Genomic DNA, 54,330 nt, shown 5'->3' with positions numbered 1-54,330 from the left:
CGGCGGCCGGATCGGCTTCCAGTAACGCCGGCGACCTCGATACTGCTTCTCGCTGGATTTGAACGCGTTTTCCGCTTCACCGCTCCCGATCAGCGATGCATCCCTCGTGGCTGCACAATACCCGTGGATAATTATTAGATAAACTATAAAACCGGTGCTTGTTTCTCCTTTCGAAGCCCCCTTTCAAGTCGCAAGTGTATGAGGGGTGATGTCGAACACAAACCGCGTTTACCGGCTGGCGAAGCGCCCCGAAGGGACGCCCGACCACGATACGTTCGAGCTTTCCGAGGAAGAGATCCCGGACCCGGGGCCCGGCGAGGTACTCATCAAGACGCTGTACCTCTCTGTCGACCCGTATATGCGTGACCGGATGCGAGACAGCGAATCATATGCGGACCCGTGGGACGTGGGCGACGCGCTCAAGGGTGCTGTCGTCGGTGAGGTTGTCGAGTCCAACGGTGCACGTTTTGACGAGGGCGATGTCGTCACCGGCGAGCTAGAGTGGGCGGAGTACGCCACAGCGCCCGGACCGGTGCTCACAGAAGTCAATCCGGAGCTCGCACCCATTTCGACAGCGCTCGGCGTCTTAGGGATGCCGGGCCTGACAGCGTACTTCGGCACACGGGAAGTCGCGCAGCCTGCGGCCGGCGACACGTTCGTCGTCACCGGCGCTGCGGGCGCCGTCGGCTCCGTGGCGGGTCAGCTCGCCAAGCTCCAGGGCGCACGCGTCGTCGGTTTCGCCGGCTCCGACGAGAAAGTCTCGTTCCTCGAAGACGACCTCGGCTTCGACGCTGGCATCAACTACAAAACGACCGACGACTACCGGGCCGCGCTGGACGAGGCCGCGCCGGACGGCGTCGACGCCTACTTCGACAACGTCGGCGGCCCGATCACCGACGCGGTGTTCACGCGACTCAACACCGACGCGCGCGTCGCCGTCTGCGGACAGATCTCGCTGTACAACAGCGAGGAGGTCCCGATGGGGCCGCGCAAGCTGACTCAGGTCATCCAGTCCCGGGCAACCGTCGAAGGGCTTCTCGTCTCCGACTTCGAGCCGCGGTTCGAGGAAGCGACGAAGCAGCTCGGTCAGTGGGTCGCCTCGGGCGACATTTCCTACCGAGAAACCGTCACCGAAGGCATCGAGAACGCGCCCGACGCGTTCCTCGGGCTGTTTGAGGGCGAGAACATCGGCAAGCAGCTCGTGCAGGTCGCCGAGCGATAGAAAAAACGAGTATCCGGTTATAGCTCGCCGAGCTTACGGAGGAGCTGGCCGCGGTACTCCTCGTCGGCCTGAACGCCTTTCAGTTCGAGGACGTTGCGTTCTAGCTTGTCGAGCGCGACGTTGAAGGCGGTTTCAGCGCCGTAGCCCTCACCGGAGCCGGCCGCCTGACCCTTGTTGGTGCGCAGGCGGATCTGACACTGGATGAGCGGCGTGCCACGGAGCTTCTCCTTGTGCTCGTGGAACCGGACGTGCGCGTGCTGGACCTGCATCGCTCCGTACTTGTCCGCGACCGTCTCGATGTCGGCCCGGATATCCGCACGGGAGATGGTGTCCAGCAGTTTTATATTCGTGATCTGGACGTCCATGTGCTCTTCTTCGGTGTAGGTCAGCGCACGGAGCACGTCGGTCTTCGTGAGGATGCCGGCGACGTGGGTGTCGTCCTCTTCCGGCGTGACGACGAGCCCGGCGAAGTCGTTTTCGAGCATCCGCGCGACGGCGTTCTCGACGGAGTCGCCGAGCTTTGCCGTCTCCACCGGACTGCTCATTACGTCGTAGACCGGCATGTCGAGCACGCGCTCGACTTCGCCGGAGCGGTCGCCCCGCGTCGTCTTGTTCATGTCCCGGACGACCACGTCGACGATGTCGTGACGCGTGACCATCCCAGTCAGGCCGTCGTCGTCACCGAGTACCGGAAGCCGGGAGATGCCGTGTTTCCGGAGGAGGTTGACGACTTGCCCGACGTTGGTGTCCTCAGAGACTGTGATGACGTCCTGCGTGTAGATGTCCTCGACGCGCAGTGCGTCGAGGTTGTCGAGAACCGCGTCGAGGATATCGTCCTCGGTGACGATACCCCAGAGCTCGCCCGCCTCGAACACCGGCGCGAGCTTGACACCACCCTCGACGAGGACGCGCGCGACCTCGCGCACGTCGTCGGTGCGCTCGACTTTCGGCGCCGAGCGCGTCATCGCCCCCGCTTTCGCGTTGTCCTCGACATGGGACTGGACCAGCTGTTTCTGCGTGATAACGCCAGCGTAGTCACCGTCTTCCGTGACGATGATACCCTTGGGGTTCTCGCGTTCGAAGATAGACCGGACTTTCCCCAAGCGCTTGTTGGCGTCAACCTCGACAAATTCTCTGGTGGCGATATCAGCAATATCCATCGTTCTTCACAATTCGTAGATTCGACGTGTGGGGTTATCAAGGTTGGTTTAGTCCCCGGAAACCGAGAGACGAACTAAGCTTTAGGCCCGTAGATCTAAGGTCGGTGTATGCTGCCTGACATCGGGGTCTTCGGCCCCTACACCTACCTAGTGACCGAGGTGATCTGGGGGAGTATCGCTCTCGTGTTGCTCTGGCGCGCGAACGCCCTCCGGATGGCGGCCAAGACCATCGTCGCGCTCTATCCGATCGCATACGTCTGGGACTGGTACACACTGACCGTTGGTGTCTTCGAAATCAAACTCCGGACCGGTGTCGACCTGCTCGGGATTCCCATCGAAGAACATATTTTCATGATCGTCGTTCCCGCGCTCATTCTCGGTATCCACGAGAATCTCCACGGTCTTTCGTCCGGGTCGAACAGCGAATAGTAAGAAATCCGATATCGCTTTCAGCTGTTAACTACTTCCAAATTTGCGTTACAACTGGAATCGGACCGCTCACAGACACTGCTGATTTCGCGCGTATCTCGTCCTGAAAAGGCCATCTGTACTATGCAGACATCTCTCACAGTATCTATATGTGTCAGCCGGGAGTGCTGTCGGATAGCCATGAGTGATACTAACCCGACACCTCATATTGAACTGTATGTCCGGTCGATGCTGCCCGACGGCGCACACGAACGACAGGAAGCGGTCATCGACCGGCTTCAGACGCTCGACGAGAACGACCACATCGACGGGTTCAACGTCATCGTCTGGGGCAAACAGATCGCACCGCAGTCGGCCGCCGCACTGACGGAGGAAGGCAAGTACATCCTGAACCGGGTCGCCGAGTTCAAGCAGTGGGCACTGAGCAACAATGTCTCGCTGGACTCGTTCTATCAGGACACAACCGTTGATTCAGAAGTAGCGGAGTCGGCGTACGACGCTATGGCGTTGCCAGTCATGGGGCTGGCTGAATACGACGGCAGCGAACTCGTCCACGTCGCACCCTGTACGAAAGACGATGTCGTCCACACGATTATGGACCGCCTTGACCGTCTCGAAGTGGGCCAACCACCCGCTCTCGATCAAGAGGGTGGCGACGTGAGTGTCGTCTAACGGGTACCTACGAGGACCGCACCGTTTCGATATACGACTTGAATTCGTCCGTCGTCGACAGCGCTTCGAGCACTTCGTCCGGGTCTCCAGCCAGTCCGTATCCCGGCCGCCCTTTCCCCGTGGGTGACTCCGTCTTTTCGTTGCTCAGCAGTCCCTTCTCGGCGAGTTGTCCCAGCACCGAGATGACCTTCTGGCGCTCGACGCCGCCGAAGGGCTGTCGGTCGATATCTGCGAGGTGCGCTTTCATTGTCTGCGTCACATGATAGGAGTGGACTGGCGTTTCACCGGCGGTTTCGAGTTCCACAACGGCCAGCAGCACGAACTGTTCGAACGCGTCCGCCGACTGGACCTGATCTCTCATATAGATGACTCTAACGCGGTTGGGGCAAGAAACTATGGGACGGTTCTGCCGGCCGATCGGTCTGCTTCCGGCTTCGTCGGAGTGCGCCAGTGTCGTACTCATTCCCGACGACAACGGGAGTGGACTCGGGAGGATTGTGGTCCACGTCGAGACGGGTGCGTTTGCACAGACTCGGCGAACCAACGCCAGCAATCGCTGCAGACTTGCTTCACTCGCCGGCAGAAATAGTAGAAATGGGTTCGGGCGGATTTGAACCGCCGGCCTCCTCCATGTCAAGGAGGTGTCATAACCGACCTAGACCACGAACCCTCACTGCGAGGTACACCACACTGTTTCCGGCGGGTGTAATTGAAGGTTTCGAATTCCGTATCGCTACGTTGTCTGTTGATTGTCCACACGTATCCGTCAACGGGCAAAGTCCCGATAGGCTTAAGTCAATGTACGGATTTGTACATCACAACACGAAAGAGTCCATTGGTGAATACAATGAAAGAGTATATTGAACGCGTCACCGACGGTGAAGACCTGACACAGGACGAGGCTCGGACCGTCGCGACGACTGTCTTCGAGGATGCGACCGAGGCACAGATCGGAGCGCTCCTGACGGCACTGCGGGCAAAGGGGGAGACAGAGGCCGAGATCGCTGGCTTCGCGGAGGGGATGCGAGACGCCGCACGGACCATTCGGCCCGACCGCGAGGGGCTTGTCGACACCTGCGGGACCGGTGGCGACGACTACAACACAATCAACGTCTCGACGACGAGCGCCATTGTCGCGGCCGGGGCTGGCGTCCCGGTTGCCAAACACGGCAACTACTCTGTCTCTTCATCGTCTGGGAGCGCCGACGTGCTCGAAGAGGTCGGCGTCGACATCGAGGCTGAACCGCCGGCTGTCGAGGAGACGATTGAACGAGACGGGATCGGCTTCATGCTCGCACCCGTGTTCCACCCGGCGATGAAGGCCGTTATCGGCCCGCGCCAGGAACTCGGGATGCGGACTGTGTTCAATATTCTCGGCCCGCTGACGAACCCTGCCGATGCGGACGCACAGGTGCTTGGCGTCTACGACCCGGACCTCGTGCCCGTGATGGCCGAAGCGCTGGCTCGACTGGATGTCGAGCGGGCGCTGGTCGTCCACGGCGACGGCCTCGACGAGATTGCAGTCCACGGCGAGACGGTTGTCGCGGAAGTAACCGGCGACCGGATCGCGGAGTACACCATCTCCCCGGAAGACATGGGGCTTGAGACACATGACATCGAGGCCATGGCGGGCGGCGAGCCCGCGGAGAACGCCGCCGACCTTCGTGGCATCGTCTCCGGAGAGATCACCGGGGCGAAGCGGGACATCATCCTCGCTAACGCTGGCGCAGCCATCTACGTCGCCGGTGTCGCCGACACGCACGAGGCGGGGGTCGAACAGGCCCGGCAGGCTATCGAGTCGGGCGCGGCGGCCGACAAACTCGACGATCTGATCGGGGCATGACGCGCGTGAAGATCTGTGGCGTGACGGACAGCACGGACCGCGATGCCGTCGTTACGACCGGCGCTGACGCGGTCGGCGTCATCCACGGCGTCCCGGTCGACACACCACGGGAAGTCGATGCGGCCACTGCCGAGAAGCTCGCCGACGGCGTCCCGCCGTTCGTGACGAGCGTACTGGTGACGATGCCGACGACGGTTCAGGAGGCCGTCAGGCGCGTCGACAGGATCGAACCCGACGCAGTGCAGGTCCACGACGGACTCTCACCGGCAGAACTCGGGGCCCTCGACAGCCGCATCACCCAGGATATCGTCGCCGTCGTCGAGGCGGACGCGCCAGCCATCGAGAGCTATGCCACCCACGCCGACGCCTTGCTCGTGGACTCAGTCGACGCCGACGGCGGCGGCGGCACGGGCGAGACACACGACTGGGAGCGCACGCGCGACCTCGTCGACTCGCTGGATGTGCCCATCGTGCTGGCCGGCGGACTGACCCCTGAGAACGTGGCCGACGCCGTCGAGACGGTCGAACCGTTCGCCGTCGACGTGGCGAGCGGCGTGGAGTCCGCTGGCGGCACGAAAGACCACGACGCGGTCAGCCGGTTCGTCCGGAACGCCAAGCAAGCAGCGGAGGGCGCGGTATGACCCTCGATATCTCCCGCGAGGCGTTCGTCGAACACGCCAAGGCCGACCGCCCGGTCGTCGTCCGCGCGGCCGCAGAACTCGACGTGGATGTGGAACCGCTGACCGCGTACGCAGCGCTGACCGGCCGCACGAGTGACGTAGCCGCAAACGATTACACGTTCCTGCTGGAAAGCGCCGAGAAGGTCGCCTCCAGCGACCCCGACGGCGCGTTCGCGCCGGAGACCGACGACCGCCACGCCCGCTTCTCCTTCGTCGGCTACGACCCGCGCGCTGTCGTTACCGTGACCGGCGACGAGAGCGAGGTCGAGGCGTTCGACAACCGCTACGCCGACCTCGTGACGACCGACGGCGGCGACGTGGTTGATGACCTCCGGGCAGCGATGCCTGACGTGGCGCTGCGGAACTTCCCGGCGATGGACCGCCAGCACCTCGAAGGCGGCCTCGTCGGCTTCCTCTCCTATGACGCCGTCTACGACCTCTGGCTCGACGAGGTGGGCTTAGACCGCCCCGACTCGCGGTTCCCGGACGCGCAGTTCGTCCTCACGACGTCGACGGTCCGATTCGACCACGTCGAGGATACTGTCTCGCTCGTGTTCACACCTGTTGTCAGGCAAGGCGAGGACGCCGGCGAGCGCTACGACGAACTGGTCGCCGAGGCCGAACGGGTCGAGGCCGTGCTGACGGACCTCGCCCCGCTGGAGACTGGCGGCTTCCGCCGCGAGGACGAAGTTGCTGGTCCGCAAGACGAGTACGAGGACGCCGTCGAACGCGCCAAGGAGTACGTCCTCTCGGGGGACATTTACCAGGGCGTCATCTCGCGGACCCGCGAGCTGTACGGCGAGGTCGACCCGCTGGGCTTCTACGAGGCGCTCCGGGCGGTGAACCCCTCGCCGTACATGTATCTGCTGGGCTACGACGACCTGACCATCGTCGGCGCGAGCCCGGAGACGCTGGTCTCGGTCGCTGGCGACCACGTCGTCTCGAACCCCATCGCGGGGACGTGCCAGCGCGGAAACTCCCCCGTCGAGGACCGCCGCCTCGCCGGCGAGATGCTCGCCGACGGGAAGGAGCGGGCCGAACACACCATGCTGGTCGACCTGGCGCGCAACGACGTGCGCCGCGTCGCCGAGGCCGGGAGCGTCCGCGTTCCTGAGTTCATGAACGTCCTCAAGTACAGCCACGTCCAGCACATCGAATCCACGGTCACTGGCCGGCTCGCCGCGGACAAGGACGCCTTCGACGCCGCCCGCGCGACGTTCCCAGCGGGGACCCTCTCCGGCGCGCCGAAGATCCGCGCCATGGAGATAATCGACGAACTCGAACGCTCGCCGCGTGGCCCCTACGGCGGCGGCGTCGGCTACTTCGACTGGGACGGGGACACCGACTTCGCCATCGTCATCCGCTCGGCCACGGTCGAGGACGAGGGTGACCGGGACCGCATCACGGTCCAGGCCGGAGCCGGCATCGTCGCGGATTCGGACCCCGAAAGCGAGTACGTCGAGACCGAGCAGAAAATGGACGGCGTGCTGACGGCGCTGGAGGAAATCGAAGGGGAACCGGTCGACACGACTGTGGGTGCCGACGACACCGAGGCTGCGAGCGGAGCCGACTGCCCCGAGGAGGTAACCCGATGAGTGCGTCACAGCCCGCTGGTGTGGACGCTGTCAGGGATGACCTCCGGGTGCTGTTCGTCGACAACTTCGACTCCTTTACCTACAACCTCGTGGAGTACGTCTCCGAACACGCCGAGACCGAAGTCGTCCGCAACACCGCGACGCTCGACGAGGTCAAGGCGTTCGACCCCGACGCCATCATCCTGTCGCCGGGGCCGGGCCATCCGAAGAACGAGCGGGATGTCGGTGTCACGCTGGCGGTCCTCCGCGAGGTCAGCCCTGACGTGCCGACGCTCGGGGTCTGTCTGGGCCTCGAATCGGCGGTGTACGCCTACGGCGGTAGCATCGGTCGTGCGCCGGAGCCGATCCACGGCAAGGCGTTCCCTATCGACCACGACGAGACGGGGGTCTTCGAGGGCCTGGAACAGGGGTTTCAGGGCGGGCGGTATCACTCGCTCATCGCCGAGGACGTGCCCGACGAGTTCGTCGTCAGCGCGACCACGGAGACCGAGGACGGGACAGAGCTGGTGATGGGTGTCCGCCACCGCGAATATCCCATCGAGGCCGTCCAGTTCCATCCGGAGTCGGTCCTGACTGCGGTCGGCCACGACGTGATTCGGAACTTCCTCGCCGGCCTCTAGATGACCTGAAAGCCCAGCAGTCCGAGTATCCAGAGGACGGCGACGGCGATGAGAGCGATGATAACGAGCCGCCACGCCACCTTCATCACGAGCCGACCGACCAGCAGGACCACGGCGATAGCCAGCAAGCCGACGAGTATCGCTGGCAGCGATGGCAGCGCTCCAAGCTGAAGGAGTGGCAACATACTACAGATAGGAATAGCCACGGGGAAATACTTCGTGGCCGGCGGGGACTGTCCCGGCACGGGTTGCTGAACCACTGCACGCTCACACCGCCAAAGATTCAAACGGCCAGCTGTGCTACCCACTATCATGAGCGTCGCCGGACTGTGTGAACTCTGTGAGCGCCCCGACGTGGACCACACCTGCGACAGGTGCGGGCGACTCGTCTGTGATCGCCACTGGGACGACGACACCGGGATGTGCGTCGAGTGTGGCGCAGAGGTCGGTCGGCCGGGCGACCGCGTCTCGCCGGAAGACATGCCTGACGGCGTGGACACGTTCCGCTTCTGATACTGTCGTCTGTAATCACGTACCGAATGTTGCCACCTCGAACTGGCGAATATCTCCACGAAAGTACGGCTACCATACGAGCTACCGGAACTGATTCAATCGCTCTTTGAGCTGTCGTGCTGACTGGCCGGCGGCCTTGAAAAACGCGTCACCAGAGTCATCGCGCCGCGCGTCAGCGTCCTCGCCGGCGAAGATGATACCCCGCGAGGAGTTGACGAGGCCGACGCCGTCGGCGAGGCCGTGCTCGACGGCGGCCTCGGCGTCGCCGCCCTGCGCGCCGACGCCGGGGACGAGAAACGGAATGTTTGGAACCAGTTCGCGGATTTCCTCGAGTTCGTCGGGGTTTGTCGCGCCGACGACCAGTCCGACGTTACCGTTGCCGTTCCAGAGGTCAGCGAGGTGGACGACGCGCTCGTACAGCTTTTCCCCGGAGGCCAGTTCGAGGTCCTGTAAGTCCTCGCCGCCGGGGTTCGAGGTGCGCCCGAGAACGAACACCCCTTTGTCCGCGCACTGGAGGAACGGCTCCAGCGAGTCCCGTCCGAGAAAGGGGTTGACCGTGATGGCGTCGGCGGCGGGGCCTGCCTCGTCGTCGAGAATCTGGGCGTACTGCCGTGCGGTGTTGCCGATGTCGCCCCGCTTGGCGTCCAGCAAGACCGGCACGTCTTTGCCGTGTGCGTAGGCGATGGTTTCTTCGAGGGCGCGCCAGCCGTCGGGGTCCTCGTAGAAGGCGGCGTTTGGCTTGTAGCACGCGGCGTGCTCGTGGGTCGCGTCGATAATCCGGCGATTGAACTGCCAGCGCGGGAGGTCGGCGTCCAGCACGCTGTCTGGGAGGCGGTCGGGGTCCGGGTCGAGACCGACCGATACCACGCTGTCGGCGGTCGCGATGCGGTCCGCGAGGCGGTCGAAGAAGTGCATAGATACCGCGGCGGTTGGCAGCGATACAAGCGTTTCCTTCTCGTGTCGCCCCCTGCTTCGGTGGAATCAGATTTGATATTTCTTCCGCTGTCTATTTTACACCGGAGGGAGAAGCCTGCGTATGGATCGTTTCGTGGATGTCGGTCACGTGGCCGAGACCCTCCCAGACCTGAGCGAAGCCCTGGATGACCCACGGCTGCGGCAGTTCGGACTCGTCGGCGGTGTCGTGCTCGTGGCCCTCGGCGCGCTTCTGTCGCTCGCGCCCGCGTCCGAGCAGTGGCTGTTCTGGTCGTACGCCGTCGCCGCGACGCTGGTGTTTATCGGCGTCCCACTGCTGTGTCTCGGCCTCGCCGCCCCCGACCCGGAACCCGGGTCGCTGCTCCATCTCGGTATCGAACTGACGACGACACAGCGCCGGGCCGTCGCGCTGGGCTCGCTCTGTATCACAGTGACACCGATTGTCATCGCCCTCGGGACGCCGCTTGGCCTTCCAACGCTGGTGCTTGCTATCGCTGCCGTGACAGCTATACTCGGCTCCGTGCTCATCCTGACCGGATTCGTCGCATGGACGTCGGCAGCTATCGCTGAGCCGAGCCGTCACTGAGTGCAGTTCAGTCGGTGTCCAACCGTTTCCGTCCTCCAAAAGACCGTCTACCCCGAGAGAGTCTGCTCTAGCACGTCGACCGTGGCTTTCACCGCCGCGCCGCTGTGAACAACAACGGTCCCCCCGTCGGCTGTGATATCGTTACGCTCTGGGACGGTTACGGGCTCCGCGTTCAGGACCAGTCGGGCCGTCTCCGGCGTCACCTCGACAACCGCCACTTCAGTGTCGTCGGCCGTCACACGGTAGGCGAAAGCCCCGTCAGGCGTCGGCTCCACGTCTCTGTCCGCATCAACGACGGAAATGTCCGCGAACGGGCCGCGCTGGAGACCGGTCAACTCCGAGGCGAGCAACTGCCCGATCCGCCGGCCGTCAGTGATTCTGTCCTTGACCATCAGAGTTCCTCCCGAACGTCCGCCGCGATAGCTTCGACATCGACACTCTCACTTCGCGCATACACGACAGCCGCGGCCTCAAGCGTAACGCCGATGTCGGACTGAAGCGCGTTGATGCCGGCGACGGCGGTTTGCTTTTCGATGCCGGCCTCGACGACAGCGTCGAGCACCCGCTCGAACGTCGACCGCGACTGCAGGATTTCCTCGCCGGGCGTGAACCCATCCGGGATGTCGGTGTGCGTGGCGTCGAAGCCGACGACGAGGTCGTCGTCGTCCCGTTCGACTAACCCCTCGCTTGCGGCCACATCGACCAGTGTCTTGGCCTGGTCGGGCGAGAACCAGTTCCGGTCCAGCGAGAGCGCGACGACGAACTCGCTTTCTGCCATCCGGTCGGTTCCACGCTGGCGGAACGGCGCGGCGACGGCCGTCTTCAGACTCATCGTCAGAGCAACCGCTCGGCACGGGGGTAACGATTACGATGGCGAGTCGGCATCGAACGGTTCAAGTAGCCGCTGGGTCTTCCTTCCCCTATGAAAGACCAGGGACGCTCCCCTCGCAAGCGGACAGGCGGACGCCGACGACCGAACCACAAAAAGAAGAAACACGAGCTCGGGAAGGACACCGTCGAGACGCAGGTCGGCGAGCAGCGACTGAAGACCGTTGACTCCCGCGGCAACACCCAGAAGGTCCGTGCGGTCAAGACCGACGTTGCGAGCATCGCTGACGGCGCGGAAACCATCGAGGCGACCATCGAGAACGTCGTGGAGAACCCGTCGAACCCGAACTACGCCCGGCGAAACATCATCACGAAAGGCGCAATCCTCGAAACCACCGAGGGACAGGCCCGCGTGACCTCCCGTCCCGGGCAGCACGGGCAGGTCAACGCCGTGCTTGTCGAGTAATCCGGCGCGCAATCAGCGTTTTTAGCTGGCCACAGGTTCGGAGCGACAGCTACGGCCGTGGCGCAGCCTTCTGGAGTGCGCTTTCGGCGATATTGCCACCGTAGTCTGCAGTCCGGGACAGCGAGTCAACCACGCGACCAAGTAGTTGTGCGCTCTGTGGATCTAGCTCCCTGACTTTTCCGTCGACCTCGCGGGCGGTCTCATCGACTTCGGGAATGCGGGACCGAGCCTCGTTTGCCAGCTCGACGGCCTCGTCGTTGTCGTCAGCTAACAGCGCATCCAGCGCGGTTTCGGGGACCGCAATGGCTTCGGTCTCCAGCTGGTCGAGAAGGTCGGCGGTTTCCGGTATCGCCTCGTCGTTCATCCTCGCTATCTCGCGGGCCATCGGCGAGACGATGGCTGTCGTACTGGCCGCGGGGTCGCAGCCGCCGGATATACCGCCCGTCCAGCAGGCCTTCGGCATCCCGTACGTGGCACCGGCTGACGTGATCGGGCTCTTTACCGAGAGCTCTGCGACAATGACCGTCGCGATGGTCAACATCGCACAGGGGGACATCTCCGGCGGGTCGACCGCGTACCAGTCACTGTTCGCTATCGGGCTCACGCTGTTCGTCATCACGCTGGTGATGAACGTCGTCAGCGACCTCGTGGCGAGTCGCTACCGGGAGGTTTACGAGTAAATGGCCACGACATCACCGACCGAGACCGAGTTCGGCGAGGTCAGCCGAATCAAAGGCATCGTCTTCAAGTACATCTCGTTTGCTGCGTCTATCGTCGGTATCCTCGCGCTCGGCGTGTTGCTCGCGTACGTGTTCTGGGACGCGCTGGGCCTAGAGAGCGCTGGCACCGGCTGGTACCTCGCGTACACGGGCACGCTGCTCGTCCCGCTGCTCGCGTTCTTCGCCTACGCCCGGACACGGCCCGCCGTCGTCGCGGGGACGTTCGAACTGTTCAGCATGACGCTGGCCGGCGTCCTGCTGACCGGCGCGGGCGTCATCATCCTCTCGATTATCGCCAGCCCCGGGGTGTGGTTCGCGTACTTCCTGACCGTCGTCGGGCCCATCGTCGGCCTGTACGTCTACGGCCAGTACGACCGCGAGGCGACCTGGGTCGGCCTGGCGATGCTCGGGGTGGTACTGCTCGGCCCGGTCGTCGGGACGCTCGGGCTGGGCCCGCTGACCGCGGTCGGCGCGTTGCTCGGCTCGCCCGGCATCTACTTCCTGTCGCTCGTGGTCCCCGCGGCCGCCGTCGCCGCGTACCTCTCGGCGGAACGGCTGGATTTCTCCCGCCGGCGGAGCCTGGGTATCGGTGTGGGCCTTCCGGTTCTGGCTATCGCCGCCGTCCCGCTGGTCGACACCGTGCCGGCCATCTCGCGGTCGGTCTGGCTCATCGGGCTCGTGTTGCTCGGCCTCCCGGCCGGGTTCGCGGTCGCGAACACGGCCCGAACCCGCGAGCGGTGGCCGGCGTTTGCCTTCCCCGCAATCGTCGCTCTCGGGTTCCTCGCGGGCGAGGCCGTCGTCACCGCCATCGGCGCGACGCCGCCGACCCCGTGGCTCGACTGGCAGTACGTCACCAGCGGCCCGTCCCAGACCGCGGCGGAGGCGGGACTGTACCCCGCTATCATCGGGTCGATATTCCTCATCGTGCTGGTGAGCGTGTTCACCTTCGTCTTCGGCGTCGGCGCGGCCATCTACCTTGAAGAGTACGCGCCCGGCAGCGGCCCGCTGGCCGCCATCACGCGGATTATCAAGGTGAACATCTCGAATCTCGCCGGCGTCCCGTCGGTCGTCTACGGCCTGCTGGGACTGGGCATCTTCGTCAACATCGAGTCCCAGCTCGGCCCGTTCACCTACGCCGGCTTCGGCGTCGGGACGGTGCTGACCGCCGCGATGACCCTGTCCCTGCTCATCCTGCCCATCGTCATCATCTCCGCGCAGGAGGCGATTCGGTCCGTGCCGGACTCGCTGCGGCAGGCGTCTTACGGGATGGGCGCGACCCGATGGCAGACGATTCGGAACGTCGTCCTGCCGCGTTCGCTGCCGGGCATTCTGACCGGGACGATTCTCGCGCTCGGGCGGGCTATCGGGGAGACCGCACCGCTCATCATGGTCGGCGCGGCGACGACGAAGTTCTCCCCGCCGAGTGGACTGTTCGGTAAGCTCACCGCGATGCCGATGCAGATATTCGCCTGGGCGTTCGAACCGAGCGACGAATTCCGGTACGGCGTCGTCGCGGCCGGCGTTGTGACGCTGCTCATCGTCATGCTGACGATGAATTCAGTTGCGATTCTCGTACGGAACAAATATCAACAGGAGGCAAACCAATGACTTCACAGGACATGGCCAGCGACACCGACGTTGAGACCGACGACGACTCCCTCGTGACGACCGACCCCGGCAAAGGCGGTCTGGAAGAGAACGCCGACCGCGGCTCGGTCGGGCAAAGCGGGGCAGGGACCGTCATTGAGTCCCGCAGTCTCGACGTGTTCTACGGCGAGACCCAGGCGCTCCAGGACATCGACCTGGCCATTCCGGAGAACCAGGTGACGGCGATGACCGGCCCCTCGGGCTGTGGCAAATCGACGTTCCTGCGGTGTATCAACCGCATGAGCCTCCTCATCGACATCGCCCGCATCGATGGGGAGCTCATGTTCAAGGGAAAAACGTCTACGACACTGACGTGGATCCGGTGGCTCTCCGACGCCGAATCGGAATGGTGTTCCAGCACCCGAACCCGTTCCCGAAGAGCATCTACGACAACGTCGCCTACGGGCTCCGCATTCAGGACAAGACCGACAACATAGACGAGTGGTAGAGCAGTCTTTGAAGAAAGCGGCGCTGTGGGACGAGGTCAAAGACCGGCTCGACGAGTCGGCCCTCGATCTCTCTGGCGGGCAACAGCAGCGACTGTGCATCGCCCGCGCCATCGCCGTCGACCCCGAGGTCATCCTGATGGACGAACCGGCCTCGGCGCTTGACCCCATCGCCACCTCACAGATTGAGGACCTCATCGAGGAACTGGCCGAGGAGTACACTGTCGTCATCGTGACTCACAACATGCAGCAGGCGGCCCGCATCTCCGATAAGACGGCCGTCTTCCTCACCGGCGGCGAACTCGTCGAGTTCGACGACACGGACAAGATCTTCGAGAACCTCGAGAGCCAGCGCGTCGAGGACTACATCACTGGGAAGTTCGGATAGCCGTCGCCTGCGGACCGGCCGTTTTCGTCGCCTCTTACTGTTCTAGCGTCGCTTCGGTGTCAATACCGTACACCGCCTTCGGTGTCTCGACGTGTGCCGTTCTGACCGCGTCCTCGTGTCCCTCTTCGAGTAGCCAGCGGACGCGCCGTGGGACGGTTTTCGGTCCAAGTACCGCACCGGGGCGGTCCGGGTCGTCGATGTAGTCGGTCTCCATCAGGAACGGCTCGTCTGTCTCGACGGCGATTTCCAGTTCGTCCTTGTCGGCCAGCACCGACTTAACCGGCCCCTGGAGCCGGCCCCCGGAGTAGTGTTTGACGACCTGCGTGCGGTCGAGGCCGCGTTCTTCGGCCCAGCGGGCGACTTCTTCGAAGTCTTCGCCGCCCTCGGTGTGAAGCTGTATCGCACAGCCCACGTCGGCGGCGCGTTCGAACCCGTGGCACATCACCTCGTTCGAGGCCTCCCAGACCGCGTCGTCAACGTCGTAGTGCGGGCGGCCGGATTTCATCGCGAGTGCGTCACCGGTATCGACATACTCTGCCGCCACGTCGAGGCCGGTCTGCATGATGTCCCGCGCTTCCGATGGCGTGTGGCCGTCGTCGACGAGCTTCGAAACCAGCGCCGGGTGAACACCGAGGACGGGCCAAGTCCGGCCGTCGAGTACGTCCGACGCGTCGGCGGCCGCTTCGACAGTCAGGTCGAACACTTCCCGGAAGGTGGCCTCGTCGGTGGCCATCTCGACTAAATGCCAGGACGGCTTGTTGAGCACCAGCAGGTGTGTGCCGCCCTGTGCTGCGAACTCCTCGGCTGCCGCGACGTTCCGGCCGTTGACCGGGTCGAGATGCAGGTGGTTGTCCAGTATCGGCGTGTTGTCGATATTCATACGTGCTCACTAGCACTGGCGGAAAAAACAGTTGGCGTCATGAGATTCGAACCTTAGAGCGTTACTGCGTCCTCAGCCGCGTTGCGTAACGCATCAGAGCGGCCATACTCTCCCGGCGCGATGGCGACCGTTCTGACCCCTTCCCGTGCAGCCACTTCCAGCGCCGGCTTGAAATCCGTGTCTCGCGAGGCAACGGCCAGTACGTCGATCTGTCCAGCAACGGCGGCGTCTGTCGCGTCAACAGCTAGCCGGACATCGACGTCACCGCTGGTGGTTCGAACCTCGAAGCCGCGGGCCTCGGCGGCCTGAATAAGCCCCGGCGAGGCGTTCTGGTCGACGTAAAGACGAGTGACCGCCAGCGGACCGTATTCGGCTGCGATATCCCGGACCTCATCTAGATCGACATCGAATTCAGACCTGAGCACGTTCGGGCCGTCGACGAATAGTCCGACGCGCTGTGGTGAGTCTTTCTGCTCGAATAGCCAACGGAACAGCTTCATGCACCTCCTTCCCTGCCCGGTCTGCTTATGCGTGCCGCTTCGGTCGGTAAACTCTTTCTCGCTATATAGAATGACACGGCACAAAGTTTAGTATGATACCTTTCTCACGCTATGTATGCATTTCCGTCCGGAGTCGGCCAGCAACAGTGCGTGGACATTGACATATGAGTGAAGAACGCCTTCACGACCAAGACGTACTAAACGGGCTCTGTGAGATTATTTCTGATCCGGCTATTGTTCTAGACGCCGACGGCGCCTTTGTCGATGTTATCCACAACGCCCACAACGGGGCATTGTTTTTCAAAGATCCAGAGACACTACTTGGAGCAGATCTCTGGGATATTTTCTCTACAGCACAGGCAGACCAGTTCTACGCGATTATAGAGGATGCTTTACAAAGTGGTGAACAGCAGGATATCGAGTACCAGTTATCGCTCGATCACGGAGAGCGATACTTCGAGGCTCGTGTCACGCCGGTCGGCGGTGATAACATGGAGCGCGTGCTATGGCTGGCGGAGGATATCACACAGCGCAAGCGGCGGCGAAAAAAGCAGGCCCTCATTGAGCGGGTCTTCGAGGTCAGTCCGGTCGGCATCGTCGTCGTAGAACGATCTGGAAGAATTTCGCTGGCTAACGATCGTGCCGAGGAACTGCTCGGTCTCGAACGCGAGAAGATCACTCAGAGACAATACACCCAACCGGAGTGGAATATTTACTACGAAGACCGGACGCCAATCCCCAACTCAGAACACCCGGTTACGCAGGTACTCGAATCGGGCGAACCGGTGTTCGGGTTCGAGCACTGGATCGAACTCGCTGACGGCAGCGAGCGGTGGCTTTCGAGCAATGCCGCGCCGATACTGGGCGAGGACGGGACTGTCGAACGCGTCGTCGTTGGTCTGGACGACGCCACGGGATTGAAACAGCGCGAAGAACAACTGGAGTGGCTTGTCGGGACCGAAACGTTGGCCGACATTGGCGGGTGGGAACTCGATCTGGAGACGGGTACGATAGAGGGAACGACTGGAATGAAGCGCCTCTACGGAACGTCAGAGTACAATCCGACGCTTGAGGAGGCTATCGAGCAGTACCATCCCGACGATAGAGCGGCCATTCGCGACGCCATCAAGGCCTGTTGTGAGACCGGCGAACCGATGGAACTAGAGGCACGCCGCCAGACCGCGTCCGAAACCGAGCGGTGGTTCCGACTTCGGGCCGAAAAAACGGTCCGGAACGGGACGCCGAAACTGCGAGGCATCGTTCGCGACATCACACAAGACAAAGAGCGAGAGCAGCGGCTCATGGTCATGAGCCGGGTTCTCCGGCACAACATCCGGAACAAGCTGACCGTGATACGGGGTAATTCGAGACTTCTCAAGGAAGAACTCGATTCGCCTGGTTTCACTGTTGACGCTGCTAGCGGACACATCGACAGAATCGAAAACGCCTCGGAAGAGCTTGACTCGCTGGCTGAGCGCGTACGGACGTTCGACCGGGCTATTGAGCGTGACCTCCGGAGTGGGACATTTCACCTCCAGCAGGCGCTCACTGCTGTCCAGAGCGACCTCACAGAACAATATTCCGAGGTGACTATTAAGGTAGCGCCGACTGACGCGGAGGTATCAGGCGACAGGATGGCTATCGACCTGATACTGGAGATTCTCGTCGAGAACGTGCTGGAATACAGCGACCTGACCGACCCGACAATTGAGCTTACCGCTGAGGAGACACCGTCGGGACAGGTGACAGTTGAGGTCGACACCGATGGCTCCGCAATCCCCGATATGGAACGCGACGTTCTGACTTCGGAGACTGAGGGGCCAGTGGCACACAGCCGTGGGCTCGGACTATGGGCAGTCATGTGGCTTGTCCGACGACTCGGTGGGTCCGTGACGATGGACGAAGGTCACGGCGACGGAACCCGAGTTGAACTCGTGTTCCCGCAGGCGCGAAACGAGTAACGAAGACGCTGCTTGTTTTCTCTCTCTCAATTCGCCGTGTGCCTGCCACGATTGCCGATTTGATATCGCCGTATATGATTTATCAGCAGCCCGCAGGCGGCGGAGGGCCAAACGGTAAGACCACACGGTACGAGAGGTCCGCGTATGACACTGCGGGCACCACCGCTCTCTGCGGTTCACCAGCGAGCCGACGCTTCGTTCACCGATTTCGGCGGGTGGGAGATGCCGGTCGAGTTCGAGTCGATTCGCACGGAACACGAGGCAGTTCGGAGCGAGGCCGGGAAGTTCGACGTTTCGCACATGGGACAGATAACCGTGGCCGGGCCGGACGCGGCAACGCTGACACAGCGGCTGACCACCAACGACGTGACCGTGCTGGACCCGGGTGAGGCCCAGTACGGAGCCATCACAGACGAGGATGGGATCATGCTGGACGACACCGTCGTCTACCGGCTGCCGGAAGGCGCGGCCGATGAGTTCCTGTTCATCCCGAACGCCGGTCACGACGGGGAGATGACCGAGCGGTGGCTCTCTGAGCGGGACGAACGGGGGCTTGACGCGACAGTGACGAACCGGACCGAGGAGTACGCGATGATCGCCGTTCAGGGGCCTGACGCGCCGGACCTGCTGTCGGCCGAGACAGAGGTTTCGCTCGCTGGCCTGTCGCGGTTCGAGGTGACTGACGGGCCTGTCGCTGGCGTTGACTCTCTGATTGCCCGGACGGGATACACGGGCGAACCGGGCTTCGAAATCCTCTGTCCGCCAGACGATGCCGAAGCGGTCTGGGGCGCGCTTGAGTGCCAGCCCTGTGGGCTCGGCGCGCGCGACACCCTCCGCTTGGAAATGGGCTTTCTACTCTCCGGCCAGGAGTTCCATCCAGTTGACGAGCCCAGGACGCCCTACGAGGCCGGAATCGGCTGGACGGTCAAGCTCGATACAGAGTTCGTCGGTCGGGACACACTGGAGGGCGTTGCCGCGGACGGTCCCAAAGAGAAGCTCATCGGCATCGAACTCATCGACCGTGGTGTCCCGCGCCACGGGTACGACGTGACGACGCCTGACGGAGAGCCAATCGGCCACATCACCAGCGGAACGATGAGTCCGACGCTGGGAGCGCCGATTGCCCTCGCCTACGTCCCGGCGGCGTACGCCGAACCGGGTACATCTATCCGCGTTGTCGTCCGTGGTGAACCGAAGAAAGCACGTACCAGGAGCACGCCATTCCTCGATAGATGAGCTTCGACGTTCCCGACGACCTGCGATATCTGGAGTCACACGAATGGGTACGCGTCGCCGGCGATACCGCAGAGGTCGGCATCACGGCGTTCGCACAGGACGAGCTCGGCGACGTGGTGTTCGTCGAGCTGCCCGAGGAAGGGGCGGAGTTGACCGCCGCCGAGGACTTCGGCGTCGTGGAGTCGATCAAGGCCGTGTCCGACGTGTACGCCCCCGTCTCCGGCACCGTCACAGCAGTTAACGACCGACTCCGCGACGAGCCGGAACTGCTGAACGAGGACCCGTTCGGTGACGGCTGGATGCTCAAGGTCGAAGTGGTCGACGAGAGCGAAGTCGACGACTTGCTCTCACCCGACGCGTACCGCGACCAGATCGAGTAACCCGGTGGCAGTGGTCCCCTGCAGGGGTGAAAGGAGTAACCTAATGTGGACACGGTCGCTAGCTGTCGGTATCATGTCACCCCGGCGCTACTGGGTGGTTCTCCAATGAATGATAGTGATTCACACGCGACAGGCAGTCCGTACGCACCGCAAACGGCTGCAGAGACCGCGGCGATGCTCGACGCGGTCGGGGCCGACGACCTCGAATCGCTGTTCGACGTTCCCGAGTCCGTTGCTTTCGACGGCGAGTTCGGCATCAATGCCCGGAGCGAGCGGGCGACCCGCCGAGAAGTCGCCGGCCTCCTGAGCCGCAACGCCGACCTTACCGAGTTCCTTGGCCGCGGCCACTACGACCATTACGTCCCGAGCGTCGTCGACGACCTCGCAAGCCGGTCTGAGTTTTTGACCTCCTACACGCAGTATCAGCCCGAGGTCGCACAGGGGTTCCTGCAGGCCCTCTTCGAGTTCCAGTCGATACTGGTGGAACTCACGGGGCTGGGCGTTGCTAACTGCTCTATGTACGACGATGCGACGGCGCTGGGTGAGGCGGCGACGCTCTCCCAGCGCGTCCGCTCGGTGTCTGGCGACCGGATTCTGGTCCCTGAACACCTTCGGGAGAGCAAACGAGCCGTGCTGTCGAATTACGCCGATGGACCGGCTCTCACGATCGAGTCCTACCCGATGACCGACGGGGCCGTCGACGTACCGGCGCTGTCTGACCAACTCGGCGACGACACCGCGATGGTGTACGCCGAGTCGCCGACGGTCCGCGGCGTTATCGAGGAACGGCTCGGCGCAATCGGCGACCTGGCTCACGACCACGAGGCGCTGTTTTGCCTCGGCTCGGACCCGCTCGCGCTGTCCCTGCTTGAGCGCCCGGTCGATGTCGGGGCAGACGTGGTCGTCGGCGACGCCGCGTCGCTGGGGACCGGGACCGCCTACGGCTTTGGACTGGGGATGTTTGTCACCCGCGAGGAGTACCTGCGGCAGGTCCCCGGTCGGCTGGTCGGGGCCAGCGAAGACGCCGCTGACCGCCGCGCGTACACGCTGACACTCCAGACACGAGAGCAGCACATCCGCAAGGAGCGAGCCACCTCCAACATCTGTACGAACCAGGCGTGGGTCGCGCTCCGAACCGCGATGCACGCCGCGTGGCTCGGCCCGGACGGGCTGGTCGACCTCGCCGAGGACTGTGTGACCCGCGCTCGTGACCTGGCCGACCGCCTCGACGACATCGTCGGCGTGAAAGCGCCGATTCACGGCCGCCATCACTTCCGGGAGTTCCTCGCACGTACGGACCAGCCCGCAAGCGCCATCGTTGCCGATCTCGCAGCAGAGGGCTTCGCGGTCCACGCGGTCGATGACCATCTGGTACAGGTGTGTACGACCGAGACCACTGCCGACGCCACAGACGAGTTCGTCGCGGCGTTCCGAGAGGTGGCGAAATGACACTCGCCGCACTGCGTTCGGCGACCCACCGTGGGACAAGCCACGCCCCACGAGCGTCACGCTCGACACGGGGGTGTCTCGCGTGAAATACGATCAAGCGCGCTGGACTGACGACAGCGAGGACCTGTACGAGCCGCTGCTCTCGGAGAAAGCGAACAAGACGGTCGCGGTTGAGGACTCGCCGCTACCCGATGACCTGACGCGAGACAGTCTCTCACTGCCGGACCCAGCCGAGCCCGAACTGGCCCGGCACTACACGCGCCTCTCGCAGATGAACTACGGCGTCGAGAGCGGGCCGTTCCCACTCGGTTCGTGTACGATGAAGTACAACCCCTCCTTTACAGAGGATGTCGCTGGACGAGCCGATGCTGCCATCCACCCGGACCGACCCGATTCGACGGTCCAGGGGACGCTGGCACTGTGTCATCGCCTGCAGGACTATCTTGGCCGCATCGGTGGCATGGACGCCGTGACGCTGCAGCCACCCGCCGGCGCAGCCGGCGAGTTCACCGGAATACAGATCGCAAAGGCGTACCACGAACACAACGACGACGAGCGCCCGGAGGTCGTCATCCCGGACTCGGCACACGGCACGAACTTCGCGACAGCGGCGATGGCCGGGTACGAGGTCGTCGAGCTCCCGAGCGGCGACGACGGTCGCGTCGACATCGAGGCACTGGAGGCGGCTGTCGGCGACGATACCGCCGCGCTGATGCTCACGAATCCCAACACGCTGGGGCTGTTCGAGCGCGACATCGAGCGCATCGCCGACATCGTCCACGACGCCGGTGGCCTGCTGTACTACGACGGCGCGAACCTCAACGCGCTGCTGGGGCGCGCTCGCCCCGGCGACATGGGCTTTGACGTGATGCACTACAACGTCCACAAGACGTTCGCGACGCCCCACGGCGGCGGTGGCCCCGGTGCTGGTCCGGTCGGCGTCCGCGAGGGACTGGCCCAGTTCCTCCCGAACCCACACGTCAGAGAGCGCGGCGGGAACTACGAACACTACGAGCCGTCGAACTCCGTCGGGAAGGTGCATGGCTTCTATGGCAACTGGCCGGTACTGCTCAAGACCTTCGCGTACATCGCCAGATTGGGCGACGAGGGACTCCGCGACGCCAGCGCGAAAGCTGTGCTGAACGCGAACTACCTCGCCGAGCAGATCGAGTACGACGTTCCCTTTGGCCCGTTCCACCACGAATTTGTCGCCAGCGCGGGCGAGCAGGACGCCGCCGACGCGGCCAAGCGGATGCTCGATTACGGCGTCCATCCGCCGACGACGAAGTGGCCCGAAATCGTCGACGAGGCGCTGATGACCGAGCCCACGGAGAGCGAAACCAAGCGCTCGCTGGACCAGCTCGCGGCCGCGTTCAACGCTGTGGCCGGTGACTCGGACGCCGAACTGGCCGACGCACCGTCGCGTCCGACGGCGAAACGCATCGACCAGGCGACTGCGGCCCGGACCCCGCGGCTCTCCTGGCAGGCGCTTGACGACACGTAGCCGCTCGTTTCGACATTTGATACTCTCGCCCGAGCGTATATGCCACCCCGTTGTATAGCATTTACAACGGAACGCTATGTCCGATATGCCGCATTTGTTGTACGTAGGCTCTGCTGGCGATGACGCGGACACGGCCATGCCCGGCACGCCGGCTTCAGTCACGTCAGTCACCGGCGTGGCGGACGCACTGTCGGAGCTGGCCGAGCACGCCTACGACGCCGTCGTCTGTGAACAGCACCTGTCGGGAGGGGAAACTGGGCTGGAGGCACTGGCAGCGATACGTGAGCAGTACGACGCGCTCCCGGTCGTGCTCTGCACGGCCGAGCCGGACGGCTCGGTCGCCGCTCGCGCGACACGACTCGATGTGACCGAGTACGTCCCTCGCAGCGACGTGTCGCTGACGGACCGAGTGTACGACATCGTGACGCAGGGGCGCGAACCAGCGGGCCGGGGCAACGAGAGTCGCTCATCGGCTGCTCTCGATGACGGGCCGACCCGGCTCCCACCGGAACTCGCTGACTCCTTTGACGCCATCGCTGGCAGTATCTCCGACGCCGTCGTCACAATCGATGCCGACAGCGAAGTCGTGTACGCCAACGACGAGGCCGCTGAGCTAACTGGCTATGACCGCGAGACGCTGGTCGGTGACGATTTCGCGAAAGTGATTCCCGAACATCTGCGAAGCTCCCACTTCGACGGCGTGGACCGCTACCGCCGGACCGGCGACCGGAACGTCGACTGGGACTACCTCGAACTGCCGCTCGTAACCGCTGCCGGAGAACAGCTGACCGTTGCGGTGTCGTTCGGTGATTTCGAGCGAAACGGGCAGTGGTTCTGTACGGGCGTTCTCAGGGATATCTCTGACCGGAAAGAGCGCGAGCGGGCGCTCGAAGAGACGAACCGCCGCCTCGACCTGGCGCTGGACGGAACGGATACCGGCGTCTACGAGTGGAATCTGGGCACCGGCGAGATGGTCTGGGACGAAGCGACCGCGGAACTCTTCGGAACGACGCCAGCGGCCTTCGAAGGCACCGTCTCCGCGTTCTATGAGCGCGTCCATCCCGATGACCGGCAGTCGCTCGAAGCGGCGTTCGAGCGGGTGTCCGAGAGCGACGAGCGGGTCGACGCCGAGTTCCGTACCGATGTCGACGGAGAGACGCGATGGCTCCGGACGAGCGGCGTTATCGAGGACCGCGACGCACAGGCCCCACGCCTTGTCGCCATCGCCACGGATATCACGGAGCGTAAGGAGCGCGAACAGATGCTGCGTGCCAACAACGACTCGCTGCAGGAGCTGACACAGCTTGCAACCGGGAACGGACTCGACAAGGCCGAAACTGTCGGCCGAGTTATCGAAATCGGGCTGGACCGGCTCGACATGGCGTTTGGCTACCTGAGCCGTATCGAAGACGGGGTCCACGAAATCCAGCTGGTCACCGGGGACACCCCCCTCGAATCCGGGACACAGACGCCGCTTGAAGACACGTACTGCCAGCGAGTGCTCGAATCCGGCGACCTCTACGCAATTACCGATGCCACCACCGAGGATGGGCACGTGGGTGACGTGTATCGAAACAGCGGCGTCGCGTGCTACGCCGGTGGGCTCATCACAGTCGACGGTGAGCCCTACGGAACGCTCTGCTTCGGCGACGAACAGGCCCGGTCGGAGTCATTCTCCGACAGCGAGGAGGCGTTCATGAAACTGCTCGTCGAGTGGGTGAACCACGAACTCCAACGCCGCCACCGCGAGGACGAACTCGAACGGTACGAGAACATCATCGAGGCGGTCGACGACGGCGTGTACGCCCTCGACTCCGAGGGGTACTTCCAGTTCGTCAATCAGGCGATGACCGACCTCACGGGCTACTCCGAGTCTGAACTGCTTGGCTCGTACACCGGTTTCATCAAGAACGATGGCGTCGTCGAGCGGGCCGAATCCATCGTTCAGGAGATGATATTCGAGGACCGCGACGACGAGGAGACGTTCGAACTGGCGATTCAGCAGGCGTCGGGTGGGTCGTTTCCCGCGCAGGACCACATGACGCTGCTGTACGACGACGACGGACGGTTCGCCGGGACCGCAGGCGTCATCCGGGACATCACGGAGCAAAAACGGCGTGACGAGGCACTGTCCGGACTGCTTGATACGACCCGGTCGCTCATGCAGGCACAGACGCCGCAGGAGGTCGCCGAAACAGTCATCGAAGCGATCCAGTCGGACCTCGGGTTCGACCACGCGCTCGTACGGCTGTACGACGAGGCAACGGACACCCTCAGACCCGCCGCCGCCAGCGATAAGATCCCGGAACGGCCGGTGTACGATGCCGACGAGGGGTTCCCCGGCGACGCGTTCCAGCGCGGCGACCCGCTGGTCATCGACGAGTTCGACCGGGTGGACAACTACGACTCCGATGCCCTGTCGGCAACGATGTACCTCCCGATGGGTGATCACGGGGCCGTGAGCATCGGCGCACAAGACGGGATGGAGCTGACCGACTCGGACATCTCCGTGGCAGAAATTCTTGCCTCCAACGCGGCCGCCGCGTTCGACCGCGTCGAGCGCGAGCGGAGCCTGTTGCGGTACGAGTCGGTCGTCGAGAACGTCCGCGACATGATGTACGTCCTCGACGACGAAGGCCGGGTCCAGCTGGTCACTGAACCGCTCGCGGAGTGGCTCGGCTACGAGCGGGCGACGCTTCTCGGCCAGCATCCGAGCGTGGTCCTCGAACAGGATGCTGTCGACGAGTTCGCCCGCCGCATCGCCGACCTCCGTCAGCGGGACGGGACCGGCGGTATCCAACTCGAAACGACACTTGAGACGGCCGCCGGGGAGCGGCGGCCGGTCGAAATCGACGTGTCGCTGCTCGATGCGGAGCAGTTCCGTGGCACCGTCGGCGTCGTCCGTGACCTGACCGAACTCAAACAGGCGCGGGCGGAGCTGGAAGACGAACGCGACCGGTTCTCGTACCTGTTTAACACGCTTCCAGACGCCGTCATCGAGACGGAGACAGTTGCAGGCGACCCGGTCGTCAGGTCAGTCAACCCTGCCTTTTCCGACGTGTTCGGGTATGGTCAGGAGACAGCCGTCGACAGTCCTCTGTCCGACCTCCTCCGCCCACCGGACACCAGTCGCGATGAACTACCTCGGTTCGACGGCAAGCAGCCGAACGGCGACCCCTTCCAGACCGAACTCCGACTGATGACCGAGACGGGGTTCCGTGACTTCCTCTTCCGGGGCGTGCCGTACAGCCGGGACGGCGACAGCGTCCGTGGATTCGGAATCTACACTGATATCACCGACCAGCGGGAGCGCGAGCGTCGGTTGAAACTGCTCAACCGCGTCCTCCGGCACAACCTCCGGAACGACCTGACTGTCGTCCTTGGCATGGCTGATGCACTGGAAGACCGAATCGACGACGCCGAGCGCGCCGCCATTCTCGACAGACTCCAGCGAAAGGCCGAAGAGATGGCATCACTGAGCGAGCGGGCACGAGACATGGAGCGGTCCGTTCGCCGCGACCAGTTCGGCACGGACCCGGTCGACGTGTCCGCGGCTGTCACGGATATCGTCTCATCATATCGCGACACGCACGCCGGCAGAATCGAAACAGACCTTCCGGATACGTCGGTGACAGCGGGCGATGGACGGTTACATCGAATCCTGGGCGAACTCATCGAAAACAGCCTCGAACACTCCGGCGACGACCCGTCGGTCCGCATCGAGGTGACGACAGACCAGCGAACCGTCTCGATCACGGTCGCCGACGACGGTCCGGGAATTCCACAGCACGAACTCGATGTCGTGACCGGTGATGAGCCGATTACGCAACTGCGCCACGGAACTGGACTCGGCCTGTGGCTGGTCGTCTGGGTAGCCGAAACCTACGGCGGCACAGTGAACTTTGGTAGCGGTCCGGACGGTGGGGCGGTCGTCACGCTGGAACTGCCAAAGATAGACCGCTAGATGGTGTTTCGAATCCGGTCGGCGAGCACGCCGTACTGCTCCGTGCCCGTTCCTTTCTGGACCACGGCAGTGACGCCGTTTTCGGTGGCGGCATCTGCGACATCGTCGTGTTCGCGCGCCGTGAACAGCAGGAACGGAATGTCAACACCGTTTTCGCGGAGCGCGGCGCACAACTCGATTCCGTCGAGCCGGGGCATCTTGTAGTCACTGACGACGGCGTCGAAACCACCGTCAGTTGCCAGGTCCAGTGCCGCTTCCGGATCGGCCTCCGTCGTTATCTCGAACCCGTCTTCCTGTCCCAGAAACGTCCCGACAATTTCCAGAACGTCTACGTCTTCGTCTACCAGTAGAACCTCGATGCTCATCGGTTCTAGGTCCGTGGTTCCCCGGTAAAAACTCTCGGTCACCGCATCGCATCGAGACCGACGACGACCGACTTATCCACGGTCATCCACGTCGACAGCTTGGCGACGCCGGAGAGCCCCCGCGGTGACACGGTGCACCGGTCCGGTTCACTGGTGTACTCAACCACGGTCATCGACAGTTCGTGCGGGGCCTGCGGTCGCTCGGTGGCTGCGCTCCCTGCACCGTCCGGGTTGAGGCTCATCGGTAACAGATGCTTCTCGGTGACAGTGTAAAACGGCTGCTAAGAGGTCTCTATACCGCTCCGGAGAGCTATGCCGCCTGTCCGGTGTCGACTTCGCCGTCGATGCGGACGAACCCGTAGTCACACTCCGGGCAGTGCCACTTGACCTTGGTCCCCAGATGCATCGTCGTGCTCGCGACCTTCCAGAAATCGCGGTACTCTTCGCATTCAGGACAGTAGTGTTCGAGTTCGAGGCTCATACTGAGTTGTTTCCATGGGGGTACAGTTGAATTTCCCGGTTCCACACGGGGCGTCGAAGCAGGCAAACCGCTCGAAGCCCTGTCTTCAAGTATGACTCCGAGTGCGTACGAGCCAACCCATCCCACAGCACTGGCTGTCGATGCCGAGGCACCGGGGCCGGCGGCGACAGCATCAGCGACGTTCGGTATGGGCTGTTTCTGGGGCCCGGACGCCCGCTTCGGCGCGATGCCGGGGGTGGTCAGGACGCGAGTGGGCTACGCCGGTGGAACCGAGCCGGAGCCCAGCTACTACTCGCTGGGCGACCACACAGAGGTCGTGCAGGTCGAGTACGACCCGGAAACGGTGAGCTACGAGGGCCTGCTGAACGTGTTCTGGGCGAACCATGCGCCGTTCTCCGCGCCCCTGAAGCGCCAGTATCGCGGTGTGGTGTTAGCCCACGACGACCAGCAGCGCGAAACCGCAGCGCGGACGCGTGAGGAACTGGAATCGCAGACCGGGAAGTCCGTCGAGACGGCAATCGAAACCCTCGACCGGTTCTATCTGGCGGAGGGGTACCACCAGAAGTACGAACTCCGCTCGACGCCAGTGGTCGCCGACGAACTCGAAGACACATACGGCGACGCGTTTGTCGATTCGACGGTCGCCGCCCGGCTCAACGGCTTCGTCGCCGGCCACGGGGACGACGACGAACGTGAGGCGCTGTTTGCCCAGCTGGATATCTCTCCGGCTGCGCTCTCTGAGGTCCGCCGCCGGCTCTAAGCGCGGGGCTGAGAGCCCAGAGTCGGCACATGGCTCGGCCGCCCACGCTCCCAAAGGATTCGCCCACGGCTATAAGACGCTGGCAGTGCCAGATTAAGCTATGACTATCTACACCGGTCGCGGCGATCAGGGCCAGACAGATCTCCGGAACATGGAGCGGGTATCGAAGGACAGCCGCCGTATCGAGGCGTACGGCACTGTCGACGAGGTGAACGCGCTGGTCGGTGTCGTCAGGCCGACCGGCCACGACGATATCGATGAAAAGCTCCGGGTCATCCAGAACCACCTCCACATCGTTCAGGCCGACTTCGCCAACCCCAGCCCAGAGGAGGACGACCCGCGGATACAGGAGTCCCACGTCGAGACGCTCGAAGATCTCATCGACGAGGCCGATTCGGAGCTGGACCCGCTCGAATCGTTCATCCTCCCCTCCGGGTCGGAGCCGGGGGCGAAGCTTCACCACGCCCGCGCGGTCTGTCGCCGCGCCGAGCGCCGCTGCGTCTCCTTTGCCGCCGAGGAGGCTGGCGTCAACGAGACGGCTATCATCTACCTGAACCGCCTCTCTGACGCCCTGTTCACGCTCGCTCGCCTCGTCAACAAGCGCGAGGGCATCCGCGAGGAGAACCCCGAGTACTGACGCCGTTTGCCGACCGCGCCGGCGCCGGCGGTTCGCAATAGCAAAGTGACCGGCCCGGAAGGGTGAGATATGAAAGCGACCGCGAAGGCACATCCGATTCAGGGGCTGGTCAAGTATCACGGGATGCGCGACGAGGAACTGCGACTGCCGTACCACGACAGCATCTCCGTCTGTACCGCACCGAGCCACTCGAAGACGACGGCCGCCTTCGACCCGGACCGTGAGGAAGACGTGTACGTCATCGACGGCGAGGAGGTCACTGGCCGCGGAGCCGAACGTATCGACGCCGTCGTGGACCACGTCCGCGACCTCGCCGGCATCGACCACGGTGTCCGCTTCGAGTCGGCGAACAACTTCCCGACGAACATCGGGTTTGGCTCCTCCTCGTCGGGCTTTGCCGCCGCGGCGATGGCTCTCGTCGAGGCGGCAGGCCTCGACATGACGCGGCCTGAGATTTCGACGGTCGCGCGCCGCGGGTCCTCGTCGGCCGCGCGTGCCGTGACCGGCGCGTTCTCGCACCTCCGGACCGGGATGAACGACAAAGACTGCCGGAGCGAGCGCATCGAGACGGACCTGGAAGACGACCTGCGGATCGTCGCCGGGATGGTTCCCTCCTACAAGGAAACCGAGGAAGCCCACAAAGAGGCTGCCGAGAGCCACATGTTCGAGTCGCGGATGGCCCACATCCACGGCCAGATTTCGGATATGCGCGACGCGCTGTACAACGGCGATTTCGACGCCGTCTTCGACCTCGCCGAGAAGGACTCGCTCTCGCTGGCCGCCGCGACGATGACCGGACCGGCCGGCTGGGTGTACTGGCAGCCCCGCACCATCGAGATATTCAACGCCGTCCGGGAACTCCGGAATGCCGAGGACGTGCCGGTGTACTTCTCCGTCGACACCGGCGCGAGCGTCTACATCAATACGACTGATGAGTATGTCGGCCGCGTCGAAGAGGCGGTCGCCGACTGTGGCGTCGACACCCGCGTCTGGGAGGTCGGCGGCCCCACACAGATTCTCGACGAGGACGAGGCGCTGTTCTGAGTCAGTCGACTGGCCGCCGGAGGCGGATCTCGACTTCGGTCCCGCCGAACCGGCTCTCCGAAACCGAGATCGACCCATCAGACTCCCGGACGATCCACTGCGTGAGCCACAGCCCCGTGCCCGTGCTGTGCGCGAGCGGTGTCTCTGTTCCAGTTGTGAGGACCGACTGCTCCGTATCAGGAAGCCCCGGACCGTTGTCAGCTATCCGGAAGATGACGCGGTCGCTTCCGCTCGCTGGCTCGGCAGTCACATCGATACGGGGCGTCTCAGCGTCGTTGTGTTCCACTGCGTTGTCGAGGACGTTGTCGAGCGCATACGGGAGCAGTTCGTGACCGACAACGCGGCCCGTGACGCGCACGTCTTGCCGAAGGGCAAGGGTCGCTTGCTCGGTCCGCAGACGGCCGATCCGGTCACAGAGCAGTGCGCTCGGGTCGAAGGTTCGCCGTTCCGTCTCGTCGCTGTGTTGCAGTTGCTCAATCTGCTGTGCGGCCTCGCTCAGACTACGGATATCTTCGATACGGTCCGCGATGATATCGATATGTTCACTCTGGCGTTCGTCGCTGAGCAGGTCCAGATGCCCGCGGATGACGGTCACGTCGTTACGGATGTTATGCCGAAACAGGCGGTTGAGGACCATGAGCCGCTGCTCGCGTTGTTTCTGCTCCGAGATGTCGGTGACAAACAACGACGCACCGTCTGTACTCTCGCCGGCGAGCGGCGCTCCCCACAACTGCACGTCGAGCGTCGACCCGTTGGCGTGCCGGTGGGAGGATTCAACGCCGGTGAGCGACTCTCCGGAGACGAGAGAGGATAGCAGGTCGTCGAGTGTCGCCGGCGACTCCGCAAGCGTCTCGGCGTACGAACGGCCGGTCACCCGACTCTCGTTCCAGCCGAACAGTCGCTCGGCACCGTCGCTCCAGAACTGAATCGACCTGTCCGCGTCGATTACGACCACCGCGGCAGGGATTGACTGCACGATAGCTGAAAACCGTTCTACCAGCGAGCCGACCGAGTTCGCCAGTATCTCGACCTCCGCATCGCGGTCGAGTCGGGCGTCTAACAGCGCCAGTAGTTCAGACAGCAACGTCCGCGAAAGCGCTTCCCGCTCCCGGACCGCGCTGTCTTGGTACACTTCCAGCAACGCTTCACGTGTCTCTGTCCGCCCCTCCTCAGCAAGGGACGCAAACAGTTCGCCGACAAGTAACTCGGCACCGTCGTCCATTTTAGGCTAGCCTAATCGGAAGGGTGCATTAATATAAATGGTACGATGATCGCTCGCCTGTCTGTCCCATGGAGGCAGGCCTTTCAGCGTCTAGCTCCAAGCGAACGGCATGCGTGTCGCCGTTCTCGGAGCCGGGTACGCCGGGCTCACGCTCGCCAGAAAGCTCCAACAGATACTCCCCGATAGCGTCTCGCTGGTCGTCGTCGACGAACAGTCCGAGCATCTCGTTCAGCACGAACTCCACCGGGTCGTCCGGCGGCCGTCGCTGGCCGAGGAAATTACCGTCGACCTCGACGCCGTTCTGGACTGTGAAATCCGACAGGCGACGGTCACCGATGTCGACCCTGATGCCGGCGTTGCGACGCTGGACGAGTCGGAGACGCTGTCCTACGACGTGGGGGCGGTGTGTCTCGGCGCGCAGACGGCGTTCTATGACCTCCCGGGCGTGCGCGAGCACGCGACGCCGCTGAAGCGCCTCGATGACGCGCGCGCGATCCGCGAGCGGTTCCACACCCTCAGTGACGGCGACCGCGTGGTCGTCGGCGGCGCTGGCCTGTCGGGCGTGCAGGTGGCCGGCGAACTGGCCGAGATGCGCGAGGACAGTGATATCGAGATCCGCTTGCTCGAGCAGGAAGACGCCGTGGCACCGTCGTTCCCGCCGTCGTTTCAGTCGGCGGTCCACGACGCGCTGGTCGACGCCGGCGTGACAGTCATGACCGGGACCGGCGTGGCTGGAGCCGACGCCGACGCCATTTCGCTCGCGGACGGCTCGGACCTGCCGATGGACCAGTTCGTCTGGACCGGCGGTATCGAGGGGTCACCGGCGCTCGATTCCGACCGGCCCGTCGTCCGGGCGGACCTCCGACTCGGCGAGTCCACCTTCGCGGTCGGCGACGCGGCCCGGGTCGTCGACAGCGACGGCGAGGCCGTGCCGGCGAGCGCGGCGGCGGCCATCCGCGAGGCCCGCGTCGCCGCTGACAACATCGGAACACTCGTCGAACGGTCACAGGGTGGCCACGGCGAGTTCCAGCCCCGGCTGACCCAGTACCAGTTCAACGTGCCGGGCTGGCTCGTCTCGGTCGGCGACGACGCCGTGGCGAAGGTCGGCCCCTCTGTCCTCACCGGCGGGGCCGCGCTGGCGCTCAAGACGACCGTGGGCGCAGGCTATCTCGGGACGGTGGGTGCCATCCAGAACGCGGTCGATCTCGTCAGCGAAGAACTGGACCTCCACGGCGAGAAGCCGGACAGTGAGTAAGGGGCGGGAAAACGGCCCGGATACCCCTCTCAAAGACGCGAGATTTTCACGGCCGTCAGCATGAGCGGGTACCTGAAACCCACGGGGGAGCGGAAGTTAACACATATATCCGACACCCGTGTATTCCGACGTTATATGCAATTCTGTGACGAGTGTGGCTCGGTAATGCACACGGAGGGCGACACCTGGGTGTGTCGCTCCTGTGAAAACGAGGAACCCCGGGACTCGCAAGCAGAAGCGGCGATGGCGACCCAGGATGCACAGCGGGACGACGGGGCACCTGCCGTGGCCGACGCGACGCAGGACGCTACCGATACGATGCAGGAGCCCTGTCCGGCGGACGACTGCGACAGCGACCAGGCCTACTACGAGATGCTGCCGAAACCGGGTGGCTCTTACGAGGTTCGGCTGTTCACCTGCGTCGACTGCGGCCAGAAGTGGCGCGAGTCCTGACGGCGCATCTCTCGAACCCCGTTCTTGTCGGTCAGTGAGTAGCCGATTCAAGATCTCCGACATGAGAAGCGGAGCCGCTGTGCTGGGCGGACTCTCTCTGCGGTCCGGCAGCTATTCCGTCATGAGGGGATGCAATCAAGCTGAAAACAGTAGCGTCAGTCCTCGCCGTCCGCGGTTGCGTTCCCGAGAACGTCGTCGGGTTCGATCCAGATGACGAACTCGTCCTCGTCGTCACGGTCGACGACGCCGTTGATGTACTCGCCGTCGACCGGGGCGGTGTTCACTTCGGACTCGGCGACGGGGACGACCTGCCGGACCTCGTCGACGATCCAGCCCATCGCACCCTGTTCCTCGAACACGCCTGCGTCGAAGACGACGATGAGATTCTCGGTCCCGTCGCTGTCGATGTCCATCATCACCTTGGGGTTGAGAATCGTCGTAATCTGGCCCCGGAGGTCGACGACGCCCTCGACGTAGTCCTCGGTATTTGGGACGCGAGTGACCGTTTCGCGCTTGACGATCTCCTCGACGTAGTCGATGTCGAGACAGTAGTACTCGTCACCGAGCGCGAACTCGAGTACCCGGACCAGCTCTTCTGTCTGGGTCGCGTCGTCATCGATAGCCGCGGCGCGAGCGCCACCTTCGGTCGTGGCGGTGTTGTCCGACGCCATCGCCTCCTCGATGAGTTCCTGGTCCGGCAACTCAACGCCGGTCGGCCCCTGCATCGGGCTGGCCGAGGCCGAAAGGTCGTCCGTCGGCTGGTCGGTAACACCGGCGTCGACGTTCTCACCGGTCATCTGTGCGGAGGCCTCGGCCGCTCGCTGTGCGGCGGCCATCGCGTCAGTATCGGTCTGGGCAGTGGTTGCGCCGTCGGCGTTCGTGTCGCTGCCGTTGTCGTCAGGAGTCTGTCCATCGGCCGCCGCTTCCTCAGGCGCGTCGTCGCTCTGGGCGGCCGACGGTTCCGCGTCACCGGCCCTGACCGGCGTCTCCTCGTTTCCGCTGTCGTCGGAGTGGTCACTGGACCCATCCGCGGAGGCATCGTCCGTCTCCTCGGTGTCGTCGGTAGTCTCTGCTTTGTTCCCCTCGCGCATCTGTCGGATGCGCTCCGCTCTGTCCATACGTTCGTCGTCACTCATGCTGGTACCTCTGTGTCGGTAAAGCCGAACTGCTTGTCGAGTTCTGCGGCGATGTCCTCGAAGACAGCCGCCATATCACACGATTCCTCTGTCGCGAAAATCGATTGGCCGGCGCTGAACGCGCGCTGGAGCGCGACCCGCTTGCGGACCTCCCAGACGGGACTGTCCGGGAATGCCATGTTGAACCATTCGAGCATCGTCTCGTCCTCGGATGTCGTTTCGACCCGGTTGGCGACGACGCCGAGCGTGTTGATCGACGCGTCGGTCTGGCGCTCCATCGCGGCCATCTGGTCCATCAGCAGTTCGATGGCTCGCTCGGAGGTCGCTTCAGTCAGCGCGGGAATGAGGACGTTCTGTGCGGCGTACATACCGGTGTCGGTCAGCTTCCCGTAGAACGGAGGGCAATCGATGATAACGTAGTCGTACTCGGCGTCGAGCGTCGACAGCGCCCGGTCGAGCGTGTCGAGCGCGTGTGACCCGGTAACCATCTCTGGCGTGATGTTGATAGCGAACGAGGCCAGCGCGGCCTGGTCGATATCCCCGCCCTGGGTGTTGACCCGGGCGATGAGGTCGGCGATGGTCAGTTCGTGCTCGGCCTGAAGCATATCGATGCTGGAGGGGATCACGTCCATCTCCTCACCCTCGCAGATGAGGTCACCCAGCGCCGATGGGTCACCAGTCAGTGCGTCGAACAGCGTCGGCGGGTCGGCGTCGTACGCCTCAACGAGACCGACGCCTTCCGTGGCGTTGCCCTGTGGGTCGAGGTCGATAAAGAGGACGTCCCGGCCGCGGTCGTTCAGTGCACCGGCTACGTTGATAGCAACTGTCGTCTTTCCGGTCCCGCCTTTCGCGTTGGTCACACAGAAGCGGGCTGGACCGGTTTCTGATTGCCGGTTCATCATCCAAGTATCCACAGGTCGACTCCGAGCCACTATAAAAATGTGGTCCCGATTATCAACCTCGCAACTGGGGGACGGAACGCGGACGAGACCGAAATGCCCGCGAGCGTGTGCATGACGGCCGTCTGACGGTGTGCAAGATTTATGATTGTGTAGATTGAAGGGTCAGTATCATGACCATCAACCCGCGTGATTACGACCTCGACGAGTTACGGAAGATGGCTCGTCAGCGGGGCAACGGGATGGGCGACGAGGACGTTCCGGACCCGACAGACCTCGACATGGGGCTCGACGACTCCGACGAAGAGGTGCTTGCGGGGAGTTCGTTCCGTTCCGGGCTCTACCGTGAACTCCTGCCGTTCCTCGGTGGTGACGCACAGGAGAAACCCTATCTCGAAGCGCTGCCCGAGACCTACGCCGCAGAGTTCGTGGTCTTCGAGTGGCTGGAGTTCCTGCTGATGCACTCCGGGTATCAGGGGGCCGACGAAGCGCTCGATTACTACCGCTCTATCGACTGGATCACCGAGGACGTACAGGACGACCTCTCGGACTATCTGCTCGGCATCGACGAGTCGGCGACCAACGACGACAACGAGCTGAGCGTCGACGACCACATGCTGAGCCTCGTCTACATCGCGAAGCTCACCGCGATGACATAACGCTCGTTTTCAGCAGCAGTTCTTTCCATCACATTCCTGATATCGAGGGTGCTGCAGTATCAGTCACCCGAGGGGACAGCTATCAGTCCTGAATACTAGGGAGAGGATATATATCGGGCGGTCGACAAGGACGACCGTATATGAGTGACGAGGATGCGGACGACGACACCGGGTCCGAATCAGACGCCGGTGTGTCGTCAAGCGGCGCTGCCGCTGTTCCGGTCGGGGTCAAGCTCGGGAGTACCCGGACTGTCATTGCCCTGCCGGGCGAACACGGCACGGAGAACCGGATCATCAAGACACTGACGTGCATGGCGACGTACGAAGACGCCCTGACCGGCGAGGAGAAAATCCTCTACGGCGAGGAAGCGGCTCGCGAGTATCCGGACCGTGTCGAGTACATGCTCCGGTCGGGACTGCCAGAGGACGCCGACCGGGCCGAGATGACCAAGACGTTCTTCGAGGCGATCATCGAGGAACACGACATCCCGGCAAACAGCGGCGTCGTGTACGCTATTCCGACCATCGACAATCCGACTGGGCTGGAGAACCTCCAGAACGTCATCGAGAACTCCTCGATCGGGCTGGAACTCGTCGAGAGCTATCCAGAGTCACTGTGTGGCTCCATCCCGGCCTTCGGCGACGACCTCGAAGCCATCGACGAGATATTCGTCGCTGTCAACATGGGGTCGACGAACCTCGAAGCCTCTGCGTACCGCCGCGGCGAACAACTTTCGCCGTTCACGACGGGCGCAGTGACCGGGAACGAGGTCGACCGGATGATCGCCAACTACGTCGAAGAAGAGACCCAGGGCCGTGTCAACATAGACAACCAGACTGCTCGCGAATACAAGGAGGAGCACGCCGACTTCGTCGATTTCGAGCCGTTCACGGACATCATCCAGCAGCCCGGCGGCGGCTCACACGAGTTCACCATCGAGCGCTCTGTGATGGACGCGGTCAACGAGTACCTCGACGACGCCGTCGACGAACTGGCGAACACGTTCCTGCCGGAGCTGGCAAACGACTACATGAAAGTGTACCAGCTAGCACTGGACCGGCCAATCGCCATCACCGGCGGCATGGCCTGCATTCCCGGTATCGTCGACGAGTTCGAGGAGCGACTCAGTGCGGAACTGAACCGCGATATCGAAGTCATCGCCGCCGACGAACCGGACATCGCACCGACTATCGGCGCACAGCGGATCGCGGCGCGTCTCGTCGAGACCAACTAGGGATTCCGCCAGCAGTCCAGCCACTGTGCGATTCTGGGCTCGGACTGTGCCATTTTGTGACCGCGACCAGTCGAGAGCAGTTCGAATACGTCAGTGTCGATTCCGAGGCCGGTCGCGTCAGTTGCGAGGTCACCACCCCGTCGCTTCTGAGACGGACTCCCGCTGAGACGAGTACGTGGCATATGCTCGGCTATGCGAGCATGATACCTAAAGTCAAGTCAGACAGCCGTCTGCCGGCTGACGGACGGCGTGGCGAGATACGCGGGATATCGACGGCCGCGGCCTGACGGGAACGCGACAGCGCAATTCAGGTGAAGACTGCAGTAATTTACTACACCAGTATCAGAATTCATAAGTCAAACTCAAGTCTTCAGGTGTATTTTGCTCCGGTAATGGGAAAAATTATCAAATTAAATAATTTGGAGGATCCACCTGATATCCTCACCCGCACCGGTCCGGGCGGGCTCTTCTCGACCGGCTATCTCCACGACGAGCCAGCACTGGCAGCCGTCGACGACGACGAGACCCCACGGTTCGCTCTCACCAGCCGCAAACACGGCGTCGAACTCGGTACGTCGGAGTCTGGCGAGACGGTGCAGCCGAGCAGCAACTACCGCATGATCGGCGTCGTGACGGACAGGCGACTCATCGTGCTAGTGGGAAACGACGACGGCGACAGGCGGTTCGCCGTCCCACACGTCGATATCGATCAGGTCGCGGGAGACCACTCGCTGGGCCACGGTCAGATCACGCTCCGGCGGTGTGGTGGGACGGAGTGGCGGGTTCACTGTGGCAAACAGGGAATCGTCGACCTGACCGCGTATCTTTCCCATGCGTCACAGGCGTGGGTTCGCGTCGAGAATATCTTGGACGAGGTCAAGCGGATGCTCGTGAGAGCAACAGAACAGCGCGATCAAGGGGACTACGAGCAGGCACTGTCGACGGTGCTGGAAGCCGGGGACCGCCTTGACGTGGCCGGTGAAACGGCCACGGAGTTCGGGCCGTCCGACGATGCGAACGCGCTCGAAGACCGCGTTACCACGGTGCGAGAACGCCACACTGCGACACTCGCGGAGGTCCGTCGCAGCCGCGCTCGACGGGCAGTCGACACCGGTGAGCAGCGCTGGCGAGGGCGCGAATTCGAGGCGGCGTACGACGCCTACGAGGTGGCGCGAGCGGAGTATGACGAGATTCTCTCACTTCCGACCGAGGGCGTTCCAGAACTTGCCGACATCCGTGCCGAGCGTGACCGACTCGAAACAGTCATCGATGACCTCGAACAGTCGCCGCTGCGCACTGCGGCTGCAGCCGACAACGAGGCTGTCGCGGCGCAGGACCCCGCTGTTGCCGCCAAACACTGGGCCGAGGCGCTCGAAGCCTACCGAAATGTCCTCGAGCTCGACTGGGGGGCGGATGAACGCCGGTTCGCTGGCGACCCTGAGCGGGTCCGGGACCGACGGGGGACCGTCGCGGAGCACCTCGTCACCGCGCGACGGGCGGTTGCGACGGACGCGATGGAGGCAGGGGACTGGTACGCCGACGCCAGCCAGCCCGACGCCGCGTTAGCGGAGTACAAGACGGCAAAAGCGGCGTTCGAAACTGCCCTCGCAGACGCCAGAGACTGTTATCCGGACGCCATCGACCACCTGGAAGCGGAACTCGATGCCGTGGAACAGCGGCTTTCGAGGGCGAAAGCCAGACTCGATGGCGACCCCGGCGACGTGGACGACCGCTTCGTCGGGACTGAGACGACGCCGGATCCGGACATAACGACCGCTGACGAGCGCTCGCTGTCGCCGACTGACACGACCGACCGCTCGGATATCGAGGACGGTAGCACCGACCCGAAAATCGACCCGACGGGACACGGCGGGTCGTAGTCCCAGCCAGCCACGCGCTCTCAGCTACCCGTCGATTGTCTGTTCGCTCTGGAGAACTGTGTCGCGGTGGCGCTGTCGACACAGACGGGAGCTTCTGATCCGATCCATGTGAGGAGATAGCACAATTCAGCCGTGTCAGGCCGTCTCCCGCCCGGGCCGACCATGTGCAGGAGAAAATTTATATCCCATAGTAGAATATATACAATTATAATGGATTGCACCAACTGTGGCACGCGGATGTCATACAACGATCAGACGACAAAGCTCACCGAGTTCGTCTGTCCCAGTTGTCATGAAACCGTCATCGACTGGAAGGCCGAGGCCCGCAACGCTCGCGTCCACTGACCGGCTCTGCTCGCTTTTTCATCGATAGTCCGCTGTCAGCTACTGCTCTGGCTGTTAGCCCTCCCTGACTGTCTCTGTACACTGTCGCTGAGCGGGGTGAGGCTACGCTGTAGGCAGCCAGTGGGCTGCCGGATGGGTGCTGCCCACAGCAACGCCGCAATACACAATATCGTGCACATTCACTCAAAAACGATTGCCGAATGTTTTTATATTTCAGGCAGGGATAACGGGCAATGGCAGATTCGCCACGCATCGGCTGCCTCTACGCCGACACCTGTACGGACGAGCAGGCGTCGGCCTACGACTGGTGTCAGGAGACACTCGACGATGCCGAGCGGTGCGCACTCTCCTCTGTCGAACCCACCGAGTACGATGTCCTCTGGTGGCACCGGGACGAACTGTTCGACGGGCGAGCCCTTGCGGACGCGCCAGCGCTAGCCGCGTACGTCCGCGACGGCGGCTCGCTCCTGCTGACGCTGAGCGCGCTCTCGGCCGTCGAACCACTGGGATTCGAGGCGGTTGCGCCAGATGCGACCGGCTGGGAGGAGATCCCCGAGCCGACCGGCCACCTCTGGCAGGCCCTGTATGCCGACCACCCGATCCACGCGGACTACGACACCCTGCGCGTCCACACCCGCGGCCCGGGCGTGACGATTCCGTACGCGCGATACGAGTCCATCGCGCCACAGTCCGGGGACGTCCTCGCCAGCACGGTCCGGGGCGACACCGACGTGGTCAAACAGATGGCGGCCATCTCTTGGGAGCCCGGCGACGGGCAGGTGCTCGGGGTGGGCTCTTCGGTGGCGTTCGCCCAGCCGACCCACGACGTGTGTCGGGGCAACCGCGAGACGCTCATCGAGAACGCGCTGAGATTTCTGGCGACCGACGACCGGCATCCGCTGACTGGCCGTCCGAAGGATGCCGACACGTTTGGGCAGTTACGCAAGCGCCTCGACGACGACCCGTGCCGGCCGTCCTATCACGTCACCCCGCCCGCGAACTGGCTCAACGACCCGAACGGCCTCATCCACTGGAACGGTCGCTACCACCTGTTCTACCAGTACAACCCCGTCGGCCCGTTCCACAACACCATCCACTGGGGCCACGCGGTCAGCGACGACCTCGTCCACTGGGAGGACCGTCCGGTCGCGCTCACGCCCTCGCCCGACGGGCCTGACCGGGACGGCTGTTGGTCGGGCTGTGCGGTCGACGACGGCGGCGTCCCGACCGTGCTGTACACCGGCGGTCGGGACAAGCGCCAGCTCCCCTGTATCGCCACCGCCGCGGACGACGACCTCACGGCCTGGGACAAGGACCCGGACAACCCCATCATCGAGGAGCTGCCGGCCGAGCCGGAGGTGCTCCGCACCGAGCACTGGGAAGGGGAGTTCCGGGACCACTGCGTCTGGCGCGAGGACGGGACCTGGTATCAGCTCATCGGGGCCGGCATGGAGGGCGGCGGCGGCGCGGCCCTGCTGTACGAGTCCGCTGACCTCCGGGACTGGGAGTATCAGGGCCCGATCCTCACCGGCGACCGCGACACCGCCGGCACCGTCTGGGAGTGCCCGGAACTGCTGGATTTCGGCGACCGCCAGCTCCTCCACATCTCGAACTACGAGGACGTGGTGTACTTCCTGGGCACCTACGCGGACGGCGAGTTCGAGGTCGACCGCCGGGACAAGCTCGACCACGGCGACTTCTACGCCCCGCAGTCGATGTGGACCGACGACGGCCGCATCCTGACTTGGGGGTGGCTCCCCGAGGCCCGGGACGTGAGCGGGCAGTGGGACGCCGGCTGGTCGGGCGCGATGTCGCTGCCCCGGGAGCTGTCCCTGGCCGACGACGGCGGCCTCTGCCAGCGGCCGGCCCCGGAACTCACCGAGCTACGGGGCGAGCACACCGGCTACGACGCCGTTCGCCTCGGCCCCGTCGACACCGAGGCGTTGCCGGTCGAGAGCCGGTCGTTCGAGCTTCGCGCCACGGTCCGTCTGGAGGACGCCGAAGCCGTCGAGCTGTCCGTCCTCGAATCGCCGGACGGCGAGGAGCGGACGCCAATCCGGTACACCTACGAGAGCGAGGTCGCCGTCGACCGGTCGGCCTCGAGCACCGACCCGCAGGCGACCGGCGACACCCAGACGATGCGGGTCCGACCGTACGACGCGCCGCTGTCGCTGCGCGTCTTCGTCGACGGCTCTGTCGTCGAGGTGTTCGCCAACGAACGGCACTGCCTGACCAGCCGCGTGTACCCGACCCGCGAGGACGCGACCGGTATCTCGCTGTCTGCCGAGGGCGGGCGCGCGACCGTCGCGTCGCTGGACGTCTGGGAACTTGACTCTGTCTGGTAAGCGGTATCCGCGAAAACGCCGCTGTGTCGGTTACTCTGACCCCGTCCGCGCGCCGTAGCTCCCGGTGCCGGCGTCGGCCCGTTGCCCGCGGCGAATCAGTTCCCGGTCCGTCGGCGGCAGTCCCTCGCCGTCCAGCGGGATGTGCCAGTGCCCGAGCGTTCCGATGATGCGCGTTCGGCTCCCCTCGACATCGAGCCGGAGCGTCGGGCCGAGCGAGCCGCCGAACCGGCGCATCTGCTCGGATTCGGACAGATGAGCGATTTCGTCCAGCGTCTCGCCGTCGAAGTCGTAGTAGTTGAAGAAGCTCTGGACAAGCACCTCGCCGTCGTGGGGAAACGCCATCCACGAGTATGACTGGAACGGCGCGTTTTCGGGGTTCGTGGCGACGAGCCCCGACTCGTTCATCGGGACGTAGTCACCGTGGAGATTCTCTGCGACGAAGCCGTACAGCGCGTCGAATCCCTCCAGTCCCGGCGCGAACGTGTGGAGGTGACTGGAGATGAACAGGTAGTACAGGCCGTCCCGATACACGATGTGTGGCCGTTCGAGTTCCTGATTGACGCCCACAGCGTCCAGCAGGGGGTCTTCGAGCTCCCACGAAAGCGGGTCGCCCGTCGGCGAGCGGGCGATGCCCACGCTCCCGTTGAACTCCTGTAACGCGTCGTCGCCACCACAGACGTCGCTCCCCTCCGGAACTAGTGTGTTCGCCTCGAACAGGAGCCACGTCTCGCCCGTCTCCGGGTCCTCGAAGAACCACGGGTCGCGGAAGGTGTATATCATCCCGCGGGACTGGTCTTCGCGCTCGTAGCGTTCGCCGTCGGGCTGTAGCAGTTCGTGGTGGGTCCACGGACCCGAGAGTTCGAACCCGTCTGTCGTGTCGATGCTGCCGCCACCTGCACCGACAATACGCTGGGTGTATGTCAGGTCTTCGGCCCTCTCCTCGCCGGCCGCAGTGTAGAACAGATAGACGCTGCCGTCGTCATCATACAGGGCGGACCCGGCCCACTGGCGCTGCCCCAGTGCGTCCTCGAACACCGGGCCAGCGTTGTGCCAGTTGCGACCGTCGTCAGAGTAGAAACAGCGGATGGTCGCCACGTCGTGGCGCTTGCCGGGTAGCAAGTCGGACGGAGCCGTCAGGGAAAAACAGACCCGGTAGCCGTCGACTGTCGCCAGCGTGCCGTCGCGGTTGCGGAGGAACCAGGTGTCCCAGATATGAACCTCGGGAATCTGTTCGGTTTCCGGCGGATAGACGATGGGGGCAACGGTGTCGTCGGTGCGCGCGATCCGACTCGCCTGCTCGCGTGTCCACCCGGCGCGTCCCCTCGTTCCGGGACGGCTCTCGCCGAGTGCCTCGTTTGTCATATCTCACGTTGGGCCGACCACGGCTATAAATGTTGTCAGGCGGGTACCACGGGTGTTGTATGAGAATTTTCCAATACGTGTGTTTCCGGGAGAAGACATGGCGAAAAAAACTGCTAGTGTGTAGTCAGGGAGCCGAACAGCACGTCACTCGCTTGAGTCCTCACTCCCGCTAACGCCCTCTGGGCCGGTGATATCGAGCGGCCGGACCCACTCGTACCAGATGAAGACGACGCCGAGGCCGTACCCCAGCGCCCAGACAGCGCTCCCGACCCAGGGGTAGCCAAGTGTGCTGAAGCCCCAGTTTGCGAGTCCCGGGAGGATAATCGCAGCAACGACCGTCAGCACCAACACTGCTGTATCCCGATTGTTCACGGTCGCAGCCCCCACGTTGCTGTGCCGTTCATACGTCGAGTTAGGCTCGGACACTCCTGAGTCTGTCGGAACACCGACCCGTGACCGGGTCGAGACTGACACCGTAGCCGTCCCATTTTTATCATCGTATGCCCTACCCCGGATGTCGGGAATGTCTCAGAACCACACAGACCGGTCGTCTTCGGAAGACATCGAGTGGTGCTACGATGCCGTCCATCGTGTGTCGCGGACGTTTAGTCTCACAATTTCGGAACTCAACGAACCGATGGCCCGGGACATCTGTCTGGGCTACCTCCTCTGTCGTGTGGCTGACACTATCGAGGACGCCGGTCATCTCCCTCCAGCGGTACAGACCGAACTCCTGCAGACGTACAGCCGCTCGCTCGAACCATCGAGCGGGACGACCGTGTCGTCGTTCCACGACGCTGTCGAAGAGTGGATCCCCACGACGACGAACGCCGACTGGGAAGTCGTCGAGAACGCGGGCCGCATCGTCGACGTGTTTCACACGCTCGACGACCACTCCACGCGGACGATCCGCGGGCCGGTCCGGGAACTCGTCGATGGGATGGCGATGTTCGTCGACCGCTACGCCGAGGCCGGCGGGCTTCGAATCAAGACGCTCGACGAACTCGAAGAGTACTGCTGGTACGCCGCGGGCACCGTCGGCACGCTGGTGACCGGACTGGTTTCCCACGAAGCCACCGACGAGCAGATCGCCCAGATGGAGGAAAACGCCCGGTCGTTCGCCCTGCTACTCCAGCTCGTCAACGTCGCCAAGGACGCCGCGACGGACATGGAAGAGGAGAACAACGTCTACCTCCCGCTGGAGTTGCTCCACGAGCAAGGACTCGATCACAGCGACGTGAGCAACACGGACAACGTCGACTCGCTGGTCCCCGTCATCGAGCAGGTAACCGAGCGAGCGGAGGGCTACCTCGACGACGCACAGGCGTGGCTCGAGGCCATGCCCGAAACCCGCGGCAACACGCTCTCTGCGTGGGCCATTCCGTTCCTGCTCGCGGTCGGCACGATTCGTGAGCTCCGTGAGCGACCTGCCGACGTTATCGAGCAGGGCAACGTCAAGATCTCCCGCGAGGAGGTCCACTCGGTGACACAGCAGTTCGGCGGCGACGGCGATCCCTCTATTGGGGAGTTGCGAGCCAAGATCCGCCAGCAGCCGCTCCACCAGTACTGACGACCGACAGAGACATTCCTCTTTTGCGGTCGCATCCGCAGGCCCCTGTCGGACGCGAACAGGCAGCCACTACCCTACCTATGTCCGTTGGTCTCTCCCTCACGCGCGTCGTACTTCTGGACGAGTTCGCGGAGCCACCAGAGCTTCAATCCCCCCATCGCAACCGTTGCGACTGCAGCGCTGACCGGCCGACGACGCCAGGCAGCGTACAGGGCGATAATCGACGCCAGCGCGCCGGCAGTGTTACAGACGTTCGGATAATCGAGGCCCATCGTTCCGCTGTCCTGCTCCCTGAGCCACCACCGCTCTGCCAGCACAGCACGGGTCATCCAGGCGTCCTCAGTCTCGGGCGGCGCGAATATGACTGGGTTGACCAGCGTCCACAGGAAGGCCGCAGCCAGGAGCCGCCAGTCCCGTTGATACACGGCGTACACGATGACAGCGCCGGTCGGCACACGCGACCAGCCGCTCTTGGGATTCGAATGCCGCGCCCAGAACCGGTCCTGCACGCTGTCTGGAAGTGGGACAGTCATATCATCCCCTTATCGTATCAGATGATAACAGTACTGCCGGTGAGACCCAGAACAGGGGCTTCGAACGGGGACAGAACACTCATGTCCGCCCTGTGCGAACGCCGTCTATGGCCACAGCGGCGTCGGGACTCTCCGAGCCACAGGTACTCGCCCGGACGAAAGAGAGGCTATTTACCGACCGCGAGGACGCCTACGTCGTCGCGGACACGCAGTTCGCACAGCAGCGCTGGCTGGACGACACACCTATCGAGGCGTCCGTACAGGCGACGCTCGCGCCGTTCAACCACGTCCGGGTCGGGACCGGCTATCCCGACCTCGTTGGCGTACAGACGCTCTCGACGGACCTGCTGTCCGTCGACCGACTCGGTGATCGGCCGCCGCTCATCGCCGTCGAGGCGAAGGGCTACACCGGTGACGGTGCCGTCGACGCCGAGCGCGGGGTCGTGCAGGCACACGACCGGCTCAACGAGGCCAACGTGGCCTTCCTGGCTGCGCCTCAGAGCGGTATCTCAACCGCCGCCCGGACGATGGCCCGCGAGCTAAACGTCGGTGTGCTGGGCGTCAGATCCGGCGGCTCAGTCGCGGTTCTGGAACGGCCACGCGTGGTCGGCCACGGGTCGATGGATGCCGCTTCGGCGGTCCGGTTTCAGGCCAGTGCCCAGGGTGTCGCCGATCAGAACTTCGGACTCAACCATCCGAAGAACTACATCGCGGTGCCGTTGACGGTCTACCACGACGATGACACACGGGACCTGCTTGCGTCCCACGTCGTCGGTGCCGTCGACGGGGCTATCGCCGGAGCGGCGTTTCTGAATCTGATCGAGACCGGTCAGGGCACACTCACGCTGACACCGCTGGGGCGGGAGGTGGTCAGGTTCGCGCTCCGGACGGTCGGCGACATCGACGCCGCTCTACAGCGGTTCGAGGACTGGCAGCGGTCCCGCCGGCGCTTCATCGATATCGCCCCACAGTGGGGGCAGCTTGTTCGCCGCGTCGTCTCCGACTACCCCGCCACGGAACTCCTGGTTGACGGGCTCTATGCCTGCCATCGAGATGGTTACGAGGCCCCGACGCTCGTCGAGTTCGTCGAGTACCTCCACGCGCTCCACCCGGAGTTCACCGTCGAACTGTTCCTCCGCGGCGACGAGGCGGTCCGCCAGCGGGTGCTGACCGGCGACGGGGACCTCCGCCGCGCAGAGCTGACCGACGGCAGCGTCTATCACTCACCCACCGTGTTCCAACTGAAGGCGATGTACTACCACGCTGGCATCGTGACAGCCCGCGGCGCGGAACCATCGAACCTCGACCCAGAGGCGGACGAGTGGGCGCTGTGCGACCCGATCACGTAGCGGTGTCGGTTCGCGCACAACGCTGAAACGTCGGTAGCTCCTATGTGAGCGTGATGGCCCGGACCCTGGAGCTCCCCAACGGCGACGTCGTCTCGGCGGACGACGTGTTCTGCTACAATGACTACCCCTACCGGCTCGTCTGGCTGGAGGACGATACCCACGAGTTCGCGCTCTCCCCGCTATACTGGGGCGACAGCGGCATGGACATCCCGTTCCGTGACCGGGAGGCGCTGGTCGACCAGTGGGAGGTCGATTCACAGGGGCAGATGACGGCTGAGGAGTGGGCGGACTGGCTCGACGACGCGACGGCGGACCCACGATTCAGCGACGACGAGGTCGCCTCGCTCGCGGCAGAGCTACCAACAGAGTGGGACTCAGAGAGCGGGGACTCTGATTCCAGCGGCGGAATCCTGGACCGTCTCGGACTGTAACGCTGTCGCCGGAGTCTGAAAGGTATTAATCCGTCCGTCCTGCAACGCTTGGCATGGAACCGACCTGGCTCGTCGCCGGCGGGGTGGCCCTCGCTGTGGGCCTCGTGCTGGCGTTCGCGATCACCCGTCGCTCAGAGAGCAGCGCATCGAAACGCGCTCACGAGGCCGCACAGGAGCGAGAACCACCTGTAGAGATCGGTGAGACCTACGAGTTTGGCATCAGCGAATTCAGCGACCACCACTCCGGCGACCGCGTCGCCGTCGGGAAAGTCGAGGGATTCGTCCTGTTCACGGAGGACGTGCCGTCGTCGGTGTCTGCTGGGGACGTGATCCGGGCGAAGGTGCTGTCGTTCAACCGGGGCCACACCTCCGCCGACGCTCGGTTCGTCGAACGTGCGTGAGCAGCGGCGGACACTCCCGGTGGTGCGGTGGAGCACGCGTCGGTCTGACGCTGGCTCAGCAATCCCGCCGGATGGAGAAACCGATATGTGCCTACCACGATAAAACAGGGCATGAGCGAATCGGACGGGCAGAGCACGCCACAGGACACCCGAGAGGTCATCATGGAGGCAACCTTTCGGGCGCTGAGCAAGCACGGCTACAAGGACTTGCGGGTCCGGGATATCGGCGAGGAAATGGAGATGTCCCGGCAGGTGATCCACTACCATTTCGACGGCAAGTACGACCTGATTTCGTCGTTTTTGGAGTATATTATCGACCAGTACGAGGGCAGCGTCGAGGTTGACGACGAAACCGACCCCCGGACGGAGCTTGATGTCCGCATCGACCGATGTCTGTTCGGTCCGGAGTTTGAGGACTTCTCGCACTGGGACCGGATGAAGGTGTACCACGAACTGTACGCCTACGCGCAAAACGACGCGGAGCACCGAGCGCTGTTCAACGAGCACTACGACCGCCTTCGAGAAAGCATCTCGACTGTCATCGAAGACGGAGTTGAGCAGGGCGCGTTTCGCGATGTCGATGCTGACTTGATGGGCCAGCTCATCACGGACGTGATTCACGCGGCCCGCGGCCGACGGATCGCGCTCGGCCACGAGGACGCACCCGACGAAGCCAAGCGGGCCGTCAACGACTTCATTCTCGACTCACTGTACCCGTCTCAGTAGATTGGGCCGAACAGCCAGCGTCAGAGAGGGCTGATGCCGACGCTGAGCGCCCATGTTCCGGTTGCTGACGCGGCGACGACGAGTGCCCCGCCCGCGAGTGTCACGTTCTTCAGGAAACTGTTCAGTTCGTCCTGTCGGTCCTCGTCGGGCACGGCCCAGAAGTCGTGCATCGCGACCGCCGAGACGATGAGGAACGCGGCGAGACAGACCGCCGCGACGACTGGGAAGACGCCCACGGTTACACCGAGCCCACCGAGGATGAGGAGCCCACCTGACGCGAGGACGGAGAGTCGCGGCGCTGGGAGCCCCTTGTACTCGGCGTAACCGGCCATCTGTTCGGTCTGCGTGAAGTGACTCAGGCCAGTAAAGGCGAGGAGGCCGCCGAAGAGGACACGACCGACAACGAGCAACACGACGTTAAGTTCGGGTGTCATCAGGCGCTCACCACCGACGGCACGCGAGCGTTTCCAACAGTGCGATTTGGGATAGTAGCGGCATTCATTGTGGGAGCCGAATCTGACTGCATCATTAGAGTTCCGGCACGTCTGACGGCATATCGAAGTCGTGGTAGTACTCGCCTTTCTCTTTCGAGAGAATGTCGAGGACGGCGGCCGCGCCGTCACCGGCTGCGATGACCGCTTGCCACTTCTCCGCTCGGCCCATCGCACCGGTCGCGTAGACGTTCTCGACGGACGTTTCCATGTCGACGGTCACGTCGACGACGTCCTCGTCGGTGAACGCACAGCCGAGGTCCTCGGCGAGGCTCCGGTCGCCGCCGGTCGCCAGGACAACGTACTCCGCGGTGTACTCGTCCTCGTCCGTCGTCAGGACGAACCCGTCGTCGGTCTGCCCGATGCCGGTGACCTCCGTCTCGTGGAGCGTCGCACCCCGGTCGCGGGCCTGCCCGCGGGCGATGGTGAGGAACTCCTCGCCGCTAATGGACCGGACGGCGGGGTAATTGAACAGGTGCGCTTTGTGCATCCACGACTCGTCCGTATCGAAGGCGATCGTTTCGAGGTCGTTTTTTGCAGCGTACTGTGCCGCACTCAGACCGGCGGGACCACCGCCGACAACTGCAACATCTGCCATATGTCACGGCAGGGGTCGCCCGCAAAAGAGTTTTACCATTTGGTAAAACATATCCAGCCTCGAACGGACACCCGCTCTCGGCCGTCAGCGAGTCACCACGGCGGCTCTCACAGGACGAACGGACCACGCTGTCGAATCGGCTCCCCGTGCGGGCGGCCCGAGACGGCGACGGCCCGGAGCGACTCGTCGCTCCGCAGCGTCACCGACCGCGCGTCAGTGACCGGCAGGATGTCACCGGCGGCGAGGGGCCGTCCCTCGACCGTCCCGCTGCCGTCGACGCCGTAGACGAACCCGGCCCACTCGTCGGGCACCGACCACGTCCACGCGCCGGCGACGGTCACGTCCAGGTACTCCATCGGCGTCTGGAGACCGATGGGCGAGCCGTCGCCGACGACCGTCGTGACCGTCGCGCCGTCCCGCTGGGCCGTCGGCAGCTCCTCGGCCCTCGCGTCGACGTAGTCCGGGTCGACCTCCTTCTGCGCCCGCGGCAGGTTCACCCAGAGCTGGAGGCCCGTACAGGCCCGCCCGTCCGCGGGGAACTCGGAGTGGCGTATCCCGCTCCCGGTCGTGATTCGCATCGCGTCGTTCTCGTATGCGGTGTTCGTGACCCCGAGAGAGTCCTCATGTTCCATGCCGCCCTCAATCATGTACGAGACGATCTCGAAGCCGCGGTGTGGGTGCATCGGGAACCCCTCGTCGGGGTCGATGTAGAACTGCTCGAACAGGACGAACGGGTCGAGGTTGTGCGGATACCCCTCCGTCGGGAACGCGCGGTTCGAATTCACGCTCGTCCCGTGGCGAACCGTCTCCCCGGCGACGGGGCCGTCGGCCGACGCGTGGGACTCGCTGCTGGTCATATCCTCTATAGTTTACCGAGCGGTAAAAGGGGTCGGGTACGCTCCGCTCGTCGGTGTGAGTTACTATCGCCGGCGGATATCCGACAGTCTGTGCGGCGGCAGGTTGGGATTCACGTGGACGTCGCTGTGGCAGGACCTGCTTCGAGAGGACTGGTCTCGGTCAAAAGTGTGAAGCGAACGGATGGGTTGGGGCGGATTCGAACCGCCGCGTCACGGCCTCTCGCTGCCGCTCTCGGCCGTTCCGACCGCACCGCATGACCTTCCACAGTCACGGTGGAGGTGGACTAACCACCTCAACAATTACCACTTCATGCGTCTACCACCCCTCCACGTTCGACCCTTTCAGGGCGCGGTTCGGAACTCCAATGAGTCGAAACATGACCCCCGAACGCGCTGTTGAACGGTATCTCAAAGAACGCAAGCCCGAGGTTTCAGAGTCCACCCACCGGAACCACAAGTACGCGCTCAAACGGTTCGTAGAGTGGTCGAACGAATCCGGTCTTGGCGACATCTCAAATCTTGACGGCTTCCACATCCACGACTTCAAGATTCACCGCCGCGAGAACGGCGGTATTAACGAGGTCACGCTCTACAACAATCTCTGTGCGCTCCGTGTCTTCGTCCGGTGGCTGGAAAGCATGGAAGTCGTGGGCTCCGACGTGGCGGAGAACATGATTCTCCCGAACCCCGACGATGACATCCGTGACGACAAGATTGACCCGGAGACTGCCGAGGCGGTTCTGGAGTATCTGGAAAAGTTCGAGTACGCTACCCTGCGGCACGCTCTCTTTGCCCTTTTGTGGGACACCGGCTTCCGTCTCGGAACAGTCCGAACTCTCGACCTCGGAGACTACCACTCCGATGAACAGTACGTCGAAGTCTACCATCGCCCCGAGAAGGGCACGCCGCTAAAGAACAAAGGGAAAGCTGAGCGGGAAGTGAACATCCACGGTTGGGTCTCTGAGGTTCTGGACGACTACGTAGAGATGCACAGAGACAACGTGACGGACGACTACGGACGTGAGCCGTTGTTGACCACTTCGTATGGCCGTCCGGTAGGTTCTAATCTCCGTGCGAACATCAACGCACTCACTCGACCCTGTCACTACTCTGAGGATTGCCCACACGGTCGAGACATAGAGACGTGCGAAGCCACGACGATGGAACAGGCCCAGCGGTGTCCCTCATCGGTTCCACCGCACGCGCTTCGACGGAGTGCGATTACTGCATGGTTGAACGACGGTCACAGCAAGGAACTACTCTCCGACCGGATGAACGTCAGCACGAAGACGCTCGAAAAGCACTACGACGCCCGAACACCGGGTGAAAAGCGAGAACTACGAGCCGAAGCCTTCGAGATGGATACCGACTAATCTCTCAGTAGCACCGTTAGGAAATGTCTGGACTCGATAAGCCCGTATACGCTCCGGCGGGGCCATATCACTGAGGGGTGCAGGACAAACCGAAGCAGCGACTACAGATAGGGGGACAGACTCACGATTTTCTGGAGAGTCATTACGACAGAGCGACAAACAACAACCGGGTGGACCGTCAGAAGGACCGCGTAGAACCAAGACGCACCCAAGTTCGAGAAGGAGCGAGATAAGATTACCTGACACTTTCCGAATCTATCAACCATGATATGCGAGTAGAAAGAACCTAATTCTGCCGGAGTCGAAACCCATCCAGAAATCAGATTAGGATGAATATTGGACCATTTAGGCCTGAGAGTCCGTACTTCACTTTCACTCCGGTGGCGATTCGTTTAAGTATATCCCTATCGAAATTGCAGGTGGAATTCATGTCTGAAACAGCAAGATTCCGATTCGGTAAGATTGACCTTCCTGAAAACGAGCGACCAGACCCTGAAGAACTTCACACTGCGATTGATGATACATTCCGAGTGCGAAGTGAACGGGTGGTTGTTGAAGGGGAAGACCCCGTAGAACTGGAGGAAAAAGGGTCGAATCCCTATCTCAGTACCGACCATGATGAATTCTCTTTCTGCTACTTCTACTACATTTCTGACAAAGAAGATAGTCAAACCGTGCGGGATGGTGATGAACTGACGGAACGACGCAGTGAGGAAGTCGTTCAACCCCGAGTATTCTACTTCCAGAACGGAATGTTCGCATATGAGTCCGAACAGGGCTTAGTGAAGCACTGGATTCCAAACTACATCGGTGAACGAACTGAGGTTGAAGTCGCCGGGAACTACGACTTCTACGACTTCCCACAGGAGATGATGAAGGACTTCTACGACAGTCGAGACCACATCTCTGTGTTCCGATTCGGCGCACCAGAGGATGGTGAGTTCGAAGGGGATTCCCCACTCGCTCAAGCCCTCAATGAACTCACAGAAGATGTGGAGAGTCAGGAATTCAGTGGTGGTAACTCTGAGAGAAATCTCAAAGGAGTTTCAATAGTGGATGAGGCGGCAGAGAAAATGAAAATCGAGAAACTACATGGGTCCATTGACGATGGGTACACCAACCAAATACTGGCTTCAGGAGTCTATGTCCCTGTCTGGAGTGAGAAAGAATGGCCCTCTGATGTAGGTGCAGACCGGCGAGCCGAAACCATCTTCCGAAAATTAGGTTCGACTCTACGGAAGTTAGAGTAAGGTAACCCCGTTGGTCTGCTTGTTCGGTGTTTCAATAATCGTTTCAATCAAAACTATAAAAATGAGCGACATTCGTAAGGCGGTGACGGCAGTGTGCTTGATAATAGCGTCCCTCCTGGCATACAACTCCTACATTGCCATTATGAACGGTAACTTTGAGAAGGGGCTTGTTCCTTGGTGGACTGACTTTGCAATTGCAAATCCTATGTTGTTTGCATTGATACTGGTTGGTGGGACGGCTCTCCTTGGTGCGCCATTCCGCGCAATCTTCGAGTAGAGTACAGTAGTCCAACGTGACTGAAGATGTGTAGACACTAAGTAGACAAGTCAAAAAAGTGGACTTAACACGAAAACCCCCCAGTCCAATGACGGATTTGATTTCAGCATAGACTGAATTCACAGCATGGTTATCCCTATCATCCGAGAATGTAAAAAAGGGATAAGGCGGGCCGGGCAGATTGTCTGAATCAAAACACTGCCTACGGCTCAACCCCCTGACTTCGTGTGGAACGTTGACGCGGAGTCGAAACTGGTCAGGTCGTCAATCCGCTGTTCCAGTTCCTCGATTTCCTGCTGAAGCTCGTCGGTATCTTCGTCTGTTGCCGCCAACCTATCTTTCAACCCTTGGAGTCGAGACTCTTTCTCGTCTTCGTCAACCTCGGCCTTGCGTACGTATTCACTCTCTTCAATCTCGTATACGTCCGACTCAGCGAGTTCTGTGACCTCAAGGGCTTCATCGACCTTGCTGGAGTCTACACTGGTCACACGCTCGCGGTCAATACCCTCCTCGTCCAGTATCTCCAGCACTTCCTCTTCATCTCTTAGCGAACGATTCCGCCGAGACGTGCGCTGGACCGACCCGTACTGTCCCGAGACTGGCTGGTCGTGGTGGAGACGGTCGAGGAGAACGCTCCGCACGTCTTGGCGCAGGTCATTGGCGTTCCGTTGCACGTCAGAGAGGAGCGTGTAGAGGTTCACCAGCGCGGGCGTCTCCATTCCTTCGAGGTCGGTCGGGTCGTGGCGTTCCAGTGCGTCAATCAACAGGAGCGTGTCAGCATAGACGGGGATGTCCGGCTCTTCGCGCTTGCCCTTCTCGGTGTCTACCTCGTGGGCGTCAACCAACGGGGAACTCGTCGGCATTTCAGTTTCGCTCAGCGTTCCCTCTTGGTCGTCCAACTCGAACCGTGGATGCAGACTCATTACTGTCGCGTATGGTTCGGCATCGGGAGGGAGACGGTCGAGGTCGAACCCCTGCCGACTGTCTTCGACCCGCTGGAACAGCGTCTCGAACTGCTCGCGCTGAAGTGGGACTGTTCCGTCATCATCGCGGAAGGAGATGAGGATACGATGTTCCTGTGTATCGGTCACCCGGAACGGCTTGCGAGACAGCGGCGTGAGGAGTGTTGCATCAGAGGGTAATTCCTCCACATTATCGAAAAGATTGTTCCACGTCATGCTGAACGACATATCTGACCTTCCTCGGGATAGGTCAAAAGCCCACGGACGGCAAATCGGGGGCGAACTCGATAAGCGCGCCGTCAGTCCTTCCGGTGGTATTTAACACATATGACGGACAAGGCAGGGGTAATGTCGGCTACTGCGCTCAAAGACCTCCACGAGGCTTTTGTTACTATCCACGAAGAGGTCAGACAGGAAGGGAGCGAGTTCGATTTCCGGTACAGTCTGGTTGACCACCTATTCACCGATGCACTCGGTTGGTCGCGCACGGTCGGAGAGGGTCACGTCAACTTCGAAGACGAGCGGAAGGACGTGCTGTGTTACGATGATAGTGACCCACCGTTCCCGGTCATAGTCTGTGAGACGAAGCGGCCTTCCCACGACCTCGGTCTTGATGACGTAGAGCAGCTGGAAACGTACATGAACGGGGTCGGGAGCGCCGACTACGGAATCCTAACCAATGGTCACATTCGTTCTAGTTTAGTGGCGGTCAAAGCCGAACTCACCTCGTTCAACCTGCTCACGTAACCGATCTCTGTGTGGATTTGGATTTCGTGATGCCCACAGCAACAGCTCGTCCAAATCCGGCAGTTC

General features: G+C 62.9%; 59 protein-coding genes, 1 tRNA gene and 3 pseudogenes (1 of these 63 only partly in view). 39 read left to right on the top strand and 24 right to left on the bottom strand.

Translation table 11 applies throughout. The annotated features are described in order from the left end of the window. Both D3D01_RS18765 and D3D01_RS18760 read left to right on the top strand, forming a co-directional pair. Positions 1-25: the 3' portion of a CDC48 family AAA ATPase gene (locus tag D3D01_RS18765; protein ID WP_121513303.1), read on the top strand. 2,201 nt of this gene lie to the left of the window's left edge; 25 of the gene's 2,226 nt are visible here — the last part of the coding sequence; its start codon lies beyond the left edge, outside the window; it ends in the stop codon at positions 23-25. Positions 26-208: 183 nt separating this feature from the next. Then, positions 209-1,222 (top strand): NADP-dependent oxidoreductase, encoded by a 1,014-nt coding sequence (locus D3D01_RS18760; protein ID WP_101350547.1) that lies wholly within the window; start codon positions 209-211, stop codon positions 1,220-1,222. 17 nt (positions 1,223-1,239) lie between these two features. Here D3D01_RS18760 and D3D01_RS18755 read toward each other — a convergent pair whose 3' ends face one another. Then, positions 1,240-2,382 (bottom strand): CBS domain-containing protein, encoded by a 1,143-nt coding sequence (locus tag D3D01_RS18755; protein ID WP_101350546.1) that lies wholly within the window; start codon positions 2,380-2,382, stop codon positions 1,240-1,242. A gap of 108 nt (positions 2,383-2,490) precedes the next feature. Here D3D01_RS18755 and D3D01_RS18750 point away from each other — a divergent pair, with 108 nt between their 5' ends. Next, entirely contained in the window at positions 2,491-2,811 is a 321-nt protein-coding gene (locus D3D01_RS18750) for a lycopene cyclase domain-containing protein (RefSeq protein ID WP_101350545.1), read from the top strand. A gap of 180 nt (positions 2,812-2,991) precedes the next feature. Further along, on the top strand, positions 2,992-3,483 hold the full coding sequence (locus tag D3D01_RS18745; RefSeq protein ID WP_101350544.1) for an HTH domain-containing protein: 492 nt from the start codon (positions 2,992-2,994) through the stop codon (positions 3,481-3,483). A gap of 7 nt (positions 3,484-3,490) precedes the next feature. Here the strand turns inward: D3D01_RS18745 and D3D01_RS18740 are convergent, their stop codons facing one another. Continuing rightward, entirely contained in the window at positions 3,491-3,844 is a 354-nt protein-coding gene (locus tag D3D01_RS18740) for a hypothetical protein (protein WP_101350543.1), read from the bottom strand. 234 nt (positions 3,845-4,078) lie between these two features. Next, positions 4,079-4,153: transfer RNA gene (locus D3D01_RS18735), tRNA-Val, on the bottom strand. 177 nt (positions 4,154-4,330) lie between these two features. On the opposite strand from D3D01_RS18735, the gene trpD reads away from it, so the two are divergent. Genes trpD through trpG form a run of 4 tightly spaced genes read left to right on the top strand, consistent with a single transcriptional unit; the run spans position 4,331 to position 8,221 of the window. After that, positions 4,331-5,326 carry an anthranilate phosphoribosyltransferase gene (gene trpD, locus D3D01_RS18730; protein WP_121513302.1) on the top strand — a complete coding sequence of 332 codons (996 nt, stop codon included), beginning with the start codon at positions 4,331-4,333 and terminating at the stop codon, positions 5,324-5,326. Then, on the top strand, positions 5,323-5,967 hold the full coding sequence (locus tag D3D01_RS18725) for a phosphoribosylanthranilate isomerase (protein ID WP_121513301.1): 645 nt from the start codon (positions 5,323-5,325) through the stop codon (positions 5,965-5,967). Before trpD ends, D3D01_RS18725 begins: the two co-directional genes overlap by 4 nt. After that, entirely contained in the window at positions 5,964-7,601 is a 1,638-nt protein-coding gene (gene trpE, locus D3D01_RS18720) for an anthranilate synthase component I (protein WP_121513300.1), read from the top strand. Before D3D01_RS18725 ends, trpE begins: the two co-directional genes overlap by 4 nt. Continuing rightward, positions 7,598-8,221 carry an anthranilate synthase component II gene (trpG, locus tag D3D01_RS18715; protein WP_101350540.1) on the top strand — a complete coding sequence of 208 codons (624 nt, stop codon included), beginning with the start codon at positions 7,598-7,600 and terminating at the stop codon, positions 8,219-8,221. The genes trpE and trpG overlap by 4 nt, the downstream gene beginning before the upstream one ends. Here trpG and D3D01_RS18710 read toward each other — a convergent pair. Beyond that, on the bottom strand, positions 8,218-8,406 hold the full coding sequence (locus D3D01_RS18710) for a hypothetical protein (RefSeq protein ID WP_121513299.1): 189 nt from the start codon (positions 8,404-8,406) through the stop codon (positions 8,218-8,220). The two genes, trpG and D3D01_RS18710, sit on opposite strands and share 4 nt — an antisense overlap. A gap of 127 nt (positions 8,407-8,533) precedes the next feature. Here D3D01_RS18710 and D3D01_RS18705 point away from each other — a divergent pair, with 127 nt between their 5' ends. After that, positions 8,534-8,734: a hypothetical protein gene (locus D3D01_RS18705; RefSeq protein WP_101350538.1), complete on the top strand. Its 201-nt coding sequence runs from the start codon at positions 8,534-8,536 to the stop codon at positions 8,732-8,734. An 81-nt stretch (positions 8,735-8,815) separates the two neighbouring features. Here the strand turns inward: D3D01_RS18705 and pyrF are convergent, their stop codons facing one another. After that, positions 8,816-9,649 (bottom strand): orotidine-5'-phosphate decarboxylase, encoded by an 834-nt coding sequence (gene pyrF / locus D3D01_RS18700; protein WP_121513298.1) that lies wholly within the window; start codon positions 9,647-9,649, stop codon positions 8,816-8,818. Positions 9,650-9,770: 121 nt separating this feature from the next. Here pyrF and D3D01_RS18695 point away from each other — a divergent pair, with 121 nt between their 5' ends. Further along, the gene (locus tag D3D01_RS18695; RefSeq protein WP_121513297.1) at positions 9,771-10,253 is read left to right on the top strand and encodes a hypothetical protein; all 483 of its coding nucleotides are present in this window, start codon (positions 9,771-9,773) and stop codon (positions 10,251-10,253) included. Positions 10,254-10,300: 47 nt separating this feature from the next. Here D3D01_RS18695 and D3D01_RS18690 read toward each other — a convergent pair whose 3' ends face one another. Continuing rightward, a complete protein-coding gene (locus D3D01_RS18690; RefSeq protein ID WP_121513296.1) occupies positions 10,301-10,645 on the bottom strand; it encodes a hypothetical protein in 345 nt (114 codons plus the stop codon). After that, positions 10,645-11,085, bottom strand: a complete 441-nt coding sequence (locus D3D01_RS18685; RefSeq protein ID WP_101350534.1) for a DUF2240 family protein — start codon at positions 11,083-11,085, stop codon at positions 10,645-10,647. Before D3D01_RS18685 ends, D3D01_RS18690 begins: the two co-directional genes overlap by 1 nt. 90 nt (positions 11,086-11,175) lie before the next feature. Between D3D01_RS18685 and D3D01_RS18680 the strand changes: the two genes are divergently transcribed. Continuing rightward, positions 11,176-11,547: a 30S ribosomal protein S8e gene (locus D3D01_RS18680; protein ID WP_121513295.1), complete on the top strand. Its 372-nt coding sequence runs from the start codon at positions 11,176-11,178 to the stop codon at positions 11,545-11,547. A gap of 49 nt (positions 11,548-11,596) precedes the next feature. Here D3D01_RS18680 and D3D01_RS18675 read toward each other — a convergent pair. After that, positions 11,597-11,896, bottom strand: a pseudogene (locus D3D01_RS18675) (histidine kinase); the annotation flags it as partial. On the opposite strand from D3D01_RS18675, the pseudogene D3D01_RS25080 reads away from it, so the two are divergent. The 3 genes and pseudogenes from D3D01_RS25080 to pstB all read left to right on the top strand — a co-directional run. Next, positions 11,880-12,227 (top strand): annotated as a pseudogene (locus tag D3D01_RS25080) (phosphate ABC transporter permease subunit PstC); the annotation flags it as partial. The pseudogenes D3D01_RS18675 and D3D01_RS25080 sit on opposite strands and share 17 nt — an antisense overlap. Then, positions 12,228-13,874 carry a phosphate ABC transporter permease PstA gene (pstA, locus tag D3D01_RS18665; protein WP_121513293.1) on the top strand — a complete coding sequence of 549 codons (1,647 nt, stop codon included), beginning with the start codon at positions 12,228-12,230 and terminating at the stop codon, positions 13,872-13,874. Then, positions 13,871-14,747, top strand: a pseudogene (gene pstB / locus D3D01_RS18660) (phosphate ABC transporter ATP-binding protein PstB). Before pstA ends, pstB begins: the two are co-directional and overlap by 4 nt. A gap of 34 nt (positions 14,748-14,781) precedes the next feature. On the opposite strand, the gene D3D01_RS18655 reads toward pstB, so the two are convergent. Both D3D01_RS18655 and D3D01_RS18650 read right to left on the bottom strand, forming a co-directional pair. Continuing rightward, on the bottom strand, positions 14,782-15,627 hold the full coding sequence (locus tag D3D01_RS18655) for a TatD family hydrolase (protein WP_121513292.1): 846 nt from the start codon (positions 15,625-15,627) through the stop codon (positions 14,782-14,784). 53 nt (positions 15,628-15,680) lie between these two features. Next, positions 15,681-16,127 carry an NYN domain-containing protein gene (locus D3D01_RS18650; RefSeq protein ID WP_121513291.1) on the bottom strand — a complete coding sequence of 149 codons (447 nt, stop codon included), beginning with the start codon at positions 16,125-16,127 and terminating at the stop codon, positions 15,681-15,683. Positions 16,128-16,291: 164 nt separating this feature from the next. Between D3D01_RS18650 and D3D01_RS18645 the strand changes: the two genes are divergently transcribed. The 6 genes from D3D01_RS18645 (at position 16,292) to D3D01_RS18620 (ending at position 26,621) form a co-directional block, all read left to right on the top strand. Continuing rightward, positions 16,292-18,088, top strand: coding sequence for a PAS domain-containing sensor histidine kinase (locus tag D3D01_RS18645; RefSeq protein WP_121513290.1), 1,797 nt, complete (start codon positions 16,292-16,294; stop codon positions 18,086-18,088). Between the two features lie 144 nt (positions 18,089-18,232). Further along, complete coding sequence (gene gcvT, locus D3D01_RS18640; RefSeq protein ID WP_121513289.1) at positions 18,233-19,324, top strand: glycine cleavage system aminomethyltransferase GcvT; 1,092 nt, start codon at positions 18,233-18,235, stop codon at positions 19,322-19,324. Beyond that, positions 19,321-19,704, top strand: coding sequence for a glycine cleavage system protein GcvH (gene gcvH / locus D3D01_RS18635; protein WP_121513288.1), 384 nt, complete (start codon positions 19,321-19,323; stop codon positions 19,702-19,704). The genes gcvT and gcvH overlap by 4 nt, the downstream gene beginning before the upstream one ends. A gap of 105 nt (positions 19,705-19,809) precedes the next feature. Beyond that, positions 19,810-21,153, top strand: a complete 1,344-nt coding sequence (gene gcvPA, locus D3D01_RS18630) for an aminomethyl-transferring glycine dehydrogenase subunit GcvPA (protein ID WP_121513287.1) — start codon at positions 19,810-19,812, stop codon at positions 21,151-21,153. Between the two features lie 82 nt (positions 21,154-21,235). Next, positions 21,236-22,657, top strand: a complete 1,422-nt coding sequence (gene gcvPB / locus D3D01_RS18625; RefSeq protein WP_101350521.1) for an aminomethyl-transferring glycine dehydrogenase subunit GcvPB — start codon at positions 21,236-21,238, stop codon at positions 22,655-22,657. Positions 22,658-22,733: 76 nt separating this feature from the next. After that, complete coding sequence (locus tag D3D01_RS18620) at positions 22,734-26,621, top strand: PAS domain S-box protein (protein WP_121513286.1); 3,888 nt, start codon at positions 22,734-22,736, stop codon at positions 26,619-26,621. Here the strand turns inward: D3D01_RS18620 and D3D01_RS18615 are convergent. From D3D01_RS18615 to D3D01_RS24235, 3 genes are all read right to left on the bottom strand, one after another. After that, a complete protein-coding gene (locus D3D01_RS18615) occupies positions 26,618-26,986 on the bottom strand; it encodes a response regulator (protein ID WP_121513285.1) in 369 nt (122 codons plus the stop codon). The genes D3D01_RS18620 and D3D01_RS18615 overlap by 4 nt on opposite strands. 38 nt (positions 26,987-27,024) lie before the next feature. Then, positions 27,025-27,228: a hypothetical protein gene (locus D3D01_RS18610; protein WP_101350518.1), complete on the bottom strand. Its 204-nt coding sequence runs from the start codon at positions 27,226-27,228 to the stop codon at positions 27,025-27,027. Positions 27,229-27,296: 68 nt separating this feature from the next. Then, entirely contained in the window at positions 27,297-27,467 is a 171-nt protein-coding gene (locus D3D01_RS24235) for a hypothetical protein (RefSeq protein ID WP_167768497.1), read from the bottom strand. Positions 27,468-27,558: 91 nt separating this feature from the next. Between D3D01_RS24235 and msrA the strand changes: the two genes are divergently transcribed. The 3 genes from msrA (at position 27,559) to mvaD (ending at position 29,908) form a co-directional block, all read left to right on the top strand. After that, positions 27,559-28,227 (top strand): peptide-methionine (S)-S-oxide reductase MsrA, encoded by a 669-nt coding sequence (gene msrA, locus D3D01_RS18605; RefSeq protein ID WP_121513284.1) that lies wholly within the window; start codon positions 27,559-27,561, stop codon positions 28,225-28,227. 100 nt (positions 28,228-28,327) lie between these two features. Next, the gene (locus D3D01_RS18600) at positions 28,328-28,864 is read left to right on the top strand and encodes a cob(I)yrinic acid a,c-diamide adenosyltransferase (protein WP_053968960.1); all 537 of its coding nucleotides are present in this window, start codon (positions 28,328-28,330) and stop codon (positions 28,862-28,864) included. A 69-nt stretch (positions 28,865-28,933) separates the two neighbouring features. Beyond that, positions 28,934-29,908, top strand: a complete 975-nt coding sequence (gene mvaD, locus D3D01_RS18595) for a phosphomevalonate decarboxylase MvaD (RefSeq protein ID WP_121513283.1) — start codon at positions 28,934-28,936, stop codon at positions 29,906-29,908. Between the two features lies 1 nt (position 29,909). Here the strand turns inward: mvaD and D3D01_RS18590 are convergent, their stop codons facing one another. Then, positions 29,910-31,130, bottom strand: coding sequence for a PAS domain S-box protein (locus D3D01_RS18590; RefSeq protein WP_101350515.1), 1,221 nt, complete (start codon positions 31,128-31,130; stop codon positions 29,910-29,912). Between the two features lie 109 nt (positions 31,131-31,239). Between D3D01_RS18590 and D3D01_RS18585 the strand changes: the two genes are divergently transcribed. Both D3D01_RS18585 and D3D01_RS18580 read left to right on the top strand, forming a co-directional pair. After that, positions 31,240-32,385 (top strand): NAD(P)/FAD-dependent oxidoreductase, encoded by a 1,146-nt coding sequence (locus D3D01_RS18585; RefSeq protein ID WP_121513282.1) that lies wholly within the window; start codon positions 31,240-31,242, stop codon positions 32,383-32,385. Between the two features lie 135 nt (positions 32,386-32,520). Continuing rightward, complete coding sequence (locus D3D01_RS18580; RefSeq protein ID WP_121513281.1) at positions 32,521-32,838, top strand: RPA12/RPB9/RPC11 RNA polymerase family protein; 318 nt, start codon at positions 32,521-32,523, stop codon at positions 32,836-32,838. A gap of 155 nt (positions 32,839-32,993) precedes the next feature. Here D3D01_RS18580 and D3D01_RS18575 read toward each other — a convergent pair whose 3' ends face one another. Next, positions 32,994-33,974: a chemotaxis protein CheW gene (locus tag D3D01_RS18575; protein ID WP_121513280.1), complete on the bottom strand. Its 981-nt coding sequence runs from the start codon at positions 33,972-33,974 to the stop codon at positions 32,994-32,996. After that, positions 33,971-34,876, bottom strand: coding sequence for a ParA family protein (locus D3D01_RS18570; RefSeq protein WP_101350511.1), 906 nt, complete (start codon positions 34,874-34,876; stop codon positions 33,971-33,973). Before D3D01_RS18570 ends, D3D01_RS18575 begins: the two co-directional genes overlap by 4 nt. 170 nt (positions 34,877-35,046) lie before the next feature. On the opposite strand from D3D01_RS18570, the gene D3D01_RS18565 reads away from it, so the two are divergent. Then, positions 35,047-35,532, top strand: a complete 486-nt coding sequence (locus D3D01_RS18565) for a FlaD/FlaE family flagellar protein (RefSeq protein ID WP_101350510.1) — start codon at positions 35,047-35,049, stop codon at positions 35,530-35,532. A 140-nt stretch (positions 35,533-35,672) separates the two neighbouring features. After that, positions 35,673-36,767 (top strand): rod shape-determining protein, encoded by a 1,095-nt coding sequence (locus D3D01_RS18560; protein ID WP_101350509.1) that lies wholly within the window; start codon positions 35,673-35,675, stop codon positions 36,765-36,767. On the opposite strand, the gene D3D01_RS18555 is transcribed toward D3D01_RS18560, so the two are convergent. Continuing rightward, positions 36,764-36,949 carry a hypothetical protein gene (locus tag D3D01_RS18555; protein WP_101350508.1) on the bottom strand — a complete coding sequence of 62 codons (186 nt, stop codon included), beginning with the start codon at positions 36,947-36,949 and terminating at the stop codon, positions 36,764-36,766. The genes D3D01_RS18560 and D3D01_RS18555 overlap by 4 nt on opposite strands. 237 nt (positions 36,950-37,186) lie before the next feature. Here D3D01_RS18555 and D3D01_RS18550 point away from each other — a divergent pair, with 237 nt between their 5' ends. The 3 genes from D3D01_RS18550 (at position 37,187) to D3D01_RS18545 (ending at position 41,337) form a co-directional block, all read left to right on the top strand. Further along, the gene (locus D3D01_RS18550) at positions 37,187-38,647 is read left to right on the top strand and encodes a hypothetical protein (RefSeq protein WP_233563498.1); all 1,461 of its coding nucleotides are present in this window, start codon (positions 37,187-37,189) and stop codon (positions 38,645-38,647) included. A 210-nt stretch (positions 38,648-38,857) separates the two neighbouring features. Next, positions 38,858-38,992, top strand: a complete 135-nt coding sequence (locus D3D01_RS24870) for a hypothetical protein (protein ID WP_023843340.1) — start codon at positions 38,858-38,860, stop codon at positions 38,990-38,992. Between the two features lie 233 nt (positions 38,993-39,225). Then, positions 39,226-41,337, top strand: a complete 2,112-nt coding sequence (locus tag D3D01_RS18545) for a glycoside hydrolase family 32 protein (RefSeq protein WP_121513278.1) — start codon at positions 39,226-39,228, stop codon at positions 41,335-41,337. 30 nt (positions 41,338-41,367) lie between these two features. On the opposite strand, the gene D3D01_RS18540 is transcribed toward D3D01_RS18545, so the two are convergent. Beyond that, entirely contained in the window at positions 41,368-42,699 is a 1,332-nt protein-coding gene (locus tag D3D01_RS18540) for a glycoside hydrolase family 68 protein (RefSeq protein WP_121513277.1), read from the bottom strand. Between the two features lie 144 nt (positions 42,700-42,843). Further along, positions 42,844-43,071: a hypothetical protein gene (locus D3D01_RS18535; protein ID WP_232794466.1), complete on the bottom strand. Its 228-nt coding sequence runs from the start codon at positions 43,069-43,071 to the stop codon at positions 42,844-42,846. Between the two features lie 151 nt (positions 43,072-43,222). On the opposite strand from D3D01_RS18535, the gene D3D01_RS18530 reads away from it, so the two are divergent. After that, positions 43,223-44,269, top strand: coding sequence for a phytoene/squalene synthase family protein (locus tag D3D01_RS18530; protein WP_053968971.1), 1,047 nt, complete (start codon positions 43,223-43,225; stop codon positions 44,267-44,269). Positions 44,270-44,343: 74 nt separating this feature from the next. Here D3D01_RS18530 and D3D01_RS18525 read toward each other — a convergent pair whose 3' ends face one another. Next, entirely contained in the window at positions 44,344-44,802 is a 459-nt protein-coding gene (locus tag D3D01_RS18525; RefSeq protein WP_121513276.1) for a DUF6653 family protein, read from the bottom strand. A 107-nt stretch (positions 44,803-44,909) separates the two neighbouring features. On the opposite strand from D3D01_RS18525, the gene D3D01_RS18520 reads away from it, so the two are divergent. The 4 genes from D3D01_RS18520 to D3D01_RS18505 all read left to right on the top strand — a co-directional run bounded on the left by D3D01_RS18520 (position 44,910) and on the right by D3D01_RS18505 (position 47,709). Next, the gene (locus D3D01_RS18520; RefSeq protein ID WP_121513275.1) at positions 44,910-46,151 is read left to right on the top strand and encodes a hypothetical protein; all 1,242 of its coding nucleotides are present in this window, start codon (positions 44,910-44,912) and stop codon (positions 46,149-46,151) included. Between the two features lie 53 nt (positions 46,152-46,204). Beyond that, on the top strand, positions 46,205-46,582 hold the full coding sequence (locus tag D3D01_RS18515) for a hypothetical protein (RefSeq protein WP_121513274.1): 378 nt from the start codon (positions 46,205-46,207) through the stop codon (positions 46,580-46,582). A 53-nt stretch (positions 46,583-46,635) separates the two neighbouring features. Then, on the top strand, positions 46,636-46,983 hold the full coding sequence (locus tag D3D01_RS18510) for a TRAM domain-containing protein (protein WP_121513273.1): 348 nt from the start codon (positions 46,636-46,638) through the stop codon (positions 46,981-46,983). A 111-nt stretch (positions 46,984-47,094) separates the two neighbouring features. After that, a complete protein-coding gene (locus D3D01_RS18505) occupies positions 47,095-47,709 on the top strand; it encodes a TetR/AcrR family transcriptional regulator (RefSeq protein ID WP_101350500.1) in 615 nt (204 codons plus the stop codon). A 20-nt stretch (positions 47,710-47,729) separates the two neighbouring features. On the opposite strand, the gene D3D01_RS18500 is transcribed toward D3D01_RS18505, so the two are convergent. The 3 genes from D3D01_RS18500 to D3D01_RS18490 form a co-directional block, all read right to left on the bottom strand. After that, on the bottom strand, positions 47,730-48,143 hold the full coding sequence (locus D3D01_RS18500; RefSeq protein ID WP_121513272.1) for a DoxX family protein: 414 nt from the start codon (positions 48,141-48,143) through the stop codon (positions 47,730-47,732). Positions 48,144-48,237: 94 nt separating this feature from the next. Continuing rightward, the gene (locus D3D01_RS18495) at positions 48,238-48,798 is read right to left on the bottom strand and encodes an NAD(P)/FAD-dependent oxidoreductase (RefSeq protein WP_101350498.1); all 561 of its coding nucleotides are present in this window, start codon (positions 48,796-48,798) and stop codon (positions 48,238-48,240) included. Positions 48,799-48,905: 107 nt separating this feature from the next. After that, on the bottom strand, positions 48,906-49,655 hold the full coding sequence (locus tag D3D01_RS18490) for a pirin family protein (protein WP_121513271.1): 750 nt from the start codon (positions 49,653-49,655) through the stop codon (positions 48,906-48,908). Between the two features lie 365 nt (positions 49,656-50,020). On the opposite strand from D3D01_RS18490, the gene D3D01_RS18485 reads away from it, so the two are divergent. The 3 genes from D3D01_RS18485 (at position 50,021) to D3D01_RS18475 (ending at position 52,555) form a co-directional block, all read left to right on the top strand. Then, complete coding sequence (locus tag D3D01_RS18485) at positions 50,021-51,028, top strand: site-specific integrase (protein WP_121513270.1); 1,008 nt, start codon at positions 50,021-50,023, stop codon at positions 51,026-51,028. Between the two features lie 428 nt (positions 51,029-51,456). After that, entirely contained in the window at positions 51,457-52,278 is an 822-nt protein-coding gene (locus tag D3D01_RS18480; protein ID WP_121513269.1) for a hypothetical protein, read from the top strand. Positions 52,279-52,339: 61 nt separating this feature from the next. Then, positions 52,340-52,555, top strand: a complete 216-nt coding sequence (locus D3D01_RS18475) for a hypothetical protein (RefSeq protein WP_121513268.1) — start codon at positions 52,340-52,342, stop codon at positions 52,553-52,555. Positions 52,556-52,764: 209 nt separating this feature from the next. On the opposite strand, the gene D3D01_RS18470 is transcribed toward D3D01_RS18475, so the two are convergent. Next, positions 52,765-53,745, bottom strand: coding sequence for a hypothetical protein (locus D3D01_RS18470; protein WP_121513267.1), 981 nt, complete (start codon positions 53,743-53,745; stop codon positions 52,765-52,767). A 120-nt stretch (positions 53,746-53,865) separates the two neighbouring features. On the opposite strand from D3D01_RS18470, the gene D3D01_RS18465 reads away from it, so the two are divergent. Further along, entirely contained in the window at positions 53,866-54,264 is a 399-nt protein-coding gene (locus D3D01_RS18465) for a type I restriction enzyme HsdR N-terminal domain-containing protein (protein ID WP_233563496.1), read from the top strand. Positions 54,265-54,330 lie beyond the last annotated feature (66 nt).

The organism is Haloarcula sp. Atlit-7R, assembly GCF_003666065.1.
GTDB classification, from domain to species: Archaea; Halobacteriota; Halobacteria; order Halobacteriales; family Haloarculaceae; genus Haloarcula; species Haloarcula taiwanensis.
The sequence above is the reverse complement of the archived record's forward strand: the minus strand, read 5'-3'. Positions and strand labels throughout refer to the sequence as shown.

Excerpts from the sequence above, each read along its gene's own strand:
- D3D01_RS18750 (WP_101350545.1), top strand. The coding sequence starts at position 2,491 with ATGCTGCCTGACATCGGGGTCTTCGGCCCCTACACCTACCTAGTGACC.
- gcvH (WP_121513288.1), top strand. The coding sequence starts at position 19,321 with ATGAGCTTCGACGTTCCCGACGACCTGCGATATCTGGAGTCACACGAA.
- D3D01_RS18530 (WP_053968971.1), top strand. The coding sequence starts at position 43,223 with ATGTCTCAGAACCACACAGACCGGTCGTCTTCGGAAGACATCGAGTGG.
- D3D01_RS18680 (WP_121513295.1), top strand. The coding sequence starts at position 11,176 with ATGAAAGACCAGGGACGCTCCCCTCGCAAGCGGACAGGCGGACGCCGA.
- D3D01_RS18505 (WP_101350500.1), top strand. The coding sequence starts at position 47,095 with ATGAGCGAATCGGACGGGCAGAGCACGCCACAGGACACCCGAGAGGTC.
- D3D01_RS18590 (WP_101350515.1), bottom strand. The coding sequence starts at position 31,130 with ATGGACGACGGTGCCGAGTTACTTGTCGGCGAACTGTTTGCGTCCCTT.
- D3D01_RS18525 (WP_121513276.1), bottom strand. The coding sequence starts at position 44,802 with ATGACTGTCCCACTTCCAGACAGCGTGCAGGACCGGTTCTGGGCGCGG.
- msrA (WP_121513284.1), top strand. The coding sequence starts at position 27,559 with ATGACTCCGAGTGCGTACGAGCCAACCCATCCCACAGCACTGGCTGTC.
- D3D01_RS18645 (WP_121513290.1), top strand. The coding sequence starts at position 16,292 with ATGAGTGAAGAACGCCTTCACGACCAAGACGTACTAAACGGGCTCTGT.
- D3D01_RS18545 (WP_121513278.1), top strand. The coding sequence starts at position 39,226 with ATGGCAGATTCGCCACGCATCGGCTGCCTCTACGCCGACACCTGTACG.
- D3D01_RS18685 (WP_101350534.1), bottom strand. The coding sequence starts at position 11,085 with ATGAGTCTGAAGACGGCCGTCGCCGCGCCGTTCCGCCAGCGTGGAACC.
- D3D01_RS18565 (WP_101350510.1), top strand. The coding sequence starts at position 35,047 with ATGACCATCAACCCGCGTGATTACGACCTCGACGAGTTACGGAAGATG.
- D3D01_RS18465 (WP_233563496.1), top strand. The coding sequence starts at position 53,866 with ATGTCGGCTACTGCGCTCAAAGACCTCCACGAGGCTTTTGTTACTATC.
- D3D01_RS18540 (WP_121513277.1), bottom strand. The coding sequence starts at position 42,699 with ATGACAAACGAGGCACTCGGCGAGAGCCGTCCCGGAACGAGGGGACGC.
- D3D01_RS18470 (WP_121513267.1), bottom strand. The coding sequence starts at position 53,745 with ATGTCGTTCAGCATGACGTGGAACAATCTTTTCGATAATGTGGAGGAA.
- D3D01_RS18620 (WP_121513286.1), top strand. The coding sequence starts at position 22,734 with ATGTCCGATATGCCGCATTTGTTGTACGTAGGCTCTGCTGGCGATGAC.
- D3D01_RS18475 (WP_121513268.1), top strand. The coding sequence starts at position 52,340 with ATGAGCGACATTCGTAAGGCGGTGACGGCAGTGTGCTTGATAATAGCG.
- D3D01_RS18710 (WP_121513299.1), bottom strand. The coding sequence starts at position 8,406 with ATGTTGCCACTCCTTCAGCTTGGAGCGCTGCCATCGCTGCCAGCGATA.
- D3D01_RS18725 (WP_121513301.1), top strand. The coding sequence starts at position 5,323 with ATGACGCGCGTGAAGATCTGTGGCGTGACGGACAGCACGGACCGCGAT.
- gcvPA (WP_121513287.1), top strand. The coding sequence starts at position 19,810 with ATGAATGATAGTGATTCACACGCGACAGGCAGTCCGTACGCACCGCAA.
- pyrF (WP_121513298.1), bottom strand. The coding sequence starts at position 9,649 with ATGCACTTCTTCGACCGCCTCGCGGACCGCATCGCGACCGCCGACAGC.
- D3D01_RS18600 (WP_053968960.1), top strand. The coding sequence starts at position 28,328 with ATGACTATCTACACCGGTCGCGGCGATCAGGGCCAGACAGATCTCCGG.
- trpG (WP_101350540.1), top strand. The coding sequence starts at position 7,598 with ATGAGTGCGTCACAGCCCGCTGGTGTGGACGCTGTCAGGGATGACCTC.
- trpD (WP_121513302.1), top strand. The coding sequence starts at position 4,331 with ATGAAAGAGTATATTGAACGCGTCACCGACGGTGAAGACCTGACACAG.
- trpE (WP_121513300.1), top strand. The coding sequence starts at position 5,964 with ATGACCCTCGATATCTCCCGCGAGGCGTTCGTCGAACACGCCAAGGCC.
- D3D01_RS18555 (WP_101350508.1), bottom strand. The coding sequence starts at position 36,949 with ATGCCACGTACTCGTCTCAGCGGGAGTCCGTCTCAGAAGCGACGGGGT.
- D3D01_RS18485 (WP_121513270.1), top strand. The coding sequence starts at position 50,021 with ATGAGTCGAAACATGACCCCCGAACGCGCTGTTGAACGGTATCTCAAA.
- D3D01_RS18490 (WP_121513271.1), bottom strand. The coding sequence starts at position 49,655 with ATGACCAGCAGCGAGTCCCACGCGTCGGCCGACGGCCCCGTCGCCGGG.
- D3D01_RS18610 (WP_101350518.1), bottom strand. The coding sequence starts at position 27,228 with ATGAGCCTCAACCCGGACGGTGCAGGGAGCGCAGCCACCGAGCGACCG.
- D3D01_RS18515 (WP_121513274.1), top strand. The coding sequence starts at position 46,205 with ATGGCCCGGACCCTGGAGCTCCCCAACGGCGACGTCGTCTCGGCGGAC.
- mvaD (WP_121513283.1), top strand. The coding sequence starts at position 28,934 with ATGAAAGCGACCGCGAAGGCACATCCGATTCAGGGGCTGGTCAAGTAT.
- D3D01_RS18690 (WP_121513296.1), bottom strand. The coding sequence starts at position 10,645 with ATGGTCAAGGACAGAATCACTGACGGCCGGCGGATCGGGCAGTTGCTC.
- D3D01_RS18615 (WP_121513285.1), bottom strand. The coding sequence starts at position 26,986 with ATGAGCATCGAGGTTCTACTGGTAGACGAAGACGTAGACGTTCTGGAA.
- D3D01_RS18650 (WP_121513291.1), bottom strand. The coding sequence starts at position 16,127 with ATGAAGCTGTTCCGTTGGCTATTCGAGCAGAAAGACTCACCACAGCGC.
- D3D01_RS18520 (WP_121513275.1), top strand. The coding sequence starts at position 44,910 with ATGGCCACAGCGGCGTCGGGACTCTCCGAGCCACAGGTACTCGCCCGG.
- D3D01_RS18760 (WP_101350547.1), top strand. The coding sequence starts at position 209 with ATGTCGAACACAAACCGCGTTTACCGGCTGGCGAAGCGCCCCGAAGGG.
- D3D01_RS18705 (WP_101350538.1), top strand. The coding sequence starts at position 8,534 with ATGAGCGTCGCCGGACTGTGTGAACTCTGTGAGCGCCCCGACGTGGAC.
- D3D01_RS18745 (WP_101350544.1), top strand. The coding sequence starts at position 2,992 with ATGAGTGATACTAACCCGACACCTCATATTGAACTGTATGTCCGGTCG.
- D3D01_RS18655 (WP_121513292.1), bottom strand. The coding sequence starts at position 15,627 with ATGAATATCGACAACACGCCGATACTGGACAACCACCTGCATCTCGAC.
- pstA (WP_121513293.1), top strand. The coding sequence starts at position 12,228 with ATGGCCACGACATCACCGACCGAGACCGAGTTCGGCGAGGTCAGCCGA.
- D3D01_RS18755 (WP_101350546.1), bottom strand. The coding sequence starts at position 2,382 with ATGGATATTGCTGATATCGCCACCAGAGAATTTGTCGAGGTTGACGCC.
- gcvT (WP_121513289.1), top strand. The coding sequence starts at position 18,233 with ATGACACTGCGGGCACCACCGCTCTCTGCGGTTCACCAGCGAGCCGAC.
- D3D01_RS18740 (WP_101350543.1), bottom strand. The coding sequence starts at position 3,844 with ATGAGAGATCAGGTCCAGTCGGCGGACGCGTTCGAACAGTTCGTGCTG.
- D3D01_RS24235 (WP_167768497.1), bottom strand. The coding sequence starts at position 27,467 with ATGAGCCTCGAACTCGAACACTACTGTCCTGAATGCGAAGAGTACCGC.
- D3D01_RS18510 (WP_121513273.1), top strand. The coding sequence starts at position 46,636 with ATGGAACCGACCTGGCTCGTCGCCGGCGGGGTGGCCCTCGCTGTGGGC.
- D3D01_RS18570 (WP_101350511.1), bottom strand. The coding sequence starts at position 34,876 with ATGATGAACCGGCAATCAGAAACCGGTCCAGCCCGCTTCTGTGTGACC.
- D3D01_RS18575 (WP_121513280.1), bottom strand. The coding sequence starts at position 33,974 with ATGAGTGACGACGAACGTATGGACAGAGCGGAGCGCATCCGACAGATG.
- D3D01_RS18580 (WP_121513281.1), top strand. The coding sequence starts at position 32,521 with ATGCAATTCTGTGACGAGTGTGGCTCGGTAATGCACACGGAGGGCGAC.
- D3D01_RS18560 (WP_101350509.1), top strand. The coding sequence starts at position 35,673 with ATGAGTGACGAGGATGCGGACGACGACACCGGGTCCGAATCAGACGCC.
- D3D01_RS18500 (WP_121513272.1), bottom strand. The coding sequence starts at position 48,143 with ATGACACCCGAACTTAACGTCGTGTTGCTCGTTGTCGGTCGTGTCCTC.
- D3D01_RS18480 (WP_121513269.1), top strand. The coding sequence starts at position 51,457 with ATGTCTGAAACAGCAAGATTCCGATTCGGTAAGATTGACCTTCCTGAA.
- D3D01_RS18585 (WP_121513282.1), top strand. The coding sequence starts at position 31,240 with ATGCGTGTCGCCGTTCTCGGAGCCGGGTACGCCGGGCTCACGCTCGCC.
- D3D01_RS18495 (WP_101350498.1), bottom strand. The coding sequence starts at position 48,798 with ATGGCAGATGTTGCAGTTGTCGGCGGTGGTCCCGCCGGTCTGAGTGCG.
- D3D01_RS24870 (WP_023843340.1), top strand. The coding sequence starts at position 38,858 with ATGGATTGCACCAACTGTGGCACGCGGATGTCATACAACGATCAGACG.
- D3D01_RS18695 (WP_121513297.1), top strand. The coding sequence starts at position 9,771 with ATGGATCGTTTCGTGGATGTCGGTCACGTGGCCGAGACCCTCCCAGAC.